The following is a 55360-nucleotide window of genomic DNA, read 5'->3' on the forward strand; positions in this document are numbered from 1 at the left end:
CTCGCCCTGCAGGAACGGCCCGACGAACCGCTCTGCAAGCCGGTCGAGATTGCGGGCGAATTCCCACTTCAGGCTGCCCGAGACCTCCGGCACGCGGCGCTCCTTGGGCAGCACGAATGAGTGCCGCGCTGCGGTCCAGAGAACCGCGTCGAATTCGTCGAGGAGCGTATGCGTCAGCGCGTCCTGCCGGGCGCGCTCGACGCTGCCGGCGGGATAGGTCAGCTTGCCATGCTTGTCGGCCAGATAGGTCAGGATCGCCGTGGAATCGGTCAGCACCGCGTCGCCGTCCACCAGGATCGGCACCTTGCCCGAGGGGTTCAGCGCGCGCGCCGCCTCGCTCTGCGGTTTGGTGTCGTGGTATTCATAGGTTTCGCCCAGTTCCTCCAGCATCCAGAGCACGCGAAACGCGCGGCTGGCGACACTGCCATAGACCTTGTACATCGGTTTCTCCCTTTTTCCCTCGGGGGCACTTTCCGCTGGAGTGGGCCGGGCCGCAAGGGGCGGTTTGAGCCAGGTCAATCCGATGTTACCTTTGCCGTGTAGGGTTCCGCCGAAACCGGCAGGAGAGGGTGCGATGACCAAACTGACACGACGGCTCATGCTGATCGGCGGCGGGCTGACGGTCGCCGGTCTGGGCGCGGACGCGGCGTTGCAATTGCGCAAAGGGCCCTATGATGCGGCGCTGGCGCGGATGGGGCGGCCGCTGCCCGTCGCGCCCGGTATGGCCGATCTGGTCCGATATGCCACGTTGGCGGCGAACGGGCACAACACCCAGCCTTGGCTGTTCTCGGCGGGAGAGGGCGGCGTGACCGTGCGGCCCGATTTCAGCCGCCGGACGCCCGTGGTCGACCCGGACGATCATCACCTTTTCGCCAGTCTCGGCTGTGCGGCGGAAAACCTGTCGATCGCCGCCCGTGCGCGCGGGATGGGAGGGGAGGTGGAGGCATCAGCGCCTGACGCGGGGCTGCATGTCGACCTGACGCCGGGGACAGAGGAGCCGCAACCCCTGCTCACCGCGATCCCCGAGCGGCAGAGCACGCGGGGGCTCTATGACGGCAGCAAACTCGGCACCGAGGAGGCGGGGCGGCTGGTCCGGGCCGCCGCCGCGCATGGGGTCGAGGCGCTCTATCTCGATGCGCCGGAGCGGATCGAAGAGGTGCTGGCGCTGGTGATCGAAGGCAATACCCGGCAGGTGAACGACCCGGCGTTCGTGACCGAGCTGAAGGCCTGGCTGAGATTCAATCCGGTGCAGGCGGCGCAAAGGGGCGACGGGTTGTTCGCCGGCTCCTCGGGCAATCCGTCGCTCCCCGGCTGGCTTGGGCCGCGGCTGTTCGATCTGGTGTTCACCGCCGATGCCGAGAATGGGAAATGCGCTGAACAGCTGCGCTCTTCGGCCGGGCTGGTGGTGCTGGTCGCGCCCGAGGACAATCCGCGCGGCTGGGTGGCGGCGGGGCGCGCCTGCCAGCGGGTGATGTTGCAGGCGACGCTGGACGGGCTGAAATGCGCCTTTCTCAACCAGGCGGTGGAGGTGCCGGCGATGCGGGCGGAGCTGCGCCGCCTGCTGGGGCTGGGCGAGCGGCGGCCCAATCTGGTGCTGCGGGTGGGGCGCGGCCCGGCGCTGCCGAAATCGCTGCGCCGTCCGGTGGCGGAGGTCTTGCAGGGGTAGGGGGCTGTTTGCCGAGCATTGTTCGAAACCCCTGCCGCACTCCTCTGAGCTAAGCCCCCTGCGCGGAACAAGGCCGCAGGCCGCCGCGCAAGCGCCGGACCGTCCCCACGGTCTGGCGCTGTGTCAACGTAGGCGCATCGATCAGAGGTCGTCCGGATTTGGCTGCGATAAAGTGGTCCGAATTGCCGTTGCGAGCGCCGGCCCCCGGTCCGGCGCGTGCGCGGCTTGTTCTGTGGGTAAACGACAGCGCCTCGACGGTCTTATTGCGATCTATTACCGCCGCCCCAGCATCGCCAGCCGGATCAGTGCCCGTTCCATCACCGCCATGGCCGGTGCCGTCTGTCCGGCCGAGCGCAGATGGAGGTCGGTATCCGTGAGCAGGCTCAGCGCGGTTTCCAGATTGGCCGCGCCCCAGCCTTGCGCCTGTCGCACGATGCGGTCGCGCCGCTTGCCATAGACCGGCGGGCGCAACCGGTCGACGCCCGCCGCGGCGCCGCCGGGGTCGGAGGCGGCGGTATAGAGTGTGCGGAAATGGCGGGTGGCCCCGATGCAGAGCGAGACCGCGTTGGTTCCCTGCGCCTGCAACCGGCCGAGCAGCGGCCCGATCTCGCCCACGCGCCCCTCGGCCACCACGTCGAGCATGTCGTCCAGCGCCGCCTCGGTCGAGCGCGGCGCGCAGGCCTCGACATCCGCCAGCGAAACGGGGAGGTCGTCGGCGAATTTGTACAGCGCCAGCTTTTCGATCGTCTGGGCGAAATCCCCCGGCCCCAATGCGTTGGCCAGATCGGTCAGCGCCGCCATGGTGTCGCGCGGAATGTCGCGGAGGCCCTTTTCGGTCAGCGTCCGCTCGATCTCATCGCGCGAGGGGGGGGCGTCGTAAAGGCCGAGGGCAAAGGCATTGGGATGCGCCTCGAACGCCTTGCGCAGCCTGGAGGTTGCCTTGAGCGCGCCGGCGGTCACCACGATCTGCGCGTCGCCCGCGGCCCAGTCCGTCAGCGCGGTCAGGATCGCCGGGGCGGCGGCGTCGCCGGCGTCTTCGACAAAGACAGCGCGGGCCCCGGGAAAGAATCCGACCGCCTTGACCGCGTCGAGCAGCTGCGCCGGATCCTTGCGCAGGTCGCCCCCGGCAAGGCGGGTGAGGCGCATCTCTTCCTCGGCGCCCTCGCCCAGCAGCGCCTTGAGCAGGTTTTGCCGCTTGATCGCGACCCGCATCGCGTCGGCGCCATAGATCAGGATACCGGTCCTGTCCGGGTCGGGCCGGGCGAAATAGCGGTCCGCCTCGCGCGCAGACAGTTTCATTCCGGCAGGTCCGCCGTTGCGTAAAGACGGGTGACCAGCTGATCGGCGAGGATGGCCATCAGCCGTTCGCGCGCGTCGCGTTCGCCGGCGAGCGTTTCGACGGTGGTGCCGGTGGCGGAATAGCCGGTGAAGTTGCTGACCTGTCCCGAGGCCACCACCGTGCCGCCGTCCCGCGCGGTCAGAACATAGTCGAGTCGCCCCACCAGGCTGTAGCGGGTGGTCTCGTTGGTCGCGGTCACCGCCTGGCCTTCGGTTTCGGTGGCGAGCGTGTAGCTCAGGTCATAGGCCGGGGCCTGGGCGCGGCCCAGGCTGTCCTCGAGCCGGCGCACCAGGATGTACTCATCGGGCGAGTCGGGTTCCTGCACAAGAACAAGGCCGCGCAGCGCGCTGCCGTTGCCGCCGGGGCCGTAGACAGGGGTAAAGCCGCAGGCGGCCAGCGCCAGCGGCAGGATCAGCAGGCTTCTGCGGTCAAATGACGACATTCACGATCCGTCCGGGGACGACGATCACCTTTTTCGGCGCCGCCCCGTCCAGCGCCTTTTGCACAGCCTTCACCGCCAGCGCGGCTTTTTCAACCTCTGCCTTGTCCATATCCTTGGGCACGCTGATTTCCGCGCGCCGCTTGCCGTTGACCTGGATCGGCAGGGTCACGGTGTCGTCGATCAGCATCGCCGCATCGGCCACCGGCCAGGGCGCGGTGGCAATCAGCCCCTCGCCGCCCAGCAGCGACCAGACCTCTTCGGACAGGTGCGGGGTCAACGGCGACATCAGCTGCGCCAGCGTCAATGCCGCCTGCCGCTTGGCCGCGCCGCCGGCCTTGGATTTGGCCAGGGTGTTGGTAAAGGCGTAGAGTTTGGCGATCGCGGCGTTGAAGCCAAAGCTTTCGACGCCGCCGGTGACATCATGGATGCACTTGTGCATCTCGCGCAGCAGCGCGGTGTCGTCATCGGTCGCGGGGGCATTGGCGTCGATCTCGGCGGCCAGACGCCAGACGCGCGACAGATGCTTGAACGCGGCCTCGGCGCCGGCGGCGGTCCACTCCACGTCCCGCTCCGGCGGGCTGTCGGAGAGGACGAACCAGCGCGCGGTATCGGCGCCATAGGCCGAGATGATGCTGACCGGATCGACCACGTTCTTCTTTGACTTCGACATTTTGGCCGAGGGGATGATCTCGACGGCCTCGCCGGTTTCCTTCAGATGGCCGTTCTCGACCTCTTCGGGCAGGTGATAGACCGGGCGCCCCTTGGCGTCGCGGGTCTGGTAGATCTCATGCGTCACCATGCCTTGCGTGAACAGCGCGTCGAAGGGCTCGATCGCCTTCTTGGGCAGGTGGCCGGTGATGTTCATCGCGCGGGCGAAGAAGCGCGAATAAAGCAGGTGCAGGATCGCGTGCTCGATGCCGCCGATGTACTGGTCGACGTTCATCCAGTATTCGGCCTCTTCCGCCACTGTCGGGGTCTTCGCGTGCGGGGCGGTGAAGCGGGCGTAGTACCAGGACGAATCGACGAAGGTGTCCATGGTGTCGGTTTCGCGCCGCGCCGGCGCGCCGCATTTCGGGCAGGCGCAGTCGCGCCAGCTTGGATGCCGGTCGAGCGGGTTGCCGGGGATGGAAAAGTCGATCGGCTTGCCGTCTTCGTCATAGGGCAGCTGGACCGGCAGGTTCTCTTTCTTTTCAGGCACGACGCCGCAGGCGTCGCAATGCACCACCGGGATCGGGCAGCCCCAGTAGCGCTGGCGGGACAGGCCCCAGTCGCGCAGGCGGAATTGCACCTTGCCTTGGCCCAGCCCGTTCTTTTCGGCCCAGTCGATGGTGGCGTCGATGGCCTCTTGCCCGGTCGCCACCTCGATGCCGGCGGGCTGGTCGATCCAGCGCACTTTTTCGGCTTTCGGCGGCACAAAGGCGGTGTTTTCAACCCGCGCGTCGCTGTCCATGGCGGTGAAGGTGTCGATCACCGGCAGGCCGTACTTGCGGGCAAAGTCCAGGTCGCGCTGGTCATGCGCCGGGCAGCCAAAGATCGCGCCGGTGCCGTAATCCATCAGCACGAAATTGGCGACCCAGACCGGCAGGGTCCGGTCGGGGTCAAGCGGGTGGCGCACGGTCAGCCCGGTGTCAAAGCCGCGCTTTTCGGCCTTTTCCAGCTCGGCCTCGGACGTGCCCAGTTTGCGGCAGTCGGCGTTGAAGGCGGCCAGATCGGGGTTGTCGGCCTCCAGCGCCCTGGACAGCGGGTGATCGGTGCTGAGCGCCATGAAGCTGGCCCCGGCCAGGGTGTCGGGGCGGGTGGTGTAGATCTCGATGCCGTCATGCCCGTGGACGGGGGCGGTCAGATCAAAGCTCATCTGCAGCCCGCGCGACTTGCCGATCCAGTTTTCCTGCATCAGCCGCACCTTGGCGGGCCAGTTCTCCAGCCCGTCGAGCGCCTCGAGCAGCTCCTCGGCCATGTCGGAGATCTTGAAGAACCACTGGGTCAGCTCGCGCCGCTCCACCTCGGCGCCCGAGCGCCAGCCCTTGCCGTCGATCACCTGTTCGTTGGCCAGCACGGTCATGTCGACCGGGTCCCAGTTCACCACCGCGTTCTTGCGATAGACCAGGCCCGCGCCCAGCATGTCGAGGAACAGCGCCTGCTGCTGGCCGTAATATTCCGGGTCGCAGGTGGCGAATTCGCGGGACCAGTCGATCGACAGGCCCAGCGGCTTCATCTGGCCGCGCATGTCGGCGATGTTGCCATAGGTCCAGTCCTTGGGGTGCCCGCCCGAGGCCATGGCGGCGTTCTCGGCCGGCATCCCGAAGGCGTCCCAGCCCATCGGATGCAGCACGTTGTGGCCGGTGGCCAGCTTGTAGCGCGCGATCACGTCGCCCATGGTGTAGTTGCGCACGTGGCCCATATGAATGCGCCCCGACGGGTAGGGGAACATCTCGAGCACATAGTATTTCGGCTTGTCGGCACTGCGCCGTGCGGTGAAGATCCCGGCCTTTTCCCAGGCCTCTTGCCATTTGGCTTCGATTTCAGCGGCAGAGTAACGCGACATCGTTGCGGTCCTTTGAATGAAAACGCCGGGTGAAAACCCGGCGTGGTCTTAATGCGGTTTGGGTTCGCTTTCTAGAGCCTCTTGTCGCGCACGCGCAACTGGCGGGCCCGGGTCAGGATCGCATCCTCGACCGCGCGGGCGGTGCCGGCGGCGACGGGGCGGCCGCCCTGGGTCTGCAGCGCCACCTTGAGCGAGCGGGCGTCCAGCGCCGGGTCGCTGATGTGCACGGTGGCGCGATAGGCGCGCCCGCCGCCCGGCGGGGTGCCATAGCCGGTGACGATCACACCGGTAAAGGGATCGACCGACTGCACCGGCAGAAAGCTGAGCACGTCGAGCGACGCGCTCCACAGATAGCGGTTCACCTGCACCCGCGTGTCGCCCTTGTTCGGGCCGAACAGATCCCAGATCGAGGACCGTTCGTAGTTGGTGGGCGCCGAATCCGGGTTGTGGGCGATGTTGCCGCCCGCCGTGGTCTCGCCCCCGACCTGGACTTTGCCCAGACCGCGCACGCGGCTGCAGGATGCCGCAGCCAGACAAAGGGCCAGAATCAAGACGATCTTGGTTGGGTTCTTCAGGAATGTCATAGGGCAGCCCCGGGGTTTTCCGCTCTGGCCTGTCCTACCCAACAGGGCCATGGTGGGCAAGGCTTTAGTGTGGCGGGGCCTGCGGGCATGGTTCGGCGCGCCCCCGCGCATCGGTTCCGGCGTTCCCTTGGCGCGATTTCCGGGGATGCGTAACAGGGTCGCGTAACAGGACTGTGGCAAAGCTGCACCATCCCGAACGACTTTGAACCGAGCCCGGACGCGGCCCTTGCCAAAATGGGCATGAAAGAGCGAAACCCCTTGCCATACCCACACCGGATTCCCCGGTTTGGGCGTATGAATTGAAAACCGAGGGAAAGACTATGAAAAAGGTTCTTTTCGCTACGACTGCACTGATCGCGACCGCGAGCATGGCTGCAGCCGAAGTGCGCATCAGCGGCTATGGCCGTTTTGGTGTCGACTACAACGACGCCAACGACCGTGCCGTGAACGGCGTGCCGAGCACCACCATCACCAGCCGTCTGCGTCTGCAGTTCGACATGTCGACCGAAACCGACGGTGGCGTGGTTCTGGGCGCCCGGATGCGTATGCAGTCCGAAAGCCGTGACAACGCAGCCGGCACCGGTGTGTGGAACGCAGCACGCTTCTACGCCAGCTACGGCGGCTTCACCCTGGGTGTGGGCAACATCATCGGCGCGATCGAAAACACGCCGGGCATGTACCTGGAAACCCGCACCGCGGGCACCGGCATTGACGGCGCTGGCTTCGTCTCGCTGGTCACCAACGTGAACAACGAATACTTCAACTGGGATGCGTACTCGTCGGCTGGTGCCGGTGCGAACGGCGTCGAAGTTCTGTACTCGTCGGGTGCCTTCAACGGCCACATCTCCTACTCGACCCGTAACGGCGCCATCGGCCTTGACCGCGCTGCTGTGAACGTGTCGTACACCTTCGGTGACTGGACCGCCGCTCTGGGCGCCCAAGACACCGACATTGCATGGGGCGACAAGGTCCTGGTTACCCTGCAGGGCGACCTGGGTCAGTACGGCGTCCGTCTGGCCTATGCCGACAACGAAGGCATCTCCAAGTGGGGCCTGTACGGCAACATGGACATCGGCGCAGCGTCGAACATCCTGGTTTGGGTCACCGACGAAGACGCAGTTTCGGCTGCTGACGTCCTGGCCGGCCGTGGCGACAACCGCGACACCGCTCTGCTGGACCGCGGCGAAGGTACCTCCTACGGTATCCACTACTCCTATGACCTCGGTGGCGGCGCTTCCTTCGAAGCCGGCTGGCGTGAGTCGTCGGCAGACAACACCACCGTTCAGGCTGGTGTGTACTTCAGCTTCTAATAGCTGTCGTCACGTCTGACGTGATTTGGGCAGGTCTTCGGACCTGCCCTTTTCTTTTTGGGGGCTTCCCGTTGCGGCCTTCCCTTTTGCCGCCAACTGGTGTTTTCCTGCCGCCAATACCGGAAAGAGGGGGCAGATATGTCGCTGGAAGAGATCAAATCCCGCATCGCCAAAGCCGAGACGCAGGCCGGGCGCGCGCCCGGCTCTGTCACGCTGATCGCGGTCTCCAAGGTGCAGCCGCTGGAGCGGGTGGAGGCGGTGCTGGACCAGGGCCAGCGCGTTTTCGGCGAAAACCGCGTGCAGGAGGCGGCGGGAAAATGGCCCGCCTTCAAGGACCGGTACGACGGGGTCGAGCTGCATCTGATCGGCCCGCTGCAGACCAACAAGGCGCGCCAGGCGATGGGCCTGTTTGACGCGATCCACTCGGTTGACCGGCCAAAGCTCGCCACCGCGCTGGCCCGGCTGGCGCAGGAAGAGGGCCACTGCCCCGACCTGTTCATTCAGGTCAATACCGGCGAGGAGCCGCAAAAGGCCGGCATCCTGCCCGCCGATGCCGATGCCTTTGTCGCCGAGTGCCGGGGGCTGGAGCTGCCGCTTCGGGGGCTGATGTGCATCCCGCCGGTGGAGGAGGAACCCAGCCTGCATTTCGCGCTGCTGGCCAAAATTGCCGCGCGCAACGGACTGACGGGCCTGTCGATGGGCATGAGCAGCGATTTCGAGACCGCCATCGCGCTGGGCGCGACCCATGTGCGCGTGGGCTCGGCCATCTTTGGCGATCGCAGCTACGGCTGACCCGCGCGGCGGCGCCGCCGCTCAGCGCGCGGTCACGATGACCCGGGTGCCGGGCACGATCCGGCCTGCCAGCCAGCGCAGATCGGCGCGGGAAAAACCGATGCACCCCTCGGTCGGGTAGCCCGGACGGCGCCACTGATGCACAAAGATCGCCGAGCCGCGTCCCGGCTGCGCCTCGGGCCAGTTCCAGTCGGTGATCAGCACCAGATCATAGAGCGGATCGGCCCGCCGCAGCCGCTCGTGGCTGCACCCGTAGGGCGCGCGCACCCAGGTGTTATAGGCCGCGTCGCCGCTGGCGTCCGACCACAGATCGCGGGGTCCGATGGGCTGCGCCCAGTCCGCCGGGCGCGGCATCCGGTCAGGCCGGTACAGCATCCCGACGATGTGATGGATGCCCGCCGGGGTGGCGCCGTCGCCCTCGCGCTTGTCGGCGGTGATGCCGCCCCTGCCGATGGAGCAGGGCAGGTGCCGCCCTCCAAAGCGCACACCCGTGGGGGTCAGCACGATGTCATGCGCCGTCACAGCAGATGCCCGGATTTCTTTGCCTTGGTCGCAAGGTAGCCCCGGTTATGGGCGGTTTCGCCGACCTTGAGCGGCACCCGTTCGGCCACGGCGATTCCGGTCTTTTCCATCATCGCGATCTTTTTCGGGTTGTTGGTCAGCAGCCGCACTGCCGAAAACCCCAGCGCGCGCAGAATGTCCGCGCCCAGGCGGAAATCGCGTTCGTCATCTTCGAATCCCAGCCGGTGATTGGCCTCGACGGTGTCGAAACCCTGATCCTGCAACGAATAGGCGCGCATCTTGTTGGCAAGGCCAATGCCGCGCCCCTCCTGATTGAGATAGAGCAGAATGCCCGCCCCCTCCTCGCCCATCTGCGCCAGCGCGGCGCGCAACTGCGGGCCGCAATCGCATTTCAGGCTGCCCATCACGTCGCCGGTGAAACAGGCCGAATGCAGCCGTGCCAGCACCGGTTTTGCGCGGTCGGGGCGGCCGATCTCGATGGCGTAATGCTCTTCCGCGCCATCCTCGGGACGATAGATGTGCAGCCGCCCCGCCTCGGACGCCTCGATCGGCAGGCGGGCGTGGACCACCTCGTTCAGCGGGCTGCGCGCGCCCAGATGCGGCACGGCGAGCTTGTGGATGATCCGGGTAAGGCCGTACTCGGCGGCGAACCCGGCGCCATCGGTCACCGGAACCACCACCACCGCGGGCAGCAGCCGCGCGCTCTTGGCCAGGGCGATCGCCAGCCGGTGCAGCGCCGCGCTGCCGCCGCGCTGGCTGCTCAGCGGCCCCTTCATCGGCGCGATCAGGTCGTCGGCGGGGTCGGCCACCGCCCGGATCCACTCAAGATCGGCATCCCCGGGGATCGCCACCCGCGCCAGATCGCCGTCATAGGCGCGCGCCTTCAGCGTGTCCGCCCGCCGTCCGGTGATCGCGATCACCGGCGCCCCCAGCGCGCGCAGATCGGCAAGCCGCGCCGCAGTCAGCGTTTCGGCCGCCACAGCCAGCGCCGCTTCGTCCTCGCCCTGCAGGATTACGGGCACGCCCATCCGCAGATCGGCCCGCGCGCGGGCCAGCAGTTCGTTGATGTCGGGCAGAAGGCTCATGTCACAAGATCCGGTCTTTCGTTGCGTTTTATCTAGGGGGTTTTGTCGGAATATGAAACAAATCCCGTGCAGCGGACACGTCAGCGTGAGCGGTTTGCAGCAAAACTTGCCCCCGGCCGTGGTCGGGCGCATCTGTGATCCAACGGACAGGAGGACGCCCGTGGCGCAGTTGAAAAAGATCTTGCTGGTGGACGACGACGAGGACCTGCGTGACGCGCTCAGCGAGCAGCTGGTCATGACCGAGGATTTCGACGTGTTCGAGGCCGGCGACGGACATGCCGCGATGGAGCGGGCGAAAGAGGCGCTGTTCGATCTGGTGATCCTCGATGTCGGCCTGCCCGATACCGACGGGCGCGAGCTGTGCCGCCTGATGCGCAAACAGGGGGTCAAGGCGCCGATCCTGATGCTGACCGGGCATGACAGCGACGCCGACACCATCCTGGGGCTGGATGCCGGCGCCAACGACTATGTCTCCAAGCCGTTCAAGTTTCCGGTGCTGCTGGCCCGCATCCGCGCCCAGCTGCGCCAGCACGAACAGAGCGAGGACGCGGTGTTCCAGCTTGGGCCCTATACCTTCAAGCCGGCGATGAAGATGCTGATCACCGATGAGGACCGCAAGATCCGCCTGACCGAGAAGGAAACCAACATCCTGAAGTACCTGTACCGCGCGACCGATGGCGTGGTGCCCCGCGACATTCTGCTGCACGAGGTCTGGGGCTACAACGCGGGGGTTACAACCCATACCCTGGAAACCCATATCTATCGCCTGCGCCAGAAGATCGAGCCGGACCCGTCGAACGCCCGGATCCTGGTGACAGAGTCCGGTGGCTATCGCCTGATGGCATGATCGGAAACGGAATTGACGCAGATCAAAGACGCACTGGCTGTGTATCTTTTATCTGAACCTACCCCGCGCATGTCCGGGTTATGACATGCACCTCCCTGTTGGACTTGGCCGGGCCTTTGCGCCCGGTCTTTTTTTGCGCGGTTCATTTTCAATCGGGCTTGTCGTGGCGGGGTCCGGCCCGCCGGGCGGCACCGGAATGCCATAGTGTTTCCTTTCAATCGCCCGGCTCGTCTGGCACTCCCGCCAGAGGTTTTCAGACGGCGGCACCATGAGCACCATGAGCGGATCCTACTCAGATTTTCTCGGCGCGCTACGGATGCGCGAATCCTCCGGCGACTACACGGCGGTCAATACGCTGGGTTATCTCGGCGCCTATCAGTTCGGCGAGGCGGCCCTGGTCGATCTGGGGTTCGTCCATCTCGACTCCAATGCCTTCGACAATGACTTCAGCGGCGGGTTCACCGGCAAGCTGGACGTATTTTCGGCCGACGATTTTCTCGCCTCGCCCGCGGCGCAGGATGCGGCGGCGCTGGACTGGATGCCGCTGATGTGGCGCTACATCGGGGCGGTCGGCCTGGACGGAGAGGTCGGCCACGTGGTCGATGGCATCCTGCTGACCGCCAGCGGGCTGCTGGCCGGGGCGCATCTGCTGGGCGCCGGCACGCTGCGGACCTGGGTGCGCTCGGAGGGCACGCTGGATCTGCGGGACGCTTACGGAACGCCGATCAGCGATTACATCGGGCTGTTCGGCGGCTACGAGATCCCCTTTGTCGCCTCATCGACCTTTGCCGGCGACGACACGCTGGTCGGCGACGACGCAGGCAACCGGCTGGCCGGCCGGTCGGGTGACGACACGATCACGGCGGCCGGGGGAAGGGATCGCCTGTTCGGCGGCACCGGCAGGGATACGCTCAAGGGCAATGGCGGGGCCGATACGCTCAAGGGCGGCGCCGGGCGCGACAAGCTGCTGGGCGGGCGCGGCGACGACAGCCTTGACGGCGGCGGCCACCGGGACCGGCTGAAGGGGCAGGGCGGCGACGACATCCTGACCGGCGGGGCTGGCGCGGACCGGTTCGTCTTTGCACGCGGCGGCGGCGGCGACACGATCACCGATTTTACCGACGATGTGGATGCGATCCGCTTCGTCCGGCTTGGCGATGCCGCGTCGATCTTGGATCTGGCCGTGCAGCTGGGCGACGATGTGCTGTTCGATTTCGGCGGCGACGACAGGCTGACCGTTCTGGACACCAGCCTGGGCGCGCTGGGCGATGACATCCTCGCCTGACCCTTGCCGCCCGCCCTTTGCCCGGTCGCACCCAAGCGCGCGCTTGAGCCGCGGCGCCGCAGGGCTTAGGTAGACGGAACCCCCTCAGCAGGAGCTCCGGAATGCCCTTCACCCTTGCCACATGGAACATCAACTCGGTCCGCCTGCGCGAGGGGCTGGTCTGCCAGCTGCTGGAGCGCGAGGCGCCGGATGTGCTCTGCCTGCAGGAATGCAAGAGCCCGGTGGACAAGATCCCCACCGAGGCGTTTCGCGCGCTTGGGTATACCCACATGGTTGCGCGCGGGCAAAAGGGCTATAACGGCGTGGCGATCCTGTCCAGGCTGCCGATCGAGGACGCGGGCGACATGGATTTCGCCGGTCTCGGCCATGCCCGCCATGTCGCCGCGCGGCTGGAGAACGGGGTGGTGATTCACAATTTCTATGTCCCGGCTGGCGGCGACAAGCCGGACCGCGCGATCAACGAGAAGTTCGGCCAGAAGCTCGATTACCTGACCGAAATGCGCGACTGGTTCCGCGCCGAGCAATTCGGCGAATCCATCCTGGTGGGCGATCTGAACATCGCCCCGCGCGAGGATGACGTCTGGGATCACAAGAAGCTGCTGAAGGTGGTCAGCCACACCCCCGTCGAGGTGGAGCAGCTGGCCGAGACGCAGGCGGCCGGAAAATGGGTCGACATCACCCGGGCGGACATTCCGGAGGGCAAATTGTACAGCTGGTGGTCCTACCGCGCCCGCGACTGGGACGACGCCGACAAGGGGCGGCGGCTGGATCACATCTGGGCCACCCCCGATATCGCCGGCGCCGGGCATGGCAGCCGCGTGCTGCGCGCCGCGCGCGGTTGGGAGCAGCCCAGCGACCACGCCCCGGTTTTCGCCGAATTCGACCTCTGAACGCGGGGCGCGAAGACGGCGGCGGGCAAAGGCGCCCTGGTTGCCTCTTGGTTTCTGCGCCCACAGCTTTCATATAGGGCGCAAGCACACAGCAGCGGAGAGCTGAAAATGATGGATATTCTTTCGGGCAACGGGGCGGCACCGGCCGCCGATCTGATCAAGGACTCAACCGAGGCCGCCTTCATGGCCGATGTGGTCGAGGCCTCGAAAGAGGTGCCGATCATCGTCGATTTCTGGGCACCGTGGTGCGGACCGTGCAAGACTCTGGGTCCGCAACTGGAGGAGGCGGTCAAGGCCGCCGGCGGCGCGGTGAAGATGGTCAAGGTCAATGTGGACGAGGCCCAGATGCTGGCCGGTCAGTTGCAGATCCAGTCGATCCCGACCGTCTATGCCTTTTTCCAGGGCCAGCCGGTGGACGGGTTTCAGGGGGCGCTGCCCGCCTCCGAGATCAAGGCGTTCATTGACCGGGTGATCGAGGCCGCCGGCGGTGAGTCGCCCGGCGGGCAACTGGACGAGGCCGTTGCCGCCGCCGAGGAGATGCTGGCCGAGGGCGCCGCGGTGGATGCCGCCCAGACCTTTGCCGCGATCCTGGGCGAGGATCCCAACCACGCCGCCGCCTATGGCGGGCTGGTGCGCGCCCATATCGTCGCCGGCGATCTGGACCAGGCCGAGGCGGTGCTGAACGGCGCGCCGGCCGAGATTTCCCACGCGCCCGAGCTTGAGGCGGCCCATGCTCAGCTGGAACTGGCGCGCCAGGCCGCCGATGCCGGACCGGTGGCCGAGCTTCAGGCTGCGGTCGAGGCCGATCCGAATAACCACCAGGCCCGGTTCGACCTGGCCAAGGCGCTGCACGCGCAGGGCGACGTGGAACAGGCGGTGGATCAGCTGCTGGAGCTGTTCCGGCGCGACCGTGACTGGAACGACGGGGCGGCCAAGACGCAGCTCTTTACCGTTTTCGAGGCGCTCAAGCCCAATGATCCCATCGTGCTGAACGGTCGCCGCAAGCTGAGTTCGATGATATTTGCCTAATCGGCGTTCGGGGCTAGACTCATCGCCATGATGCAAGCCGCCGATCTGCCGGACACCCTTTCGGTCTTCCCGTTGCCCGGGGCGCTTTTGCTGCCCCGGTCGCGGTTGCCGCTGCACATCTTCGAGCCGCGCTATCTGCAGATGCTCGAGGATGCGCTGAAAACGCCCGAGCGGCTGATCGGGATGATCCAGCCCAGCCCGTTGCCGGGCCGGCCCGCCGCGCTGCACAGCATCGGCTGCGCCGGGCGCGTCACCCAGTTTTCCGAAACCGAGGACGGGCGCTATATGGTCACCCTGACCGGCATGAGCCGGTTCCGTATCCTGAACGAGGTCGAGGGGTTCACCCCCTATCGCCGTTGCGCGGTGTCCTGGGACGGGTTCGGGCGCGACCTGGGCCATGAGGAACACGACCCCGGCTTTGACCGGGCGCGGTTCCTGAACCTGCTTGGGCGGTTCTTTTCGGCGCGCCAGTTAAACGCCGACTGGGACACGTTGAAAGAGGCCGAGGACGAATTGCTGATCAATTCGCTGTCGATGCTGCTTGACTTCACCCCCGAGGACAAGCAGGCGCTGCTCGAGGCGCCGTCGCTGGAGACCCGGCGCGAAACGCTGGTCACGCTGATCGAGTTCGCGATGCGCGGCGGATCGAATGAGGAGACTATTCAATGACCCAGACCCAGACCCAGCCCTATCGGGACCGGTCTCATCCCGTCTTTGACCGCCGGATGCTGGAGGCGCTGATCTGTCCGCAGACCCATACGACGCTGGAATATGACGCCGGAAATCAGGAGCTGATCTCAAAGGCCGCGGGGCTGGCCTTTCCGATCCGCGCCGGCATTCCGGTGATGCTGGTCGACGAGGCGCGCAAGCTCGACTGAAGCAGAGCGCCGCGTTGGAGCGCGGCCTCCGGCGGGAGTATTTGGGCAGAGAACAAGCAGGGGCGCGCCGGGTTTCCGGGGCGCCCGTTTCGTTTCAGATCGGCTGGCCCTTCAACAGGCGCGGCAGATCGCCGGTCAGGCCCGCCGCCTCGCGCAGGAAACCGCGGCGCAGGGCGGGGACCGAACCCACCAGCCCCATACCCAGGTCGCGGCCCAGCCGCAGCAACGGGTTGTCGTTCGAAAACAGCTTGTTGAAGGCATCGGTCGCCAGCGCCAGCGTGGCGGTGTCGAAACGCCGCCATTGCTGATAACGCTCCAGCACCGGGGCGGCGCCCATATCCTCGCCGCGCCGGGCGGCCAGGACCAGCACCTCGGCGAGCGCGCCGACGTCGCGCAGACCGGCGTTCAGCCCCTGGCCCGCGATCGGGTGCATCCCGTGAGCCGCATCGCCGACCAGCGCCAGCCGCTCGGCGATGAAGCTGTTGGCGACGGTCAGCCCCAGCGGATAGGCCCAGCGTTTGCCGGCCAACCTGATCTCGCCCAGAAAATCGCCGAAGCGGGGGCGCAGCGCGGCGAGGTAATCCTCATCGCTCAGCGCGTTGATCGCTTCGGCGGTTGCGGTCCGCTCGCTCCAGACGATGGAGCTGCGGTTGCCGGTCAGCGGCAGGATCGCCAGCGGTCCCGGCGGCATGAAGAACTGATGCGCGACGCCGTGATGGGGTTTCTCGTGCTCGATGGCGCAGACCAGCCCGGTCTGGCCATAGTCCCAGCCGGTGCGGGTGATGCCGGCGCGCCGGGCGGTGCCGCTGGAGCGCCCGTCGCAGCCGATCAGCAGCTTTGCGGTGAGCGTGCGGCCATCGGCCAGCACCACCTCGGCGCCGCTGTGGCCGGTATTCTGTTCCACGACGGTTCCGTCGACCTGGATGATGCCGGCCTCTTCGTCCAGCGCCTCCAGAAAGGCGCGGCGCAGGTGGCGGTCCTCGACCATATAGCCCATCGGGCCCTCTTCGATCTCGTCATGGTCGAAATGCAGAAAGAAGGGTGAGGGGCCGGCGCCCGCGTGGCCGTCGGTGACCTTGATGTCGAGCATCGGTTGCGCCTCACCGGCGATCCGGTCCCAGACGCCGATGGCCTTGAGCAGCCGTTGCGAGGCCAGCGCCAGCGCATAGGCGCGGCCGTCGAAACCGGCGTCCTTGCGCAGCGCCTCGGGCAGGGTGTCGATCAGGGTCACGCGCTGCCCCGTCCGGGTCAGCGCCAAGGCCAGCGCGGGGCCGTTCAGCCCGCCGCCCACGATCAGGATATCCGAGTCGGTTTTCATGCCCCGCAATATGACTGCCGCTTCGGGATTGTCCATGCGCGGCGCTGTCGCTACCGTCGCGCCAGCGAATGCACAGGGGAATGACATGCAGGACTGGCTGACGATGAGGGCGGGCGATCTGGGGCGCGGCATCGGGCGGGGCGAGATCGACCCGGTGGCGCTGACCCGGACCTATCTGGAGGCGATCGACGCGCACCCGATGACCGATCGCATCTATGCCCGCGTGACCCATGACCGCGCGCTGGCCGAGGCCGAGGCGGCCCAGGCGCGGGCGAAGGTGGGGCGGCGGTTGTCGGTGCTCGATGGCGTTCCGATCAGCTGGAAGGACCTGTTCGATACCGCGGGGGTCGTCACCGAGGCGGGCTCGGCCCTGCTGAAGGGCCGGGTGCCGGAGGCGGATGCGCCGGCTTTGCGCAATGCCACCGCCATGGGGCTGGTGTGCCTCGGCAAGACGCATATGAGCGAGCTGGCCTTTTCCGGGCTGGGGCTGAACCCGATCACCGCCACCTCGCCCAATGTGAACGATCCCAAGGGTGCGCCGGGCGGGTCGTCTTCCGGGGCTGCGGCCTCGGTGGCGTTCAATCTGGCCGTGGCCGGGATCGGCTCGGACACCGGCGGCTCGGTGCGCATCCCGTCTGCCTGGAACGATCTGGTGGGGCTGAAGACCACCTCGGGACGGCTGACGCTGGAGGGGGTGGTGCCGCTGTGCCTGAAGTTCGACACCGTGGGGCCGCTGGCCCGCTCGGTCGAGGATGCGGCGCTGCTGCTGGCGGCGATGGAGGGCGGGCGGGCGCCCGATCTGACCGGCGCGACGCTCCGGGGGCGGCGTCTGGCGGTGCTGAAGACGCTGGTGATGGACGATCTGCGCGAGGCGCCGGCGCGCGCCTTTGACGAGGCGGTGGCGCGGTTCCGCGACGCCGGCGCCGAGATCGTCGAGATCGAGGTGCCGGAACTGGCCGAGGCGCATAAGCTTTCGCCGGTTCTGTTCACCGGCGAGGCCTATGGCCTCTGGCGCGACGTGATCGAGGCAAACCCGGATGCCATGTTCGGCGAGATCCGCGACCGGTTCCGGTCGGGCCAGCAGTTTTCGGCGCCCGATTACGTCGCCGCCTGGCAAAAGCTCGAAGCGGCCCGCGCCGCCTGGACCCGGGCGACCGCAGGCTATGATGCGGTGATCTGCCCCACCGCGCCGATCCTGCCGCCCGATGTAGACCGGCTGATGAGCGATTCCGACTACTATGTCACCGAAAACCTGCTGACGCTGCGCAACACGCGGGTGGGCAACCTGATGGGGCTTTGCGCGCTGAGCCTGCCCACCGGCGTTCCCTCCTGCGGGGTGCAGCTGCTGGCCGCGCCGAACACCGAAGAGGCGCTGTTGCGGCTGGGCGCGGCGGCCGAGGCGGCATTGCCCTGAATGCGCCGGCCTGAATGCCACATTTCCCCGTCCGCACACAGGCTTAGGCTGGACGCAAGGGGCGCATCCCTGTAACCTTCGAGGAAACGGGACGCCAACGATCCCGACCTTGAGGCACAGATGATGGACTTTCCCGAGCGGTTTTCGAACCTGCCGCCCTATGCGTTTCCGCGCCTGCGCGCGCTGCTGGATTCTCACGAACCCGGCGGCGATGTGGTGCATATGACCATCGGAGAGCCCAAGCACGAATTTCCCGCCTGGGTGACCGAGACGATCGTGGAGCACGCGGCGGAGTTCAACAGCTATCCGCCCAACGACGGCTCGCCCGCCCTGCGCGCCGCGATCTCGGGCTGGCTGGATCGCCGCTATGGCGTTTCCGTCGACCCCGAGACCGGGGTGATGGCGCTGAACGGCACGCGCGAGGGGCTCTATAACGCCGCCATGGCGCTCTGCCCCGAGACGAAGAACGGCCAGCGTCCGGTGGTGCTGATCCCCAACCCGTTCTATCAGGTCTACATGATCGCGGCGATTTCGGTGGGGGCCGAGCCGGTGTTTCTGCCCGCCACCGCCGCCACGGGGCATCTGCCCGATTTCGGCGCGCTGCCCGAAGAGGTGCTGAACCGCACCGCGATCGCCTATGTCTGTTCGCCCGCCAACCCGCAGGGCGCGGTGGCGAGCCGGGATTACTGGGCCGATCTGATCGGGCTGGCCGAGAAATACGATTTCCGCATCTTCGCCGACGAATGCTATTCCGAGATCTACCGCGACGCGCCGCCGCCGGGCGCGCTGAGCGTGGCGCGGGACATCGGCGCCGATCCGGAGCGGGTGACCGTGTTTCATTCGCTGTCGAAACGATCGAACCTGCCGGGCCTGCGCTCGGGCTTTGTCGCCAGCGGGCCGCAGAGCATCGCGCGCATCAAGACACTGCGGGCCTATTCCGGCGCGCCGCTGCCGGGGCCGTTGCAGGCCGCCGCCGCCCGGGTCTGGGCCGACGAGGCGCATGTGGAGGAGAACCGCGCGCTGTATCAGGAGAAATACCGCATCGCGGATGCGGTCTTTGCCGATGTGCAGGGCTATCAGGGGCCGGAGGCGGGGTTCTTTCTCTGGCTGCCGGTGGATGACGGCGAGGCGGCCGCGCTCAAGGTGTGGACGCAGACCGGTGTGCGCGTACTGCCCGGCGCCTATCTGGCGCGCGAGGTGGACGGGCAGAACCCCGGCAAGGGGTACGTGAGGGTCGCCATGGTGGCCCCGAAGGATGAGTTGCAGCGCGGGCTGATCACGCTCCGCGACTGTCTTTATGGATAAGAACGGGCAGGACCGAGGGTAAGCATGGCATTTCAATCGCGCAGCCGGGATCCTCTGCTGGACAGCAACATGCAGGCGCTGATCGAGAAACGCGGCAAGGAACTGATCGGGATCGTCCTGATCTGTCTCGGGCTGGCGGCGGCGGCGATGATCGTCTCCTACACGCCGGACGATCCCAACTGGATGGTTTCGACCGATGCGCCGGTGCAGAACTGGCTGGGGCGCCTGGGCGCCTCGATCGCCGCGCCGCTGTTCATGGTGGTGGGCGAGGGCAGCTGGGGCATCGCGCTGGTGCTGGTGGCCTGGGGTTTGCGCTATGCGCTGCACCACGGTGAGGAACGGGCGATGTCGCGGCTGATCTTTGCCCCGATCGCCATCGCGCTGGGCGCGGTCTATGCCGCGACGCTGGTGCCGGGCGAGGCATGGCGCGCGACCCATAGCTTCGGCCTGGGCGGTCTCTTTGGCGACACCGTGATGGGTGCGCTGCTGACCTTGCTGCCGCTCGGCTCGCATTTCGCGGTCAAGCTGATGTCGCTGGTGACCGCGATGACGATGCTGGCGCTGGGGGCCTATGTGCTGGGCTTCACCCGGCCCGAGGTCACCCGTGTGCTGCGCTTTGCGATGATCGGCATCGTGATGGTCTATGGCGCCATTGTCACCCTGCTGGGCCGGGGCGCTGGCGCGGCCGCGCAGGCGGCGCGCGAACGCCAGGCACAGCGCGCCGAGCGGCGCGAGGCCGAGCGTCAGGCGCAGATGGCTTATGAGGCCGGGTTGGCCGAACGGGCCGCCGACGGTGCGGTGATCGAGGCGCCGGAGCCCGCCCTCCAACCCACTTTCCAGCCCGCCCCGCAACCTGTCGAGGAACGCGGCGGGTTCCTGTCGCGGATGCCGGCGCTGATCCGCCGGCCCGAGCCGATGCCCGAGGCCGAACTGGTCGAACCGGCCTCGGTCGCGCCGGATCAGGTCATGCCGGGCGATGACCGCATTCGCGCCAAGATCGCCGACGCGATCCGCGCCCGGACGCGGAGCGAACCCGCCGGCGTGCCGGTGGACGACCCCACGCGGCCGCTGACCAAGGGACGCGGGCGCGGCCCCGATCCACTGCTGCTGAGCGGCGAGCGCGGCATGGAGTTGCGGCCCGAGCCGCCGGTGACAGGCGCCCAGGCCGGGCTGCCGCCCGAGCCGCCGCTGACCGCCCCGGCGGCGCATGTCCCGCTGTCGGAGCCGATGGTGGTCGAAAACGGCCTGTCCGCGACAGCGGTCCGCGACCCGGGCGAGCCGGCGCAGGCCGCCGCCCTGGCCGAACCGGCACAGCGGGCCGCGGATCCGGCGCTGCCGCTGCGGGCGTCGAAACCCGCCGCGCCGCAGGTGCCGGTCGCCGAGCCGCGCAAGGTGGTCCAGAACGCGCCGAGAAAGGCGCCGGCGCCGTCGCGCCGCGCCCAGGAAGAGGTGCAGCCGGCGCTGGCCTTTGACGAGTCGCAGGTGGAGTTCGAGCTGCCGCCGCTGGGTCTGCTGACCAATCCATCCAATATCGAACGTCAGTACCTCAGCGACGAGGCGCTGGAGGAAAACGCCCGGATGCTGGAAAACGTGCTGGACGACTATGGCGTCAAGGGCGAGATCGTTTCGGTCCGCCCCGGTCCGGTCGTGACCATGTACGAGCTGGAGCCGGCGCCGGGCCTCAAGGCCAGCCGGGTGATCGGTCTGGCCGACGATATCGCGCGGTCCATGTCGGCGCTGTCGGCGCGGGTGTCCACCGTGCCGGGCCGCAGCGTCATCGGGATCGAGCTGCCCAACGACAACCGCGAAAAGGTGGTGCTGCGCGAGATCCTTTCCTCGCGCGATTTCGGTGACAGCAAGATGAGTCTGCCGCTGGCGCTGGGCAAGGACATCGGCGGCGATTCCGTGGTCGCCAACCTGGCCAAGATGCCCCACCTGCTGATCGCCGGGACCACCGGCTCGGGCAAATCGGTGGCGATCAACACCATGATCCTCAGCCTGCTTTACAAGCTGACGCCCGAGGAATGCCGGCTGATCATGATCGACCCCAAGATGCTGGAACTTTCCGTCTATGACGGCATTCCGCATCTGCTCTCGCCCGTTGTGACCGACCCGAAGAAAGCCGTGGTCGCGCTGAAATGGACTGTGGGCGAGATGGAGGATCGCTATCGCAAGATGTCCAAGATGGGCGTGCGCAACATCGAGGGCTTCAACGGCCGCGTGCGCGAGGCGCTGGCCAAGGGCGAGATGTTCAGCCGCACGGTGCAGACCGGATTCGACGACGAGACCGGTGAGCCGATCTTCGAGACCGAGGAATTCGCGCCCGAGGCGCTGCCCTATATCGTGGTGATCGTCGATGAGATGGCCGACCTGATGATGGTCGCGGGGAAAGAGATCGAGGCCTGCATCCAGCGCCTGGCGCAGATGGCCCGTGCCTCCGGCATCCACCTGATCATGGCCACCCAGCGCCCCTCGGTCGATGTCATCACCGGCACCATCAAGGCCAACTTCCCGACCCGGATCTCGTTCCAGGTGACGTCCAAGGTGGACAGCCGCACCATCTTGGGCGAGCAGGGCGCCGAACAGCTTCTCGGCATGGGCGACATGCTCTACATGGCCGGCGGGGCCAAGATCATCCGCTGCCACGGTCCCTTTGTCTCCGACGAGGAGGTCGAAGAGGTGGTGACGCACCTGAAACAGTTCGGCCCGCCCGATTACGTCGGCAAGGTGCTGGATGGCCCCGACGAGGAAAAGGCCGACACCATCGACGCGGTGCTGGGCCTGTCCACCGGCGGCAATACCGACATGGAGGACGCGCTCTATGACACTGCGGTGCAGATCGTGATCAAGGACCGCAAATGCTCCACCTCCTATATCCAGCGCAAGCTGGCGATCGGCTACAACAAGGCCGCGCGCCTGGTCGAGCAGATGGAGGACGAGGGTCTGGTCAGCCCGGCGAACCATGTGGGCAAGCGCGAGATTCTGGTGCCGGAACAGGAGTAGGGGCGGCTTACATTCGCCGCCTGCGCCCCTATGTTGAGCTCATGAAACAGATCCTTCTTGCCTGTGCGCTGAGCCTTGCCGCGCCCGCTGCCTGGGCGGCGGAAAAAATGCCGTTGTCGCAGATCTCGACCTATCTCAACGCGATGCGCACCGCGAAAAGCCCGTTCACCCAGATCAACGACGATGGCAGCCTGTCCACCGGAACACTCTATCTGAGCCGGCCGGGGCGGGCGCGGTTCGAATACGATCCGCCCGACAGCGCCGTTGTGGTGGCCGGTGCGGGCACCGTGGTGATCCACGATCCGAAATCGAACCAGCCGCCGGAAAGCTATCCGCTGAAACGCACGCCGCTGTCGATCATCCTGGCCGAACGGGTTGATCTGGACCGCGCCGACATGGTTGTGGCGCATGGATTCGACGGCACCGCCACGGTGGTGACGGCGCAGGACCCGGAGAATCCCGACTATGGGCGGATCGAGCTGATGTTCACCGGCGATCCGGTCGAACTGCGTAAATGGGTGATTCACGACGGCGGCGGCGGCCAGACCACGGTGATTCTGGGCACGCTGGAAACAGGCATCCCGCTCAGCGGCAGCCTGTTTCTGCCCTATTCGGGGTCCGACGGCGCCAAGGACCGCTGAGCGCCCACCTCAGTCGTACCTCAGTCGCAGGCCCGCAACTGCGCGCGATAGCTGTCGGCGCGCCGCTCCACATCCGCGGCCACGCGCAGCAGCCAGCTCTTGCCGTTGTGCGAGCCGCGGGAATAGCCGGTATGGCCTTCGTGATAGGCGAGGTACTGGTTGCGCGCATCGGTGAGCGAGATGCCGTTGCGCTCGTAGCTGCGGGTCATGTACCAGCCCATGAAATCGGCGGCGTCGCGCATGTCGTCCCGCTTGGCCCGGCGGCGCCCGGTGGCGTCCTTGTAGTCCTTCCAGGTGCCGTCCAGCGCCTGGCTGTAGCCATAGGCGCTGCTGGTCCGGCCCATGGGAATCACCCCCAGCTTGTATCGGAACGGGGTGCGGGCATCGGCGCGGAACTTGCTTTCCTGGTAAATGACGGCCATCTGAACATGCATCGGCACGCCATACTTGCGCTCGGTGGCGCGAAAGGCGCGTTTGTACTTCGGCCGCTGCGCCAGAATGCTGCAGGCATTGTCCAGATTCCGCGGTGGCGCCTTGTAGCCGCCGCCACAGGACGCCAGAAGCAGGACGATAATCAATGCGCTCAGAGGTCTGCTCATTTGCCTCATGCCTTTTTTTCAAGGATTTTAGCGCAAGTCCCGGTGGGATGAAATCCCATTCGCAAAGACGGCCCGATCCGATGGGACATGGCCACTGTCACGCCCGGGTTCACAGACTGTTTCTATGAAAATCCGGGCGCGGGGTTGGACAAGACTGGTAAATTACGGTTAAGAACGGGCGTTAGGGGCAAGAATGACGATGTTGAAGAGTCGCGCGAAATATCATCTCGGTCAGGTGGTCCGCCACAAGAAGCACCCGTTCCGCGGCGTGGTTTTTGACGTCGATCCCGAATTCGCCAATACCGAGGAATGGTATGAGGCGATCCCCGAGGAGAGCCGTCCGGTCAGGGACCAGCCGTTTTATCACCTGCTGGCCGAGAACGAGAACAGCTATTACGTGGCCTATGTGTCGGAACAGAACCTGGTCGCCGATTATTCCGGCGAGCCGGTGGACCATCCCGACATCCCCGAGATGTTCGGCCCCTTCCGCGACGGCGCCTATCCGCTGCATTTCCAGTTCAACTGAGCCGATCGCCGCCGGGTGCACCCCCCGAACCAGGCTGACCTGCGCGAAATCAAGCCCGAAGGGCGCCTTACGGCGCTTGCGCGGGCTGCTCTGTGGGATCACCGACAGCGAAAAGGCCGGGCATTTGGCCCGGCCTTCTGATTTCCTGCGGCTCAGTACCCCAGGGCGCAGCCGTCCTTGCGCGGATCGCTGGCCCCCTCGAGCACCCCGTCGGGACGGATGCGGATCGCCTGCGCGCCGCCGATCGGCGCATCGGGGATCGTCATCTTGTGACCCATGTCGGCCAGCTGCTGGCGGACCGCCTCTGAATAACCACGCTCGATCTTCATCGTGCCGGCATCCGAGAAGCTGCGCGGCGCGTCCAGCGCGGCCTGGAGATCCATGCCGAAATCGCGCAGGTTGCTGACCGCCCGGGCGTGGCCATTCGGCTGATAGGCGCCGCCCATCACGCCGAACGGCATCAGCGCGCCGTCGTCGTCGCGCAACATGCCCGGGATGATCGTGTGCATCGGACGGTTGCCGCCGGTCAGCTCGTTCGGGTGGCCCTCCTCCAGGGTGAAGCCGGCGCCGCGGTTCTGCAGCAGAATGCCGAACTTGTTGCTGGCGATGCCCGAGCCGAAGCCGTGATAGATCGAATAGATCAGCGACACCGCCATGCGGTCCCGGTCAACCACGGTGATATAGATGGTGTCCTTGTGCACCGCCTCGCTGACCGCGGCGGGGGCGTCCATGGCGCGGGTCATATCGATCAGCCCGGCCAGCCGCTCTGCGGTTTCGGGGGCCAGCATATGGTCCAGCCGCGCGGTGCGGTCCGGATCGGCGATGAAGCGGTTGCGCGCGTCATAGGCGAGCTTGGCCGCCTCGGCCTCCACATGGGCGCGCTGGGCGCCAAAGGGGTCCATGCCCGCGATGTCGAAATGCGACAGGATCTTGAGCATCAGAATGGCGGTGGCGCCCTGGCCGTTGGGCGGATGCTCGAACAGTTCGGCGCCGTTGTAGGGCCCCGAGACCGGCGTGGTCTCCAGGCAGCGGGTGGCGGCGAAATCCGCGGTTTGGTGCACCCCGCCCAACGCGTTCAGCGTGGCGCAGATATCCTCGGCCACCTCGCCGGTGTAAAAGGCGTCGCGTCCGTCCCGCGCGATCCGGCGCAGCACCTCGGCCTGACCCGGCGCGCGAAAGATCTCGCCCGCCTTGGGTACCCGGCCGTCGATCAGATAGGCGTCCCGCGCCGCGCCCTGCAGCTTGGCCGCCTCGTTGCCCCAGTCGAAGGCGACGCGCGGCGCCACCGGCACCCCCTCCTCCGCATAGTGGATCGCCGGGGCCAGGATGCGGTCCAGTCCGATCCTGCCGACGGTCTCGGACAGGTGACAAAACGCGTCGACCGCGCCGGGAACCGTGACCGCATGGGCGCTGTAGACCGGCACGGCGGTTTCGCCGGCCGCGCGCAGGGCCGCCGCGCTGGCCGCCGCCGGAGCGCGGCCCGACCCGTTCAGGGCCTTGATCTCGCCGCTGGACGGATCGGTATAAAGCACGAAGCAATCGCCGCCGATCCCGGTCATCTGCGGCTCGCAGATGCCCAGCAGGACCGCCCCGGCGATCGCCGCGTCCATGGCATTGCCGCCCTGTTTCAGAATATCCACCGCGGCCTGCGCCGCCAGTGGATGCGAGGTGGCGCAGACGCCGTTCGCGGCCAGAATCTCCGACCGTCCCGGCATGTGAAAATCGCGCATGGGTGACCCTTTCCTTTCGTTTGCGCCGGAGATTAGGGGGCGGTCCGGGGAAAGCCAACCGCATTGGCGTCGCAGGGGACGGCGGCGGTGGGGTGGCGGCGTGGCTGTGCCGCGAGGCGAAGGGCCTGCCGGTTCGAAGGGGAGGGGGAAAGTCCTCGGCGCCGCGCGCTGGGTGGGGGCAAGTACGGCGCAGCGCCGAGGATAGCTTATTGCAGCTACACCTCGTGTATCGCCGGGTAATCGGGCAGCAGTTTGATGTGAATATGGCGGTTTCAGGGCGCGGTCTGCGGGGCGCAGCGCCCCGCCCGGACCTTTTCGCGCCCTGTCCCGTCCAGAAAAAAGCGCATCGACAGCGTGTTGCACACGCCCTTGCGGTCATAGCGCAGCGTATCTGTCAGGCTGTATATCAGGCCCCAGCCGAAACCGCCCTCGGGCAACTCGGCAGGGGGACGATCCAGATCCACGGTCCGGCACGGCGGAAGATGCCCGCCGGGCAGTGGCCGGCCGGTGTCGACCACCCGCAACTCCAGCCGGGCCCCTGTCAGATCCGCGTCGACGCGCACCTCGCCGCCCGGGGCGCCGGCATAGCCATGTTCGACCACGTTGTTCACCACCTCTGCCAGTGCCAGTTCCACATCGCCCGCCGCGCGGTCGGGCAGGCCCTGCGCCCGCAACTGCGCCATGACCGCGGTGATCCCGTCGCGGGCGGCCAGCTGCGTGGCGTCGAATCTGTGCGAGCTGCGCTGTGACATCGTGACTTGCTTCCGGCCCGGATCCCTGAGCGGGCCGGATCACCCCTCCAGTTCGGCCATGGCGTCGTCGAGCGAGGGAAACAGCGTAAAGACCGTATCCATCCGGGTCAGGCGAAAGACCTTGTCGACCATCGGCGACAACCCGGCCAGGTCGAGCCGGCGCTCGGTGCCCAGCTGCTTCATCGCGGCGACGATGGCGCCCAGCCCGCTGGAGTCGATAAAGGATACCTCGGACAGGTTCAGGATCACCCGCTCCGGCCCGTCCTCGGTTTCCGAGCGCATGCGTTCCTTGAATTGGATGGCGACGGCGGCATCGATCCGGTCCGCCTTTACGGTGACGATGCTCGCATCGCCCCGCTGGACACTGGTCAGCTGCATGGCGTTCCTCTGGTGGCGTTTCCGACACGATCAGGCTAGACCGGAATGGTTACCAATCTGTTGTCCGGCATGAGTGGAGGAATTCGGATGAAAGAGGTCGTGATCGCGGGCGCAGCCCGCACGCCGATGGGCGGTTTTCAGGGCATGTTCGATGGCGTTCCCGCGGCCGAACTGGGCGGCGCGGCCATTCGCGCCGCACTGCAGGGGGCAGGGGTCGAAACCGTGGACGAGGTGCTGATGGGCTGCGTCCTGCCCGCCGGCCAGGGCCAGGCGCCGGCGCGCCAGGCCGGGTTCGCCGCCGGTCTGGGCGAAGAAGTGCCGGCCACCACGCTGAACAAGATGTGCGGATCGGGCATGAAGGCGGCGATGCTGGCCTTTGACCAGATCGCGCTGGGCCACAACGCCGTGATGATCGCCGGCGGCATGGAGAGCATGTCGAACGCGCCCTATCTGCTGGCCAAGATGCGCGGCGGTGCCCGCATCGGCCATCAGGAGGTCAAGGACCACATGTTCCTCGACGGGCTCGAGGATGCCTATGACAAGGGCCGTCTGATGGGCACCTTTGCCGAGGACTGCGCCGAGGCGTTCCAGTTCACCCGCGAGGCGCAGGATCAGTATGCCATCGGCTCGCTCGACAACGCGCTGGCGGCCGAGCGCTCCGGCGCCTTCGACGGCGAAATCACCCCGGTAAGGATCCACGCCCGCACCGGCGAAGAGGTTCTGACCCGCGACGAACAGCCCGGCAAGGCGCGGCCCGAAAAGATCCCGATGCTGAAACCGGCGTTTCGCAAGGACGGCACGGTGACGGCGGCGAACTCCTCCTCGATCTCCGATGGCGCCGCCGCGCTGGTTCTCGCCGCGCGCGATCATGCCGAGGCGCAGGGCCTCACCATCCGCGCCCGCATCCTTGGCCATGGCTCGCACGCTCAGGCGCCGTCGCTCTTTCCCACCGCCCCGGTTCCGGCGGCGCGCGGTCTGCTCGACCGGCTGGGATGGGAGGTCGGCGATGTGGACCTGTGGGAGGTCAACGAGGCCTTTGCCGTGGTGCCGATGGCCTTCATGCACGAGATGGGCGTGCCGCGCGACATCGTGAACGTCAACGGCGGCGCCTGCGCGCTGGGCCACCCGATCGGCGCCAGCGGTGCGCGGATCATGGTCACCCTGTTGAACGCGCTGGAGACGCGCGGGCTCAAGCGCGGCATCGCCGCCATCTGCATCGGCGGCGGCGAAGGCACCGCCATCGCCATCGAGCGGGTCTAGGCCCGCCCGGACCATCAGGCGTCGGGGCGGCCGCGCGCCGCCCCCTCCGCAGACTCGGGCTGGGTGCCATGCGATTGCGCGGGCGCGATCTAGTCGAACCGCGCCAGCCGGTCGATCTGTGGCGCCATGGTGCACCATAGGTCGTCATCGGTCAGAACCCAGACCGCGTCGCGTTCGGTGGCGTGAACGGTGATCCGCCCCGCTTCGGCGGCGATCAGATCCGGGTTCGTGAGATTCAGAAACAGCACAAGGGCGTCGGTGGTCAGGCACATGGCGCCTTCCTTTCTCGGTTCAGCGACGCAGAGTGTCCTCCCGCACCTGTGACACCAGCATCTTGCCCCGCCGCCCGAGACCGGATGGCCGGAAAATGCCGCAACGCAGCAATTCAGGTGGCACCCGACATGTGAACACCCCAGCTGCCCAAGACCTGTGCAAGACCGCCCGCAACCGCCCCGGTCCCGCTGGGTAGGGTATGAAAAACATGGTGCAAATTTCACCGAATCGCGCCAACATGAAAAACAAGGGGAAATTTTCACGAAATGCCTCACGGGGGAGGAGGGGCCCATGATCCGCGCACAGCCCGACCACCCGCAGACACTCGGCGCCGATCTGCGCGCCCTGCGCAAGGCGCGGGGGCTGACGCTGGCGCAGCTGGCCGAAACGCTGGGCCGCTCGGTCGGCTGGCTCAGCCAGGTGGAGCGTGACCTCTCCGAACCGGCGATTTCGGACCTGCGCCAGATCGCCACTTGCCTTGACGTGCCGCTGTCGCTGCTCTTCGGCCATGCCAGCGCCCCGGCCGCGGAACAGGGATTCATCGTGCGCGCGGGTGCGCGACGGCCGATGGGCTCGGGCGCGGAGGGGCTGGTCGAGGAATTGCTCTCCCCCGATCTGACCGACGATTTCGAGGTGATCCACTCTACCTTTCGCCCCGGCGCCCGGATGCAGACCGCAACCTGTCGGCCGACCCAGGAGCTGGGTTATCTTGTCGCCGGGCGCCTTGAGCTGGAGATCGGCGGCCGGGCCTTTTCCCTCGGGACGGGCGACAGTTTCCGCATCCGGGGCGAGGCGTTTCGCTGGGCCAACCCCCATGACGAACCCGCTGTGGCGATCTGGGTTATCGCACCGCCGGTCTATTGAGGTTGCCATGAGTTTTCAGGCCTGGTCCGTCTTTGCGCTGTTCTGGGTGGCCTTCGTCACCACGCCGGGGCCCAACGCGGTGAACTGCATCTCCAACGGCATGTCGCTTGGCTTTCGCCGCGCGCTGGTGGGCGTGCTGGCGATCCTGACCCAGGCGACCGGTTTTCTGCTGCTCTCGGCTGCGGGGGTCACGGCGCTGATCGCGGCCTCGCCCACGGGCTTCACGCTGGCAAAATTCGCCGGCGCGGGGGTGCTGATCTGGCTGGGCCTCCGCGGCTGGATGACCGCCGGAAAACCGCCGCCTGCCGCCGAGCGCCCGGCGCGCCATGTCTATCTGCACGCGCTGGCCATCGCGACGATCAATCCCAAAAGCGTCGCCGGCTATCTTGCCGCCTTTTCCGCCTTTGTGCAGCCCGACGTGCCGATCTGGGGCCAGATGGCGGTGATCCTGCCCACCGCGCTGACCCTCACCACGCTCAGCTATACCGGTTTTACCGCGCTGGGCGCGCTGATGGGGCGCGCGGCGCTGGGCGCAGTGTTCAACATCTGGGTGCGCCGGCTGCTGGCAACCTGTTTCATCGTCTATGGCGTGCTGCTGGGGGCCAGCGCCGCGCCGCAATCCGGAGGGTAGACCATGCATAGCGGAACTTGCCTTTGCGGTGCGGTCAGGTTCCGCACCGATGCCACGCCCGAGGGCGCCAGCGTGTGCCATTGCAGCCAGTGCCGCCGGCAATCGGGACACCTCTGGGCCTCGGCCTATGTGCCGACCGAGGCATTGGCGATTTCAGGGCCGGTGACATGGTTCGAAAGCTCGGCCAACGGGCGGCGCGGGTTCTGTCCGCGCTGCGGCTCGTTCCTGTTCTGGCGCGACGTGACCGAGACCACCACCAGTTTCTCCCTCGGTGCGCTGGAGGCGCCCACCGGCCTGCGGCTGAGCAAACATATCTTCACCGCCGACAAGGGGGATTATTACGAAATCTCCGACGGCCTGCCGCAACGCCCGTAAAGGACCGACTTCCATGCCTGATCTTCCCTCCCATGCCCGCGTCGTCATCATCGGCGGCGGTATCGTCGGCTGTTCCGTCGCCTATCATCTGACCCGGCTGGGCTGGACCGACGTGGTCCTGCTGGAGCGTAAACAGCTCACCTCCGGCACCACTTGGCACGCCGCCGGGCTGATCGCCCAGTTGCGCGCGACCGCCAACATGACCCGGCTCGCCAAATACTCGCAGGAGCTTTACGGCGATCTGGAGGCTGAGACCGGCGTCGCCACCGGGTTCCGGCGCGTCGGCTCGATCACCGTGGCCCTGACCGAGGAGCGCCGCGAAGAGCTTTGGCGCCAGGCGGCGATGGCCCGCGCCTTTGGCGTCGAGATCGAGGAGATCACCCCCGACGAGGTCGGCGCGCGCTATCCCCACCTGAACCTCGACGGGGTGCTGGGCGGGGTCTACCTGCCCAAGGACGGGCAGGGCGATCCGGCCAATATCGCGCTGGCGCTGGCCAAGGGCGCGCGCCAGCGCGGCGCGGTCGTGCGGGAGCGGGTCAAGGTGACGGGGATCGCCCGCGATGGCCGCCGCGTCACCGGCGTCGACTGGCAGGACGAGGAGGGTGGCGCCGGGCACATCGCCTGCGACCATATCGTGAACTGCGCCGGCATGTGGGGCCATGAGGTCGGGCGCATGACCGGCACCAACGTGCCGCTGCAAGCCTGCGAGCATTTCTATATCGTCTCCGAACCGATCGCCGGGCTGACCCAGCTGCCCGTCCTGCGCGTCCCCGACGAATGCGCCTATTACAAGGAGGACGCCGGCAAACTGATGCTGGGCGCCTTCGAGCCGGTCTCCAAACCCTGGGGCATGGCGGGCATCCCCGACAGCTTCGAATTCGACCAGCTGCCCGAGGATTTCGACCATTTCGAACCGATCCTGGAGGCGGCTGTGAACCGTATGCCGATGCTGGGCACGGCGGGCATCCATACCTTCTTCAACGGACCCGAAAGCTTTACCCCCGACGACGCCTACCACCTCGGCCTCGCCCCCGGGATGGATAATGTCTGGGTCGCCGCCGGCTTCAACTCCATCGGTATCCAGAGCGCGGGCGGCGCCGGCATGGCGCTGGCGCAATGGATGGAGGATGGCGAGAAACCTTTCGACCTGGGCGACGTCGACATCAGCCGCATGCAGCCGTTCCAGGGCAACCGGCGCTATCTGGTCGAACGATCCACCGAAACGCTTGGCCTGCTTTACGCCGATCACTTCCCGTTCCGGCAAAAGGCGACGGCGCGGGGCGTGCGCCGCTCGCCTCTCCACGGCGCGCTGGCCGCGCGCGGCGCGGTCTTTGGCGAACTGGCAGGCTGGGAACGCGCCAACTGGTTTGCCCGGCCGGGGCAGAAAGCCGAATACGCCTATTCGTGGAAACGGCAGAATTTCTTTGACAACGTCGCCGAGGAACTCGCGGCCGTCCGCTCCAATGTCGGGCTTTACGACATGTCCTCCTTCGGCAAGCTGCGCGTCGAGGGGCCGGAGGCCGAGGTCTTTCTCAACCACGTCTGCGGCGCCGATATGTCCGTGCCGGCGGGCAAGATCGTCTATACCCAGTTCCTCAACCCCCGCGGCGGCATCGAGGCCGATGTGACCGTCACCCGCCTGTCGGAAACCGCCTATCTGGTGGTCACCCCCGCCGCCACAAGGCTGGCCGACGAGACCTGGCTGCGCCGGCACCTGGGGGATTACCGCGCGGTGATCACCGACGTGACGGCGGGCGAGGCCGTGCTGGCGGTGATGGGCCCGAAATCGCGCGACCTGATGCAGGCAGTCTCGCCTGACGACTTCTCCAACGCGGTCAACCCCTTTGGCACCGCGCAACAGATCGAGCTGGGCCTCGGCCTCGCCCGTGTCCACCGCGTCTCCTACGTGGGCGAGCTGGGGTGGGAGATCTATGTCTCCGCCGACATGGCCGCCCATGCCTTCGAAACGCTCTTGGATGCGGGCGAGGGGATGGGCCTGAAACTCTGCGGCATGCATATGATGGACTGCGCGCGGATCGAAAAGGCGTTCCGCCATTTCGGCCATGACATCACCTGCGAGGATCACGTGCTCGAGGCCGGCCTCGGCTTTGCGGTGAAGACCGCCAAGCCCGAGTTCATCGGCCGCGACGCGGTGCTGCGCAAGAAGGAGGCCGGTCTGGAACGGCGCCTGTTGCAGTTCCGGCTGACCGACCCCGAGCCGCTGCTCTATCACAACGAACCGATCCTGCGTGACGGCCAGATCGTCGGCTACCTCAGCTCGGGCGCCTATGGCCACCACCTGGGCGGCGCCATCGGGCTGGGGTATGTTCCCTGCACCGGCGAGACGGCGCAGCAGGTGCTGGCCTCGCGCTACGAGATCGACGTGGCCGGCACCCAGGTGGCTGCCGAGGCCTCGCTGAAACCGATGTACGATCCCAAATCGGAGCGGGTGCGCGCCTGACCCCGGCCCATGCGGTCCCGGGGGATCCCCCTTCCGTTCACTTCAAATGGCTCCGCCGGGGTGGCGCCCCGGCGGAGCGCCCGATTTGTCGCCGCGCCGGCGCCGACGCCCCGTCGCCATTGCGCACACCCCGGCGCTGACCTAAAGCGATGGGGCAAGAGGAGCGCGCGATGACATCGCAGACCACCCCCCCGATGACCGAGAATGTCGATACCGCGCGCGGGCTGGGCTTTGCCGTCTCGGCCTATCTGATGTGGGGGGTATTGCCGCTGTATCTCAAGGTTGTGTCGCATATCCCGGCGCTGGAGGTGGTGGCGCACCGGGTGATCTGGTCGGTGCCGCTGGCCGCCGGCCTGCTGATCGTGCTGCGCCGCACCGGCGATCTGCGCGCCGCGCTGCGCAGCCCGCGCACGCTGGCGATGGCCTGTCTGACCGCGGCGCTGATCACCGTCAACTGGTCGATCTATGTCTGGGCGGTCGCCGAGGGGCGGGCGCTGGACGCCGCGTTGGGATACTACATCAACCCGCTGTTCAGCGTGTTCCTCGGCGCGGTGCTGCTGCGCGAACGGCTGGACCGCGCGCAGATCGCGGCCATCGCGCTGGCGGTCGCCGCGGTCGTCATCCTCACGGTCGAGGCCGGCGGGCTGCCCTGGGCGGCGCTGGGCCTGACGCTGAGCTGGGGGTTCTACGCGTTCTTCAAGAAATGGCTGCCGGTCGGCCCCAACCAGGGGTTTCTGCTCGAGGTGCTGATCCTGCTGATCCCGGCGCTGGGCTACGCGGGCTATCTGGGCACGACCGGAACCGGGCATTTCCTCGCCACCGGCACCGGCGATACCCTGTTGCTGCTGGGCTGCGGGGTGATCACGGCGGTGCCGCTGATCGTCTATGCCAACGGCGCCAAGCTGCTGCGCCTCTCGACCATCGGCATTTTGCAATATATCGCGCCGACCTTCATCTTTCTGGCCGCCGTCTTTGTCTTTGGCGAGCCAATGGGGCGGGCGCGGATGATCGCCTTTCCGATGATCTGGGCGGCGCTGGTGATCTATTCCGTGGCGATGCTGCGTCAGAGCCGCCGCCGTCGCCGGGCGTGATCCAGGTTCAGGACAGCGCTTCGCGGTATTTCAGGAACCGCGGATCGGTCATCACCCGGGCGTTCATCGCCTCACGCAGGGCGGCCACCGTCTTGAGCGGCCGCATGACGACCTCGAAGACGTCGATCAACCCATCCTCGCCCAGCGTGATCAGATCGATGCCAACGGCATCCAGATCGCCGACCTTGCACTGAAACTCCAGCGCCCAGTCGTTGCCCGATCCCATCACCCTGCGATAGCGGAAATCGCTGAACACCTGGCCGACATGGCCCAGCACCGCCGCCACCGGCTCGCGCCCGGTCCAGGTGGCCCAGTAGGTGGGCGGCAGGAACCGTACATTCTCGGCCAGGATCTGTGCGATTTTCTCGTGATCGCCCGAGGCGACGATCTCCAGCGCTTGTGCGATGGTCGGGTGCATATCGGGATGCAGATCTGCGGTCATCGGGGGTTCCTCTCCTGCGGATGCGCTCAGCTTGGCGGCGCGGCGGCGCTCCGGCAAGCTTGACGTGAGGGCGGGTTCCGGTAGACGCGGGGCATGAGCGATTACGATCCCCCCATGGACCCGCTGGAGATCCTCTTTGAGGACGCCCAGCTCATTGCCGTGAACAAGCCCGCCGGCCTTCTTTCGGTGCCGGGCCGCGGCGCGCATCTGGCCGACAGCCTGCTGACCCGCGTGCAGGCCGCCTTTCCCGACGCGCTGCTGGTGCACCGGCTCGACCGGGACACCTCCGGCGTGATCGTCTTTGCCCTGACGCCGCACGCGCAACGGCATCTGTCGATGCAGTTCGAAACGCGGATGACGAAAAAGACCTATGTGGCCCGCGTTTGGGGGCGGCTGGAGCCGAAACAGGGCGTGGTCGATCTGCCGCTGATCGTCGACTGGCCCAACCGGCCGCTGCAAAAGGTGTGCCACGAGACGGGAAAACCAGCGGTGACCGAGTGGAAAGTGGCGAAATACGGGGAAAACGAGACCCGCGTGCGCCTCTTCCCCAAGACCGGCCGCACCCATCAGCTGCGGGTGCATATGCTTTCGCTGGGCCATCCGATTCTGGGCGATCCGCTTTATGCCGAGGGGCCTGCGCGCGATTTCCCCCGGCTGATGCTGCACGCCGAGGAACTCAGGATCAAGAACCCCGAGGGCGGCATGTCGCTGAAGCTGCGGGCCAAGGTGCCGTTCTGAGGGGCGCGTCCCTGCGGCGCGCTGCCTTCGGCGAGGATACTTGGGATGAGCGGAAGGAGGGACCGGGGTTCGAAGGGATCACGCCGCGATCCGCAGCCAGCCCTCCGGCAGGATGTCCGGGTTGCGCAACTTCGGATCCCCGAACCACTGCACGGGACCGGCAACCCGTTTGTCCGCATGGGCATTCAACCAGGCCGCCCACCAGGAGAACGACGAATTACCGATGATGTTGTGCCGGCAGAGTGACATCAGCCGCATATCCTCGAAGTCGGTGTCCGGCCCGTTGAAATCCACCACCACTTTTTCCACCGGCAGCGGCAGGTTCTCTTTCACCCAAGCCGGATCGTCGGAAAAGACGAATACCGTCGGGGTGCCCGGCAGCCCGTCGAGCAGGCGCGCCAGCGCGCTGTGATAATAGGCCTCGTCGCAGACTGTATGCGCGCTGAGCGTCAGATAATCCCCGCGCCGCACATGCAGTGAAATGGCCAGGCTTTCGCCGATCCGCGCGGCCATCTCGGAATTCTGCGCGTTGGAGAAACGGGGAAAGGTGAAATCGCGGCGAATGTCCCGGGCGATCCCGGCGAAATAGCGCTCGCTCTGCCAATAGCCGTGCAGATAGCTGTTGTCGCCCCAGTCCTCGAAGGCCGGATTGTAGCCAAGCCCCCGTTCGCGCCGAAACCGCGGGGCGCGACCAGACAGGCGCCAGAGCCCATAGGCGAGGGGGCGTTCGGCGCGGTCGGGGGGCAGGCCCTCGGGGGCGGCCAGCGGCAGGTCGAAGACGCGGGTCAGCACCCCCTCGCCCCGGCGCAACGCCCCCCGCGTATCCAGCGCCACCGGAACGCCCAGCCGTGCGGCAAGGCTGCGGGCGGCGGCATACTGGAACATCTGGTTGCCCAGGCGGCCATGCAGGCGGGTGATGATCATCGGCGGTTGTCCCCGTGTTTGCCCGGACATAGCGCATCCGGCCGCGCCGGGACCAGCGGGAATCGCGCCGTCCGGTCGCCGGGCCGGGCCGGCGCGCAAAAAAAAGCCGCCCGGTGCCGGGCGGCTTTGTCGTTGCGGCTCAGAGCCGGATTATTCCGGGGTCCAGCCGCTGACGGCCTTCACCTCGAGGAAATCCTCGATCCCGAAGATGCCGCCCTCGCGCCCGTTGCCGGATTTCTTCATGCCGCCAAAGGGCGATCCCGGCGCGCGCGAGGTGCCGTTCATCTCGACCATCCCCGAGCGCAGCACGCGCGCCATGCGGTTGGCACGGGCACCGTCCTGGGTCTGGACATAGTTGGTCAGGCCATATTCGGTGTCGTTGGCCATCGCGACGGCCTCTTCCTCGGTCTCGAATTTCATCATCGAGAGGACCGGGCCAAAGATCTCTTCGCGGGCGATGGTCATGTCCGGGGTGACGTCTGCAAAGATGGTGGGGCGCACGTAGAACCCCTTGTTGAACTGCTCCGGCAGGCCGGGGCCGCCGGCGATCAGGCGGGCGCCCTCGTCGATGCCTTTCTGGATCAGGCCCTGGATCTTGTCCCACTGGGTCTTGTTGACCACCGGGCCGATATGCCTGCCCTCTTCATGGGCGCTGCCCACGGTGATCTTGGCGGCGGTTTCGGCGGCGATTTCGACCGCCTGATCATAGATATCGGCCTGCACCATCATCCGGCTGGGCGCGTTGCAGGACTGGCCGGTGTTGTTCATCATGTGCATCACGCCGCGCTTGACCGCCTTGTCGTCGGCATCGGCAAAGATCACGTTGGCGCCCTTGCCGCCCAGCTCCAGATGCACCTTTTTCAGGGTGTCGGCGGCGTTCTTGGAGATCGCGATACCGGCCCGGGTCGAGCCGGTGAAGCTGACCATGTCCACATCCGGATGACCGGTCAGCCGGTTGCCGACGCCGATGCCGTCGCCGTTCACCAGGTTGAAGACACCGGCGGGGAAGCCGGCCGCATCCATCAGTTCGGCAAAGACCATGGCGTCGAGCGGGCTTTCCTCTGACGGCTTCAGCACCATGGTGCAACCGGCGATGGCGGCGGCCCCGACCTTGAGCGTGATCTGGTTCATCGGCCAGTTCCACGGCGTGATCAGTGCGGCGACGCCCACCGCCTCATGGATGATGCGGTCGTTGGGGGCGCGGTCGCTGAGCGGGCGGTCGAATTCAAACGCCTTGGCGGCGCGGATGAAGTTCTTCAGGTGAAAGGCGCCGGCGCCGACCTGCTGGGTGCGGGCCATTTCGATCGGCGCGCCCATGGCGGCCGACATCGCCTGCGCCAGATCCTCGCCCCGCTCCATATAGATTTCGAGCAGCTTTTCGACCCGCGCGATGCGGTCCTCGACCGGGGTGGCCATCCAGCCGGGCAGCGCCGCCCTGGCCGCAGCGACGGCGGCATCGGCATCGGCGTCGCCGCCCAGCGAGATCACCGCGCAGGGCTCTTCGGTCGAAGGGTCGATGACCTGATGATCGCGGGGTTGCGCGGGGGCCACCCACTGGCCGTTGATGTAGAAATTGCGTTTCTCGATCATGTCCGGTTCTCCCAGTACGACAGTTTTTCCTGACCGGGCGGTCAGCGATTCCGCGCCAATGTGTCACCGCTTACGATTGGGGACAAGTCAGGGGATGCATCCTCACCTCCATGATATTACATTGCCGCCGACGCGCGACAGAATCCGACCATCATGGAATTCAGTATTCATCATCAGGAGTAGTCACATGGGCCTGCGTATCAACGACATCGTTCCCAATTTCACCGCCGAGACCGATCAGGGTGAAATTACGTTCCACGACTGGATCGGTGACAGCTGGGCGATCCTGTTCAGCCACCCCAAGGATTTCACCCCCGTCTGCACCACCGAATTCGGTGCCGTCGCCCAGCTCGCCGATGAGTGGGAAAAGCGCGGCACCAAGGTGATCGGTCTGAGCGTGGATGGCGCCGACGAGCACGTGAAGTGGAAGTCGGACATCGAAGGTTTCGCCGGCGCCAAGGCCGGGTTCCCGATCATCGCCGACCAGGATCTGGCGGTGTCGAAAGCCTTCGACATGCTGCCCGCCGAGGCCTATCTGCCCGATGGCCGCACCGCCGCCGACAGCGCCTCGGTCCGCTCGGTCTTCATCATCAGCCCGGACAAAAAGGTTCAGCTGATCATGACCTACCCGATGTCGGTCGGCCGCAACTTTGCCGAGGTGCTGCGCGCGCTGGACGGGCTGCAGCGCACCTGGCAGCAGCCGCTGGCCACCCCGGCGAACTGGACCGCCGGTCAGGACGTGATCGTGGCGCTGGGCATGAGCACCGACGAGGCCAAGGAAAAGTTCGGCGACGTCGAGGTCAAGCTGCCCTATCTGCGCACCATCAAGAACCCGGCCTGATCGGCGGCTGCGGGCGCAGGGCGACCTGCGTCCTATAGGCGAAACGTTTGAATTCCCGCGCCAGCTTGCCGCCGGCGCGGGTTTTCTTTTGGATCGTCGAGCCGCCCAGATCGGCGGTGAGTTCGCGCGCGCCGCTGCCGGTCAGGCTGTGCACCGGCTGACCGGTGACCCAATGCATCTGAAGCAGGGTATCGACCGGCCGGTCGATGGTCTCGGTCGCGGCCAGCAGCCGCGCCGCCGCCCCGCGCCCGACCACCTGCGCCACGGTCTGAAGCCCGATGATGCGCGGCAGGATCAGCGTCAGCCCGTCCCTTTCCCCCAGCACCCGGGCCGGCCGCTCGCGCGGTTTCACCGGCAGGCGGATGTAGCTGTCCGGCGTGGCCTGGTCCGCGACCAGTTCCAGCGCCGCGCGCAGCCGCGCGGGGTCGATGTCCAGGTCGTCCTCGACGATCAGGGCGTAGTCCCACCCCTCGGCCAGGATGCGCCGCCAGCAGCGCCGGTGGCTGAGGAAACAACCGATCTCGCCGGGGGACATGGGAAAGGGGTAGGCGGGGGCAAAGGCATCGCCCGGCCGGATCGTCACGCCGGTCACCTGCGCCGGATCGCGCCCGTCGACCGCATCGATCAGCATCGCGCCTGGCAGCGCGCGCAACAGCGCCTCGGCATTGGGGCGCCGGGCGATGCTGGCGGACATGTGGATGATCAGCGAGTGCATGACCATGTCTTACCTGTGTCGCGTGAAACGAAAAAGCCCCGGCATCGCTGCCGGGGCCTCTCTATCGCGTCAGGGGACGGCGGATCAGTCCGCCGCTTCCTCGCTCTTTTCGGCAGTGGTCTCTTCGCCGGTCTCCTGGTCGATCATCTTCATCGACAGGCGCACCTTGCCGCGGTCGTCAAAGCCCAGCAGCTTGACCCAGACCTCCTGGCCCTCTTTCAGAACGTCCGAGGGATGGTTCAGGCGGCGGTTCTCGATCTGGCTGACGTGAACCAGCCCGTCGCGCTTGCCGAAGAAGTTCACGAAGGCGCCGAAATCGACGATCTTCACGACCTTGCCCTTATAGACCTTGCCCTCTTCCGGCTCTGCCACGATCGAATAGATCATGTCATAGGCCTTCTGGATGGCCTCGCCGTTCGGCGAGGCGATCTTGATCACGCCGTCGTCGTTGATGTCGACCTTGGCGCCCGACACTTCGACGATCTCGCGGATCACCTTGCCGCCCGAGCCGATCACTTCGCGGATCTTGTCGGTGGGGATCTGCATGGTCTCGATGCGCGGTGCGTGGACAGAGAAATCCGCCGCGCCGGAGAGCGCCTTGTTCATCTCGCCCAGGATGTGCATCCGGCCGTCCTTGGCCTGAGCCAGGGCCTTTTGCATGATCTCGGGCGTGATGCCGGCCACCTTGATGTCCATCTGCAGCGAGGTGATGCCCTCTTCGGTGCCCGCGACCTTGAAGTCCATGTCGCCGAGGTGATCCTCGTCGCCCAGAATGTCGGTCAGCACCGCGTAGGAGCCGTCTTCCTCCAGCACCAGACCCATGGCAACACCGGCCACCGCGGATTTCAGCGGAACGCCCGCATCCATCATCGACAGCGAGCCGCCACAGACCGACGCCATCGAGGACGAGCCGTTGGATTCGGTGATCTCGGACACGAGGCGCAGGGTGTAGGGGAAGTCGGTCGAGGCCGGCAGAACCGCCTGCAACGCCCGCCACGCCAGCTTGCCATGGCCGATCTCGCGACGGCCCGGGCCACCCACGCGGCCCACTTCGCCGACCGAATAGGGCGGGAAGTTATAGTGCAGCATGAAGTTCGATTTGAAGTTGCCGTGCAGCGCGTCGATGAACTGTTCGTCATCGCCGGTGCCCAGCGTGGTCACCACCAGCGCCTGGGTTTCGCCGCGGGTGAACAGTGCCGAACCATGGGTCCGCGGCAGCAGGCCGTTTTCGCAGACGATCGGGCGAACCTGGTCCAGCGCGCGGCCGTCGATACGGCGGCCGTTCTTGACCACGTCCGAACGCAGAACGGTCGACTCGAGCTTTTTCAGCGCGGCGCCGAGGTTCGGATCCTCCAGCTGCTCGTCGCTCAGCGCGGCACGGATCGCCTCTTTCGCTGCGGCGACGGCGGCCTGACGCTCCTGCTTGTCGGTGATGGCATAGGCCGCGCGCATCTTCTCTTCGCCCGCAGCCTTGGCCGCGTCATAGAGAGCGGAGTAATCCGGCGGGGTGAAGTCGAACGGCTCTTTCGCGGCATCCTCGGCCAGATCGATGATCAGGTCGATCACCGGCTGGATCTGCTCATGCGCGAAGGTCACCGCGCCCAGCATCTCGGCTTCCGACAGCTCATAGGCCTCGGATTCCACCATCATCACCGCGTCCTTGGTCCCGGCGACCACCAGGTCGAGGCGCTGCTCGGGGTTGTTGCGCAGGTTATGCATGTCCTCGACATCGGGGTTGAGGATGTACTCGCCATCCACATACCCGACGCGGCAGCCGGCGATCGGCCCCATGAAGGGCACGCCCGACACGGTCAGCGCGGCGCTGGCGGCGATCATCGCCACGATGTCGGGGTCGTTGACCAGATCGTGGCTCAGCACGGTGCACATCACCAGAACTTCATGCTTGAAGCCGGGCACGAACAGCGGGCGGATCGGGCGGTCGATCAGGCGTGCGGTCAGCGTCTCTTTCTCGGTCGGACGCGCCTCGCGCTTGAAAAAGCCGCCGGGCACCTTGCCTGCGGCATAGTATTTTTCCTGGTAATGCACGGTCAGCGGAAAGAAGTCCTGTCCGGGCTTGGGTTCCTTGGCAAAGGTCACGTTGGCCATCACCCGGGTCTCGCCCAGCGTGGCGATGACCGAGCCATCAGCCTGACGGGCAACCTTGCCCGTTTCCAGAGTGAGGGTTTCTTCGCCCCACTCGATCGATTTCGTCGTTACATTGAACATCATCGTATCCTGTTTGGGAGCACTCCCGGCCTTCCGGGTCTCCCGTTTGCGTAGCGGCCCCATTGCCGCCGACCCCTTGTATCTTCACGTCGAGTGCCGGGGTCCGGGCACACGGTCTCAGATGGACGCGCCATACAGGAGAACGGCACGTTTGGAAAGGATGGATAGCGGGGCGGCCCTCCCGTCCGCAGGATGGGGCGATCCGGTTTCGGGGCGTCCGCGGGGAACCCGGTCCTTTTCCGCAGCATCCCTGCCGGGTCAGCCGCTGCCCCCGATCAGAAGGCCACCGCGGTTGTTGGGGATGCGGGTCGGTAACGTCGTCTTCCCGGCATCGGGGTGCCGGACAGAACGGTGACAGGCAAGCGGGCGTCGGCCCCCGGATGTCTATGAGTCTTGATGTTTTGGTATCACATCACTCGCCTGATCGAGCCCCCTTGCCAGGCTGGTCAGGCGGATGCCGATACAGACCGTCCCGGAACGAAAAAACCGCGCCCCGGCAGGGACGCGGTCGATCGAACCAAATTGGTAAGGCGCGCTTAGCGGCGCAGACCCAGGCGCTGGATCAGGTCCTGATAACGGCCCTCATCCTTGCCCTTGAGATAGTCCAGCAGCTTGCGGCGCTGGGCCACCATCTTCAGAAGACCACGGCGGCCGTGGTTGTCCTTCTTGTGGGTCTTGAAGTGCTCGGTCAGCGTGGAAATCCGCGAGCTCAGGATCGCAACCTGAACCTCGGGCGAACCGGTGTCGCCCTCTTTGGTCCCGAATTCTTTCATCACGCGGGCTTTTTCTTCGACGGTAATCGACATCGGGGTCTCCTTTACAGGGTTAGAGTGAATGGCGCAGGCCGGGATGTCGTCCAGCACAGGCCCGTGGAGAATGGTCCGACCCGGCACGGAGGCCCCGTTCCCGGATCGAATGCGGGCGTATAGGCGGATTCTGTACCAAAGCAAAGGGAAAATCGGCCCGATCAGCGATCCGCCGGACTCAAATCGGGCAGGGCGGTATAGTCGACCAGCCGGATATCCTCCACCGTCACCGGGCCGCCGCCCTGGACACGGGCCAGTTCGGCGCCGTTGACCATGATATGACTCAGCCCCGGACTCGCCGGGTCGGTCACCACCTCGACCTCCGGATCGGGGTCGGATTCCATATCCCAGACCAGCGTCAGCTGATCCTCTGCCGGATCGTAATCCAAAAGCTCGGCAGCATCGCCGCCGGCGATCCAGTCGCCCAGCACGATGCCGTCCGCATCCTCGCCGGCGGTCACCACGTCGCCGGCCCCGGCGAAGATGGTGTCGGCGCCACTGCCGCCATTGAGAAAATCGCTCCCAGACGTATCCTCTGCGGCGCTGTCCGCCGCATTCGCCGCGCCGATGCTCCCGCCGATACCGCCGAGATCGTCGATGCCGGGGGCCTCGCCCGGTTCCAGTCCGGACAGGGTATCGTCGCCCCAGCCGCCGAACAGGGTGTCCGCACCCGCGCCGCCCTCCACAAAATCGTCCCCTTCCGAGCCGTGCAGCGCGTCGTCGCCGTCCCCGCCGCGCAGCACATCGTCGCCCAGCCCGCCCTCCATCCGGTCGGCGCCCGAACCGCCCTCCAGCCGGTCGGCCCCGGCATGGCCGAACAGCTGATCCTCGCCCGCCGCGCCCTCCAGGTCGTCATCGCCATAGCCGCCATGAAGCTGATCTTCGCCGCCGCCGCCATCGAGGAGGTCATCGCCGTCCGCGCCGAACAGCCGGTCGTCGCCGGCCCCCCCGCGGATCCAGTCGTCGCCGCCATAGCCGTTGATCTGGTCTTGACCGGCGGCCCCGTCCAGCAGGTCGTTCCCGTCCCCGCCGGAGAGAAAGTCGACCTCGGGTCCGCCCGACAGGATCAGCCCGGCAGGGCCGCTTTCGGCCGCGCCCTCCACCGGGTCGCCGGGGACATCCCCCGTCGTCCCCGTCACCCCCTCGATCCAGTCAGCGGGAGAAAGCGGCCCGGTTTCCATGCCGGTCTCCAGGCCGAGGGGATCCTGATCGGCCTCCGCCTTATCGTCGGCCAGGTCGTCGTCTTCGGAAAAGAGGTCCGCCAGGGCCATGCCGCCCAGCGCGGCAAGGCCGAATAAACCCGCCAGCCAGACCATGCCGCCGCTCCACTCGAAAACCTAAGAACGCCCCCAGCAGCCACAAATGCGGGCACAGGTCAATGATTTCCGGTTCGGCTGGTTAACAGGGGTTTTCCGGTCCCCAGGACTCGGGTTGGCGCGCATAGGCGATATAAAGCGGGTGTTTCGGGTGCCCGTCCTTGCTCAGCCCCAGGTGATAGAGCGGCGCGCCGGTCCCGCGCAGCAGCGCCTCGACCCTCGGTCCCCGGTCCAGATGCGCCCCATGGGTGCCCCAGGCGGCGATCACCTGATCCGCCCAGGCCGCGCCGTCCAGGATCGCCGCGTCATTCTCCGGCCCCACCGGATCGTCGGCCCGGCGCATCGCACGCGGGTCGGTGTCGCGCCAGGCAAAGATGTTGGTCACCCGGAACGCCCCGAACCCCAGCGCCCGCGCCCGCCGTTCGCAGCGCTCGACCGTCGGGTCGTTCTGCACCTCGGTCGCGGTCGACGGATTCAGCATCACGAACAGCGCCCGGCGCCCCTGCGGGTTCCAGATCCGGGTCAGGCTGTAGCGGTAGCGTTCGCAATCGGAATAGACGGCGGTGGAGGGCGCGTCGCCCTTGGTATGGCTTCGGGTGATCATGGACGGGGGTTTATCCGTCCGCGCGCCGGAGCGGAAGACACCGCCGTGCGAAAGCGGCCCGGCGGCAAGGGGGGGCCGCCCCGCCGCCCCGCCGCCCCGCCCCGCAGGGGCGTTGCGCCCGGCTTAGAGGTTGAAAACCCGGCTGGGATGCAATTGCCCGGCCTTGTAGCGGCCCACGGCCACCGCGCGCCCCTCGAAAGAGGCCCAGCATTCGTCGCCGTACTCCACATCCGAGGGCAGCACCGTGCCGGGGTTGCCGTTGCGCAGCTTTGCCGCGCCCTCGGCGGTGCATTTGACCTCCGGCAGATCGGCCAGCCCCTGTTCCAGCGGGCGGATGTAGTCATCGAGCGCCGGCGTTCGCGCCATCGCGTCGATCTGTTCGAGGCTCAGCCCGTCCTCGGAATCGAAGGGACCCGACCAGATCCGGCGCAGGCGCACCACATGGCCGAAGCAGCCCAGGGTTTCGCCGAGGTCGCGGGCGATGGCGCGCACATAGCCGCCCTTGCCGCAGGTCATCTCCAGCTCCACGTGATCGGGGTCGGGGCGGTCGGTCATCACCAGCTCCTCGACCCAGAGCGGGCGCGCCTCGACCTCGAACTCTTCGCCCTCGCGGGCGAGCTTATAGGCGCGCTGGCCGTCGATCTTGACCGCCGAGTATTTCGGCGGCACCTGCATGATCTCGCCGACGAACCGGCTCAGCGCCGCCTTGATCTCGTCATCCGTCGGGCGTGTGTCGCTTTGCGCGATCACCTCGCCCTCGGCATCGTCGGTGTTGGTGGCCTGGCCCAGCCGCACGGTGAAGGCATAGGCCTTGAGCGCATCGGTGATATAGGGAACCGTCTTGGTCGCCTCGCCCAGCGCCACCGCCAGCACGCCGGTCGCCTCCGGGTCCAGCGTGCCGGCATGACCGGCCTTTTTGGCCTCCAGCGCCCAGCGCACCTTGTTCACGACGGCGGTCGAGGTCAGCCCAGCGGGCTTGTCCACCACCAGCCAGCCGGAAATATCGCGCCCTTTGCGTTTGCGTGCCATGTCGTCCCCGTTCCTGATCAGAGGGCGGCGGCGTAGCCGAAGCCCCCCGCGCTGTCAATTTGCCGAAGGCCGAGGCAGTGATTTTGTACGGATTCGGCCCGGTTCCGCCCTATTCGGCGGGCTCCGCCACGCCGACGATCGGCCCCAGGGCAAAACCCGGGTCGTTGCGCCCGAGCTGCGGCGCGTAGAGCCGCGAGATGTTGCCGTCGAAATAAAGCGCCTGCGGCAGGCCGAGGTGATCCCGGAAAAGACGGGCAAAGGCGTGGAAGGTGACCAGATCGCGCGACAGCGCAAAAACCGCGCGGGTGCCGTCGGCGCTGGTGCCCACCCCGTTGCGGATGTAGCGCGAGTTGCTGTCGGGCAGGAACCGCGGATGCAGCGCGCCGTCGATCACCAGCATCGGCCCCGATTGGGTGGCATGGGTGCAGGCGGGCTTGCGGTCGAGGAAGGCCAGCGTCTCGATCACATCCGCCCGGCCGGGGCGGATGCAGAAGACACCGTTCGGCAACAGGCCGAAATTGCCCGGCCCGGCATTGGGGATCACCCGCATCAACTCGTCGCCGTTCTCGACATAATACCCGACCGGCGAGCGATCGTCGTGATACATGCCGCCGTTCATCGCGAAGGCGAGCCGCTTGCCTTCGCCGGCCAGCTTTGCGTTCACCGCCCCGAACTGGCCCAGCAGTCCGCCCCGGGCATCGTTCAGGAACAGCCGCAGATCCTCCTGCGCCGCATCGACCTCGCAGATCGTATAGCGGTTGCCGTCATACCCGGTATTGCGGCACTCGACCGCGAGGGCAGGGGCGGCGATGAGCGCCGCCAGCCCGATCGCGGCGGCGCGGATCACGACTCCAGATCGCGGCGCACCGCGTCCTGCGACAGCATGCGGCGGGTTTCGTCCATCTGGTCAAAGGTCTGGTCGAGCTGGAATCGCAGGTCGGGGGTGAATTTCAGCCCGGCCTTCTTGCCGATGATGCGGCGCAGCTCGCCCTTGTTGCGCGCCAGCAGCTTGACCACATCCTCCTGCCCCTTGCCGCCCAAAGGCAGCACATAGGCGGTGGCGATCTTGAGATCGGGCGAGGTGCGCACCTCGCCGACGGTGATCGACATCCGGTTGAGGTCCGGGTCGTGGATATCGCCGCGCGCCAGCACCTCGGCCAGGGTGCGCCGGATCAGTTCGCCCACCCGCAGCTGGCGCTGCGAGGGACCGGAACCGTCATGGAATTTGTTCTTTGCCATGTCCCCGATCTAGGCGTTTGGCGGGGCTTTGCCAAGCGGCGGCTGAGCGGGTAGGGAGAAGGCACAGGATCGCAGCACAGGGGCGTCACATGACACATAGACCGGGGATCGTCGTGACCGGGGCATCGGGCCGCATGGGCCGGATGCTGATCGAGACCATCAGCGACAGCGACAGGGCGCGTCTGGTCGGCGCGGTCGAGCGGGCCGGCCATTCCTGGGTCGGCCGCGACGTGGGCGAGGCGATGGGCGGCGCGCCGCTGGGCGTGACGGTGACCGACCAGCCGCTCGACGCCTTTGCCCAGGCGCAGGCGGTGATCGACTTTACCGCGCCCGAGGCGACGCTGGAGTTTGCCGCGCTGGCCGCGCAGGCCCGCGCGGTGCATGTGATCGGCACCACCGGCATGACCGACGACCAGATCGCGCGGCTTGAACCGGCGGCGCGCCACGCCGTCATCATCCGGGCCGGCAACATGAGCCTGGGCGTCAACCTGCTGGTGCAATTGACGAAACGGGTGGCCGCCGCGCTGGACGAGGATTTCGACATCGAGGTGATCGAGGCGCACCACCGCCACAAGGTCGACGCACCCTCGGGCACCGCGCTGATGCTGGGCGAGGCCGCCGCCGAGGGGCGCGGGGTGAGCCTGGCCGATGTGGCCGACCGCGGCCGCGACGGGATCACCGGCGCGCGCGAGCGGGGGCATATCGGATTTTCCGCGGTCCGGGGCGGCGACATCGTGGGCGAGCATGACGTGCTCTTTGCCGCCGATGGCGAACGCATCGTGCTGCGCCATGTGGCGACCGACCGGGCGATCTTTGCGCGCGGCGCGCTCAAGGCGGCGCTCTGGGGTCAGGGCAGGGCGCCGGGCCAGTACGACATGGTGGATGTGCTGGGGCTGTGACACCCCGGGCGATTTGCCGAGAGGTTTCGGCAAATTGAGCGGCGGCGAGGGATCGCTGCGGCAGGGGTGATTCGCGGCTGCTTGATGGAGAAACGGCACCGATGTCCCGTCAGGCCCGGCCGCAGGACGGGCCTCGCCCGCCAGCAGATGCGACGCATTCGTGTCGGTGGGGGCGCGGTACGATGAGGTTTTCTCCGGGGCGTCAGCCCCGGTTCGCGCCCGCCCCCGAGGCCGGGCGCGAACCTTATTTCTTTAATCGCGGAACGAGGGCTCGAGGCGCGGCCGCCTCAGAAATCGACCGCGATCCCCTTCTTCTCCCAATCGCCATAGCGCACCGGTTCCGGCCCGTCGCGCCCGCCCAGTTCGGTGGGCAGCGGCTCGGCCTCCGCCTCGGCCTTGCGGCGGCGCGCCTCCGCCTCGGCCAGCGCGCGCTGGGCGGCGGGGGGCAGATCGGGTTTCTCGTCCGGTGCTTCGGGGCTGTCGTTCTCGCGCATCGCGGGTTCCTTTGCTCTCTGCTCGTGATATACGCCCCTGTCGCCCGGGGACAAGCCGGGCGACTTGGAACAACGCAGGCAGGTCAGCATGGACGACAGCGGAACGGCGGCACGGAAAAGCGCGATTTACCTGCTCGATCAGGTTCTGGGCGAGGGGCGGCTGCTGTCCGAATGCCTTGGCGCCGCGGCGCTGGAGCGGCTGGAGCCGGCCGACCGCGCCCGCGCCCAGCGGCTGGCCGCCGACACGCTGCGCGGGCTGGAGCGCGCCGACCGGCTGCTGGCGAAACATCTGCGCAAACCGCCGCCGCTGACCGTGCAGAACACGCTGCGGCTGGGCACGATCGAGCTTTGCGCAGGCGCCGCGGCGCATGGCGTGGTCAACGCGATGGTCGAGATCACCGCGCGCCACCGCCGCCACGGGAAACTGAAGGGCATGGTCAACGCGGTGCTGCGCAAGATCGCCGCCGAGGGGCCGGAGGAATGGGCGCGGCTGCGCGTTCCGCGGCTGCCGAAATGGCTGCGCAAACCGCTGGTCGAGGCCTGGGGCCCCGAGGCGGTGGCGGCGATGGAGGCGGCGCATTTCGCCGGCGCGCCGCTCGACATTACGCCCCGCCCGGGGGCGCTGGTCGATCTGCCGGACGCGCGGGCGTTGCCCACCGGGTCGCTGCGGCTCGATGTGCCGGGGCAGGTCTCGGCGCTGCCGGGTTATGCGGATGGAACTTGGTGGGTGCAGGACGCCGCCGCGGCGCTGCCCGCGAAAGTGCTGGCCGCGCAGCTCGGCGAAAAGGTGCTCGACATGTGCGCCGCGCCCGGCGGCAAGACCCTGCAACTGGCCGCCGCCGGCGCCGATGTGGTCGCGCTCGACATCTCGGAGGCGCGCCTTGGCCGGCTGCGCGAGAATCTGGCGCGCACCGGGCTCACCGCCCGGGTGGTGGTCGGTGACGCGCTGGAGCACGACGGGCAATATGACGCCATCCTGCTTGACGCGCCCTGTTCGGCCACTGGCACCATTCGCCGCCATCCCGATCTGCCCTTTGCCAAGGACGGGGCCGAATTCGGCCTGCTGATCGAGCTTCAGGCGCAGATGCTGGCGCATGCCTGGTCGCTGCTGAAACCGGGCGGGCGGCTGGTCTATTGCACCTGTTCGCTGCTGCCGGACGAGGGCGAGGTGCAGATCGAGGAGGCGTTGGAAATCCTGGCCGGCGCCGCCATCGACCGGGCCGCGCTGGATCTGCCCGGGATCGATCCGGGCTGGGTCACCGAAGAGGGCGGTCTGCGCCTGCGTCCCGATTACTGGCCCGGGCTGGGCGGCATGGACGGTTTTTACATCGCCTGTCTGCGCAAAGCGGCATGAGGTCCGGGTTTCGCAAGTGACTCCGCGGCCCTGCGCCGCTATCATCCGCCGGAAACGCCAGAGAGCGTGAGAGGCAGAGCGCGCATGTCCAGTCCTGACACATTTGCCAGTCGCCGCACCCGGTTACTTAACCGCTGGTATGCCCGGCGGAGCAGACGGCAGCGCGGTGCAACCGGGTTCGTGTCGCAGCCCGAGCCGCGCACCATCGGGTCGTTCGCGCGCGGTCGGCAGCTGATCGCGGGCAATCTTCTGTTTGCCGGATACCTCATCGAATCGCAGGACACCGCGCTGTGGGACGTTGCCGCGCCCAACGCCGCCTTTGACGCCGATCGTCACGGTTTCGCCTGGCTCGACGATCTGGCGGCGGTGGGTGACATGGCGGCGCGGGCCAGGGCGCAGACCTGGCTCTGGGGGTGGATTGCGGCGCATGGCACCGGACGGGGGCCGGGATGGACCCCGGATCTGGCCGGCCGGCGGGTGATCCGCTGGATCAATCACGCGCTGTTTCTGCTGCGCGGTCAGGACAAGGCGGCCAGCGCGGCGTTCTACCGCGCCCTCGCGGCCCAGGCCTGGTTTCTGTCGAAACGCTGGTCCGCCGCCGCCCCCGGCCTGCCCCGGTTCGAGGCGCTGACCGGGCTGATCTATGCCGGGCTGTCGTTGCAAGGGCGCGAAGATCTGGCCGATCCGGCGGTCAGGGCGCTGGCGCGCGAATGCGCCGCCCAGATCGACAGTCAGGGCGGTCTGCCCACCCGCAACCCCGAGGAACTGCTCGAGGTGTTCACGCTGCTGACCTGGGCGGCGGCGGTGCTGCATGACGCAGGGCGCGGTGTGCCGGGGCCGCATCAGGCGGCGATCGAGCGGATCGCCCCCACCCTGCGCACCCTGCGCCATGCCGATGGCGGGCTGGCGCGGTTTCACGGCGGCGGCCGCGGGCTGGAGGGGCGGCTCGATCACGCGCTCGCCGCCTCCCACGTCAAGCCGGGCCAGCCGGGCGGGCTGGCGATGGGCTATGCCCGGCTGTCCGGCGGGCGCACCAGCGTGATCGTCGATGCCAGCCCGCCGCCGCGCGGGCCGGCCTCCTACAACGCCCACGCCTCGACGCTGGCCTTCGAGCTGACCTCGGGCCGCCGTCCGCTGATCGTCAATTGCGGCTCGGGCGCCTCCTTCGGGGTCGAGTGGCGCCGCGCCGGGCGGGCGACGCCGTCGCATTCGACGCTCTGCCTCGACGGCTATTCCAGCGCCCGGCTGAGCGAGCCGGCGCGCGGGTCGGGCCGCGAGGCGCTGATCGACGGGCCGTTCCGGGTGCCGACCGAAATCTCGCAAATGACGGACGGCATCCGGTTTCAGGGCGGGCATGACGGCTATCTGCGCAGCTTTGGCCTGACCCATGTGCGCAGCCTCGATCTGTCCTTCGACGGGCGCGGTCTGGCGGCCGAGGATATGCTGCTGGCGGTCGAGGATGCCGACAAGCGCCGCTTTGACAAGGCGATGGACGCAACCGTGCTGTCGGGGGTGGGCTTTGACATCCGCCTGCATCTGCACCCGGAGGTGGACGCGGCGCTGGATCTGGGCGGCGCGGCGGTGTCCATGGCCCTCAAGAGCGGAGAAATCTGGGTGTTTCGCCATGCCGGCGGCCCGTCGCTCACGCTGGCGCTGCAGCCCAGCGTCTATCTGGAAAAGGGCCGGCTGAAACCGCGGGCCAGCACCCAGATCGTCCTGTCGGGGCGCGCGATGGACTATCGCACCCGTGTGCGCTGGTCGCTGAGCAAGGCGCAGGACACCGCCATCGCGGTGCGCGACCTGCACCGCGACGAGCCCGATTTTTCAAATTGAGGCGCGAAACCCGCCGGAAATCCACCAGATCATGCTGCGCCGCGGCAAATGGGGTGGTTCTATCCCGGCGCGATATGGACTATGCCGCGCCCAGACATTTCCTGAGATCAAGGATCGACTCATGACCGACCTGTACCCTGTGCGCCGCGCCCTGCTTTCCGTCTCCGACAAAACCGGCCTGATTGATCTGGGCCGGGCCCTGGCCGCGCGCGGGGTCGAACTGATCAGCACCGGCGGCACCGCCCGCGCCCTGCGCGACGCCGGGCTTGAGGTGCGCGACGTCGCCGAAGTGACCGGGTTCCCGGAAATGATGGACGGCCGGGTCAAGACGCTGCACCCGATGGTGCACGGCGGCCTGCTGGCGCTGCGCGACGACCCCTCCCATGTGGCGGCGATGGAAACCCATCTGATTTCGCCGATCGACCTGCTGGTGGTGAACCTCTACCCGTTCGAGGAAACCGTCGCCAAGGGCGCCGATTACGCCACCTGCATCGAGAATATCGACATCGGCGGCCCGGCGATGATCCGCGCCGCGTCGAAGAACCACGCTTTTGTCAACGTGGTGGTCGATGTCGAGGATTATGACAGGCTGCTGGCCGAGCTGGAGGCCAACGACGGCCAGACCACCTACGGCTTCCGCCAGAACCTGGCGCTGACCGCCTATTCGCGCACCGCCGCCTATGACGCCGCTGTCTCGGCCTGGATGGCCGCGGCGCTGGAGGAGGGGGCGCCGCGCCGCCGCGCCTTTGCCGGCACGCTGGCGCAGACCCTGCGCTATGGCGAGAACCCGCATCAGAACGCGGCCTTTTACGTCGACGGCTCGAACCGCCCCGGTGTCGCCACCGCCGTGCAGCATCAGGGCAAGGAGCTGTCCTACAACAACATCAACGACACCGACGCGGCTTTTGAGCTGGTCGCCGAGTTCGATCCCGAAGACACTGCCGCCTGCGCCATCATCAAACACGCCAACCCCTGCGGCGTGGCCAAGGGCGCGACGCTGATCGAGGCCTATAAATCCGCCTTCGACTGCGACCGCACCTCGGCCTTCGGCGGCATCGTGGCGCTGAACAAGCCGCTGGATGCCGAGACGGCCGAAGAGATCACCGGCATCTTCACCGAGGTGGTGATCGCGCCCGGCGCCTCCGACGAGGCAAAGGGGATCTTCGCCGCCAAGAAGAACCTGCGCCTGCTGACCACCGACGGTCTGCCCGACGCGCGTGCCGGCGGGCTGACCTTCCGTCAGGTGGCGGGCGGCTTCCTGGTGCAGGACAAGGACAACGGCTTTGTCGGGATGGACGATCTGAAGGTGGTGACGAAACTGGCGCCCACCGAAGAGCAGATGCGCGATCTGCTGTTCGCCTGGAAGGTGGCGAAACACGTGAAATCCAACGCCATCGTCTATGTCCGCGATCAGGCCACCGTCGGCGTCGGCGCCGGCCAGATGAGCCGGGTCGATTCGGCCCTGATCGCCGCCAAGAAGGCCGAGCGCATGGCCGAGACGCTGGGCCTGGCGAAACCGCTGACCATCGGCTCGGCCGTGGCGTCGGACGCCTTCTTCCCGTTCCCCGACGGGCTGCTCGAAGCGGCGGCGGCGGGCGCTACCTGCGTCATTCAGCCGGGCGGGTCGATGCGCGACGCCGAGGTGATCGCGGCGGCCGACGAGGCCGGGCTCGCCATGGTGTTCACCGGCATGCGCCATTTCCGGCACTGACGCCCACATGCGCTTTGCCATGCTGTTCTGGGCCGGATTCTGGGCCTTTTTGCTGGACCAGGCCAGCAAGTATCTGGTGGTGCACTGGATGGGGCTGGTGCGGCTGCGCGAGATCGACGTGCTGCCGCCGCTCCTGAATTTCCGGTACGGCGAGAACAGGGGCATCAATTTCGGCCTGCTCGACAGCGGGTCCGAGGCGGCGCGCTGGGTGCTGATCGGCTTTTCGCTGGCTGTGTGCGTCGCCGTCTTCGTCTGGACGCTGAGGCGGTCCGCGGGGCACCGGATGCAACTGTCCGCCGGGCTGCTGATCGGCGGCGCGCTGGGCAATGTGATCGACCGGCTGCTTTACGGCTATGTGCTGGATTTTCTCAACATGTCCTGCTGCGGCATCAATAACCCCTTCGTGTTCAATGTCGGGGACGTGTTCATCTTTGCCGGCGCGGCGGGCCTCATCCTGTTCGAGGACCGCATCGCCGATCGGCGGAAAAAGGCCCCGTGACCTTGCCCGGCAAATCGGTTAAACACCCCTGAAACAGGCGGGAGAGAGTGGCCATGCTGCGCCCTCTGGGTATTACGATCATGCTGGTTACGGCGGTCTCGGTCGCCGGGTGCTCGAGCAAAGGTCTGCGCAATCTGAGCGCGCCGGGCCCGGGCCCGGACGAATTCATGATTCTGCCGGTGAAGCCGCTGACCGCGCCCACCGACTATTCCGCCCTGCCTGCGCCCGATCCCGGCGCCGCCAACCTGGTCGATCCGACGCCGATGGCGGATGCGGTCGTGGCCATGGGCGGGCGCGCCGAGGCCACCGTGCCGGGCGGAGTTCCGGCCGCGGACAGCGCGCTGATCTCGGCCGCCACGCGCCATGGCGTCGAGTCCGGCGTGCGCGATACCCTGGCCGAAGCCGATGCCAAGTTCCGCAAGCGGCAGTCGCGCATGACCCGCGTTCGCCTGCTGCCGGTGGACCGCTATGAACAGGCCTATCGCCGTCAGGCGCTCGAACCCTTCCCGACGAACGAACTCTACCGCCGCGCCGGCGCCGGCACACCCACCGCACCGCCGGCAAAGCCCTGAGGCCGCTCACGTTTACGAGACTTTGACTTGAACCGGGGCGGGCCGCGCGTAGGTTGAAGTGCGCAGCAACGGAGAGATCCCGCATGTTCAAGAATTTTGTCCTGATCGCGGCCGCATCGGGGGCGCTGGCCGCCTCTGCCGCCGCCGGTCGGGCGGCGGACCCGCAAGAGGCGGTGACCACCTTTTCTCTGGAAAACGGGATGCAGGTGGTAGTGGTCGAGGATCACCGCGCGCCGGTCCTTCAGCACATGGTCTGGTATCGCGTCGGCTCGGCGGATGAGCCGGTCGGCTCATCGGGGGTGGCGCATTTCCTCGAACATCTGATGTTCAAGGATACCGACAACATGAAATCGGGCGAGCTGTCCGCCACGGTGGCGGCCAACGGCGGTCAGGACAACGCCTTTACCAGTTACGATTACACCGCCTATTTCCAGCGTGTCGCCGCCGACCGGCTGGGACTGATGATGAAGATGGAATCCGACCGGATGACCCATCTGCGGCTGACCGAGGGCGACATCGCCACCGAGCGCGACGTGATTCTGGAAGAGCGCAACATGCGGACCGAGAACAACCCGCGGGCGCTGTTCTCGGAACAGATGAACGCGGCGCAATACCTCAACCACCGCTACGGCGTGCCGGTGATCGGCTGGAAACACGAGATGGAGGAGCTGGACCGCGCCGATGCGCTGTCCTTCTATCACACCTATTACGCGCCGAATAACGCCATCCTGGTGGTGTCGGGTGACGTGACGCCCGACGAGGTCAGAACCCTGGCCGAAACCTATTACGGCGTCATTCCCGCCAATCCCGACCTGCCGCCGCGCATCCGCTCGCAGGAGCCGCCGCAGCGCGCCGCCCGGCGGCTGGAGTTCCGCGACGCGCGTGTGGCGCAGGCCTATGTCAACCGTTCCTATCTGGCGCAGGAACGCGACCCGGGCGCGCAGCGGGAGGCGGCCGCGCTTTATCTGCTGTCCGAGATCCTCGGCGGCGGCCAGACCTCGTACCTGGCCGAAAAGCTGCAATTCGATCAGAAGATCGCGGTCTATACCGGCGCCTTCTACAATGGCACCACACTCGACGACACCACCTTCGATCTGGTGGTGGTGCCGGCCGAGGGCGTTTCGCTGGACGCGGCCGAGGCGGCGCTGGACGAGACGCTGCGCAGCTTTCTGCGCGACGGGGTGGACCCCGAACAGCTCGATCGGATCAAGCTGCAGCTGCGCGCCTCGCAGATCTATGAACGTGACGACGTTGCCGGCATCGCCAACCGCTATGGCCGGGCGCTGGCCGTCGGTCTGACCGTCGAGGACGTGCAGGCCTGGCCGGATCTGCTTCAGGCCGTGACCGGAGACGATATTCTGGCCGCGGCCCGCACTCTCCTGCGCCGGGAGGATTCGGTCACCGGCCGGCTGATGCGTTACGAAGAGGTGACCCAATGAGAACCCTGTTTGCGGCGCTGATTCTGACGCTGCTGGGCCTTCCGGCCCTGGCGGCGGTGAAAATTCAGGAGGTGGTCAGCCCCGGCGGTATCACCGCCTGGCTGGTCGAGGATCACTCGATCCCCTTCACCGCGCTGGAGTTGCGGTTTCGCGGCGGCACCTCGCTGGACGCACCGGGCAAGCGTGGCGCGGTGAACCTGATGACCGGTCTGCTGGAGGAGGGGGCGGGCGATCTCGACGCCCGCGCCTATGCC

At 67.1% G+C, this 55360-nt stretch carries 55 protein-coding genes (2 of these 55 only partly in view); 30 read left to right on the plus strand and 25 right to left on the minus strand.

Annotated elements, in window-relative coordinates; genetic code table 11:
* A protein-coding gene (locus tag E1832_RS12560) for a glutathione S-transferase family protein (protein ID WP_133360114.1) crosses the window boundary here: on the minus strand, positions 1-441 show its 5' portion. The gene continues 153 nt to the left of window position 1, outside the view; 441 of the gene's 594 nt are visible here — the first part of the coding sequence; the start codon lies at positions 439-441; its stop codon lies off the left edge, out of view.
* Between the two features lie 133 nt (positions 442-574).
* Here E1832_RS12560 and E1832_RS12565 point away from each other — a divergent pair, with 133 nt between their 5' ends.
* Positions 575-1666, plus strand: coding sequence for an Acg family FMN-binding oxidoreductase (locus tag E1832_RS12565; protein WP_206021050.1), 1092 nt, complete (start codon positions 575-577; stop codon positions 1664-1666).
* A gap of 273 nt (positions 1667-1939) precedes the next feature.
* On the opposite strand, the gene holA is transcribed toward E1832_RS12565, so the two are convergent.
* From holA to E1832_RS12585, 4 genes are all read right to left on the minus strand, one after another.
* Complete coding sequence (holA, locus tag E1832_RS12570) at positions 1940-2965, minus strand: DNA polymerase III subunit delta (RefSeq protein WP_133360115.1); 1026 nt, start codon at positions 2963-2965, stop codon at positions 1940-1942.
* Positions 2962-3447, minus strand: a complete 486-nt coding sequence (gene lptE / locus E1832_RS12575; RefSeq protein ID WP_133360116.1) for an LPS assembly lipoprotein LptE — start codon at positions 3445-3447, stop codon at positions 2962-2964. Before lptE ends, holA begins: the two co-directional genes overlap by 4 nt.
* Positions 3434-5992 carry a leucine--tRNA ligase gene (leuS, locus tag E1832_RS12580; RefSeq protein ID WP_133360117.1) on the minus strand — a complete coding sequence of 853 codons (2559 nt, stop codon included), beginning with the start codon at positions 5990-5992 and terminating at the stop codon, positions 3434-3436. Before leuS ends, lptE begins: the two co-directional genes overlap by 14 nt.
* 71 nt (positions 5993-6063) lie before the next feature.
* Entirely contained in the window at positions 6064-6501 is a 438-nt protein-coding gene (locus tag E1832_RS12585) for a DUF3576 domain-containing protein (RefSeq protein WP_425358975.1), read from the minus strand.
* Between the two features lie 395 nt (positions 6502-6896).
* Here E1832_RS12585 and E1832_RS12590 point away from each other — a divergent pair, with 395 nt between their 5' ends.
* Both E1832_RS12590 and E1832_RS12595 read left to right on the plus strand, forming a co-directional pair.
* Positions 6897-7886: a porin gene (locus E1832_RS12590; RefSeq protein WP_165978871.1), complete on the plus strand. Its 990-nt coding sequence runs from the start codon at positions 6897-6899 to the stop codon at positions 7884-7886.
* A gap of 138 nt (positions 7887-8024) precedes the next feature.
* Entirely contained in the window at positions 8025-8678 is a 654-nt protein-coding gene (locus E1832_RS12595; protein WP_133360120.1) for a YggS family pyridoxal phosphate-dependent enzyme, read from the plus strand.
* A 21-nt stretch (positions 8679-8699) separates the two neighbouring features.
* On the opposite strand, the gene E1832_RS12600 is transcribed toward E1832_RS12595, so the two are convergent.
* Complete coding sequence (locus E1832_RS12600) at positions 8700-9200, minus strand: L,D-transpeptidase family protein (RefSeq protein ID WP_206021051.1); 501 nt, start codon at positions 9198-9200, stop codon at positions 8700-8702.
* Positions 9197-10285, minus strand: a complete 1089-nt coding sequence (gene ribA, locus E1832_RS12605) for a GTP cyclohydrolase II (RefSeq protein ID WP_133360121.1) — start codon at positions 10283-10285, stop codon at positions 9197-9199. Before ribA ends, E1832_RS12600 begins: the two co-directional genes overlap by 4 nt.
* A gap of 160 nt (positions 10286-10445) precedes the next feature.
* Here ribA and E1832_RS12610 point away from each other — a divergent pair, with 160 nt between their 5' ends.
* The 6 genes from E1832_RS12610 to E1832_RS12635 all read left to right on the plus strand — a co-directional run bounded on the left by E1832_RS12610 (position 10446) and on the right by E1832_RS12635 (position 15214).
* Positions 10446-11132, plus strand: a complete 687-nt coding sequence (locus tag E1832_RS12610) for a response regulator transcription factor (RefSeq protein WP_133360122.1) — start codon at positions 10446-10448, stop codon at positions 11130-11132.
* Positions 11133-11400: 268 nt separating this feature from the next.
* A complete protein-coding gene (locus E1832_RS12615) occupies positions 11401-12417 on the plus strand; it encodes a calcium-binding protein (RefSeq protein WP_133360123.1) in 1017 nt (338 codons plus the stop codon).
* A gap of 101 nt (positions 12418-12518) precedes the next feature.
* Positions 12519-13307 (plus strand): exodeoxyribonuclease III, encoded by a 789-nt coding sequence (locus E1832_RS12620; protein WP_133360124.1) that lies wholly within the window; start codon positions 12519-12521, stop codon positions 13305-13307.
* A gap of 111 nt (positions 13308-13418) precedes the next feature.
* The gene (locus E1832_RS12625; protein WP_206021052.1) at positions 13419-14336 is read left to right on the plus strand and encodes a tetratricopeptide repeat protein; all 918 of its coding nucleotides are present in this window, start codon (positions 13419-13421) and stop codon (positions 14334-14336) included.
* A gap of 27 nt (positions 14337-14363) precedes the next feature.
* The gene (locus E1832_RS12630; protein WP_133360126.1) at positions 14364-15005 is read left to right on the plus strand and encodes an LON peptidase substrate-binding domain-containing protein; all 642 of its coding nucleotides are present in this window, start codon (positions 14364-14366) and stop codon (positions 15003-15005) included.
* The gene (locus E1832_RS12635) at positions 15002-15214 is read left to right on the plus strand and encodes a Trm112 family protein (protein ID WP_133360127.1); all 213 of its coding nucleotides are present in this window, start codon (positions 15002-15004) and stop codon (positions 15212-15214) included. The genes E1832_RS12630 and E1832_RS12635 overlap by 4 nt, the downstream gene beginning before the upstream one ends.
* Before the next feature lie 94 nt (positions 15215-15308).
* Here E1832_RS12635 and E1832_RS12640 read toward each other — a convergent pair whose 3' ends face one another.
* Complete coding sequence (locus E1832_RS12640; protein WP_133360128.1) at positions 15309-16532, minus strand: FAD-dependent monooxygenase; 1224 nt, start codon at positions 16530-16532, stop codon at positions 15309-15311.
* Between the two features lie 85 nt (positions 16533-16617).
* Here E1832_RS12640 and E1832_RS12645 point away from each other — a divergent pair, with 85 nt between their 5' ends.
* The 4 genes from E1832_RS12645 (at position 16618) to E1832_RS12660 (ending at position 22895) form a co-directional block, all read left to right on the plus strand.
* A complete protein-coding gene (locus E1832_RS12645; protein WP_133360129.1) occupies positions 16618-17946 on the plus strand; it encodes an amidase in 1329 nt (442 codons plus the stop codon).
* A gap of 123 nt (positions 17947-18069) precedes the next feature.
* Entirely contained in the window at positions 18070-19251 is a 1182-nt protein-coding gene (locus tag E1832_RS12650; RefSeq protein WP_133360205.1) for an aminotransferase class I/II-fold pyridoxal phosphate-dependent enzyme, read from the plus strand.
* A 24-nt stretch (positions 19252-19275) separates the two neighbouring features.
* Entirely contained in the window at positions 19276-22254 is a 2979-nt protein-coding gene (locus E1832_RS12655) for a DNA translocase FtsK (protein WP_133360130.1), read from the plus strand.
* A gap of 41 nt (positions 22255-22295) precedes the next feature.
* Positions 22296-22895: a LolA family protein gene (locus tag E1832_RS12660; RefSeq protein ID WP_133360131.1), complete on the plus strand. Its 600-nt coding sequence runs from the start codon at positions 22296-22298 to the stop codon at positions 22893-22895.
* 20 nt (positions 22896-22915) lie between these two features.
* Here the strand turns inward: E1832_RS12660 and E1832_RS12665 are convergent, their stop codons facing one another.
* A complete protein-coding gene (locus E1832_RS12665) occupies positions 22916-23494 on the minus strand; it encodes a transglycosylase SLT domain-containing protein (RefSeq protein WP_133360132.1) in 579 nt (192 codons plus the stop codon).
* 199 nt (positions 23495-23693) lie between these two features.
* Between E1832_RS12665 and hspQ the strand changes: the two genes are divergently transcribed.
* Positions 23694-24020, plus strand: a complete 327-nt coding sequence (gene hspQ, locus E1832_RS12670) for a heat shock protein HspQ (protein ID WP_133360206.1) — start codon at positions 23694-23696, stop codon at positions 24018-24020.
* A 152-nt stretch (positions 24021-24172) separates the two neighbouring features.
* On the opposite strand, the gene E1832_RS12675 is transcribed toward hspQ, so the two are convergent.
* The 3 genes from E1832_RS12675 to E1832_RS12685 form a co-directional block, all read right to left on the minus strand.
* On the minus strand, positions 24173-25750 hold the full coding sequence (locus tag E1832_RS12675) for a gamma-glutamyltransferase family protein (RefSeq protein WP_133360133.1): 1578 nt from the start codon (positions 25748-25750) through the stop codon (positions 24173-24175).
* 272 nt (positions 25751-26022) lie between these two features.
* Positions 26023-26502 (minus strand): ATP-binding protein, encoded by a 480-nt coding sequence (locus tag E1832_RS12680; RefSeq protein ID WP_133360134.1) that lies wholly within the window; start codon positions 26500-26502, stop codon positions 26023-26025.
* A 39-nt stretch (positions 26503-26541) separates the two neighbouring features.
* Entirely contained in the window at positions 26542-26880 is a 339-nt protein-coding gene (locus tag E1832_RS12685; protein ID WP_133360135.1) for an STAS domain-containing protein, read from the minus strand.
* A gap of 87 nt (positions 26881-26967) precedes the next feature.
* Here E1832_RS12685 and E1832_RS12690 point away from each other — a divergent pair, with 87 nt between their 5' ends.
* On the plus strand, positions 26968-28140 hold the full coding sequence (locus E1832_RS12690; RefSeq protein WP_133360136.1) for a thiolase family protein: 1173 nt from the start codon (positions 26968-26970) through the stop codon (positions 28138-28140).
* 89 nt (positions 28141-28229) lie between these two features.
* Here the strand turns inward: E1832_RS12690 and E1832_RS12695 are convergent, their stop codons facing one another.
* Positions 28230-28412 carry a hypothetical protein gene (locus tag E1832_RS12695; RefSeq protein WP_133360137.1) on the minus strand — a complete coding sequence of 61 codons (183 nt, stop codon included), beginning with the start codon at positions 28410-28412 and terminating at the stop codon, positions 28230-28232.
* Positions 28413-28704: 292 nt separating this feature from the next.
* Between E1832_RS12695 and E1832_RS12700 the strand changes: the two genes are divergently transcribed.
* From E1832_RS12700 to rarD, 5 genes are all read left to right on the plus strand, one after another.
* Positions 28705-29277, plus strand: coding sequence for a helix-turn-helix domain-containing protein (locus E1832_RS12700; protein WP_133360138.1), 573 nt, complete (start codon positions 28705-28707; stop codon positions 29275-29277).
* A gap of 7 nt (positions 29278-29284) precedes the next feature.
* Positions 29285-29908 carry a LysE family translocator gene (locus E1832_RS12705; RefSeq protein WP_133360139.1) on the plus strand — a complete coding sequence of 208 codons (624 nt, stop codon included), beginning with the start codon at positions 29285-29287 and terminating at the stop codon, positions 29906-29908.
* Positions 29909-29911: 3 nt separating this feature from the next.
* Entirely contained in the window at positions 29912-30283 is a 372-nt protein-coding gene (locus E1832_RS12710) for a GFA family protein (RefSeq protein ID WP_133360140.1), read from the plus strand.
* A gap of 13 nt (positions 30284-30296) precedes the next feature.
* Entirely contained in the window at positions 30297-32744 is a 2448-nt protein-coding gene (locus tag E1832_RS12715; RefSeq protein ID WP_133360141.1) for a GcvT family protein, read from the plus strand.
* Positions 32745-32914: 170 nt separating this feature from the next.
* Complete coding sequence (gene rarD / locus E1832_RS12720) at positions 32915-33835, plus strand: EamA family transporter RarD (protein WP_133360142.1); 921 nt, start codon at positions 32915-32917, stop codon at positions 33833-33835.
* A 7-nt stretch (positions 33836-33842) separates the two neighbouring features.
* Here rarD and E1832_RS12725 read toward each other — a convergent pair whose 3' ends face one another.
* A complete protein-coding gene (locus E1832_RS12725) occupies positions 33843-34253 on the minus strand; it encodes a nuclear transport factor 2 family protein (RefSeq protein WP_133360207.1) in 411 nt (136 codons plus the stop codon).
* A gap of 117 nt (positions 34254-34370) precedes the next feature.
* On the opposite strand from E1832_RS12725, the gene E1832_RS12730 reads away from it, so the two are divergent.
* A complete protein-coding gene (locus E1832_RS12730) occupies positions 34371-35015 on the plus strand; it encodes an RluA family pseudouridine synthase (protein WP_133360143.1) in 645 nt (214 codons plus the stop codon).
* A gap of 78 nt (positions 35016-35093) precedes the next feature.
* On the opposite strand, the gene E1832_RS12735 is transcribed toward E1832_RS12730, so the two are convergent.
* Together E1832_RS12735 and E1832_RS12740 are read right to left on the minus strand one after the other, a co-directional pair.
* Positions 35094-35939 carry an alpha-1,2-fucosyltransferase gene (locus E1832_RS12735; protein ID WP_133360144.1) on the minus strand — a complete coding sequence of 282 codons (846 nt, stop codon included), beginning with the start codon at positions 35937-35939 and terminating at the stop codon, positions 35094-35096.
* A 150-nt stretch (positions 35940-36089) separates the two neighbouring features.
* Entirely contained in the window at positions 36090-37529 is a 1440-nt protein-coding gene (locus E1832_RS12740; protein WP_133360145.1) for an aldehyde dehydrogenase family protein, read from the minus strand.
* A gap of 187 nt (positions 37530-37716) precedes the next feature.
* Between E1832_RS12740 and E1832_RS12745 the strand changes: the two genes are divergently transcribed.
* Positions 37717-38370 (plus strand): peroxiredoxin, encoded by a 654-nt coding sequence (locus tag E1832_RS12745; protein ID WP_133360146.1) that lies wholly within the window; start codon positions 37717-37719, stop codon positions 38368-38370.
* Here E1832_RS12745 and E1832_RS12750 read toward each other — a convergent pair.
* The 8 genes from E1832_RS12750 to rbfA form a co-directional block, all read right to left on the minus strand.
* Positions 38354-39085, minus strand: a complete 732-nt coding sequence (locus E1832_RS12750) for a glycosyltransferase family 25 protein (protein ID WP_133360147.1) — start codon at positions 39083-39085, stop codon at positions 38354-38356. The genes E1832_RS12745 and E1832_RS12750 overlap by 17 nt on opposite strands.
* An 84-nt stretch (positions 39086-39169) precedes the next feature.
* The gene (gene pnp, locus E1832_RS12755; protein WP_133360148.1) at positions 39170-41311 is read right to left on the minus strand and encodes a polyribonucleotide nucleotidyltransferase; all 2142 of its coding nucleotides are present in this window, start codon (positions 41309-41311) and stop codon (positions 39170-39172) included.
* 536 nt (positions 41312-41847) lie between these two features.
* A complete protein-coding gene (gene rpsO, locus E1832_RS12760; RefSeq protein WP_133360149.1) occupies positions 41848-42117 on the minus strand; it encodes a 30S ribosomal protein S15 in 270 nt (89 codons plus the stop codon).
* 161 nt (positions 42118-42278) lie between these two features.
* Positions 42279-43433 (minus strand): calcium-binding protein, encoded by a 1155-nt coding sequence (locus tag E1832_RS23125; protein ID WP_133360150.1) that lies wholly within the window; start codon positions 43431-43433, stop codon positions 42279-42281.
* An 82-nt stretch (positions 43434-43515) separates the two neighbouring features.
* Positions 43516-44037, minus strand: coding sequence for a DUF1643 domain-containing protein (locus E1832_RS12770; RefSeq protein WP_133360151.1), 522 nt, complete (start codon positions 44035-44037; stop codon positions 43516-43518).
* 123 nt (positions 44038-44160) lie between these two features.
* Positions 44161-45066 carry a tRNA pseudouridine(55) synthase TruB gene (truB, locus tag E1832_RS12775; RefSeq protein ID WP_133360152.1) on the minus strand — a complete coding sequence of 302 codons (906 nt, stop codon included), beginning with the start codon at positions 45064-45066 and terminating at the stop codon, positions 44161-44163.
* Positions 45067-45175: 109 nt separating this feature from the next.
* The gene (locus tag E1832_RS12780) at positions 45176-45913 is read right to left on the minus strand and encodes a phosphodiester glycosidase family protein (protein WP_133360153.1); all 738 of its coding nucleotides are present in this window, start codon (positions 45911-45913) and stop codon (positions 45176-45178) included.
* The gene (gene rbfA / locus E1832_RS12785; protein ID WP_133360154.1) at positions 45910-46305 is read right to left on the minus strand and encodes a 30S ribosome-binding factor RbfA; all 396 of its coding nucleotides are present in this window, start codon (positions 46303-46305) and stop codon (positions 45910-45912) included. The genes E1832_RS12780 and rbfA overlap by 4 nt, the downstream gene beginning before the upstream one ends.
* 89 nt (positions 46306-46394) lie before the next feature.
* Here rbfA and dapB point away from each other — a divergent pair, with 89 nt between their 5' ends.
* Positions 46395-47204, plus strand: coding sequence for a 4-hydroxy-tetrahydrodipicolinate reductase (dapB, locus tag E1832_RS12790; protein ID WP_133360155.1), 810 nt, complete (start codon positions 46395-46397; stop codon positions 47202-47204).
* A gap of 287 nt (positions 47205-47491) precedes the next feature.
* Here the strand turns inward: dapB and E1832_RS12795 are convergent, their stop codons facing one another.
* Positions 47492-47698, minus strand: coding sequence for a DUF1674 domain-containing protein (locus tag E1832_RS12795; protein WP_133360156.1), 207 nt, complete (start codon positions 47696-47698; stop codon positions 47492-47494).
* Positions 47699-47786: 88 nt separating this feature from the next.
* Here E1832_RS12795 and E1832_RS12800 point away from each other — a divergent pair, with 88 nt between their 5' ends.
* The 7 genes from E1832_RS12800 to E1832_RS12830 form a co-directional block, all read left to right on the plus strand.
* Positions 47787-49052 carry an RsmB/NOP family class I SAM-dependent RNA methyltransferase gene (locus tag E1832_RS12800; RefSeq protein WP_133360157.1) on the plus strand — a complete coding sequence of 422 codons (1266 nt, stop codon included), beginning with the start codon at positions 47787-47789 and terminating at the stop codon, positions 49050-49052.
* Positions 49053-49136: 84 nt separating this feature from the next.
* The gene (locus E1832_RS12805) at positions 49137-50885 is read left to right on the plus strand and encodes a heparinase II/III family protein (RefSeq protein WP_133360158.1); all 1749 of its coding nucleotides are present in this window, start codon (positions 49137-49139) and stop codon (positions 50883-50885) included.
* 121 nt (positions 50886-51006) lie between these two features.
* Positions 51007-52596: a bifunctional phosphoribosylaminoimidazolecarboxamide formyltransferase/IMP cyclohydrolase gene (gene purH, locus E1832_RS12810; RefSeq protein WP_133360159.1), complete on the plus strand. Its 1590-nt coding sequence runs from the start codon at positions 51007-51009 to the stop codon at positions 52594-52596.
* A 7-nt stretch (positions 52597-52603) separates the two neighbouring features.
* Positions 52604-53095 (plus strand): signal peptidase II, encoded by a 492-nt coding sequence (gene lspA / locus E1832_RS12815; RefSeq protein ID WP_133360160.1) that lies wholly within the window; start codon positions 52604-52606, stop codon positions 53093-53095.
* Positions 53096-53148: 53 nt separating this feature from the next.
* A complete protein-coding gene (locus tag E1832_RS12820; RefSeq protein WP_133360161.1) occupies positions 53149-53667 on the plus strand; it encodes a DUF3035 domain-containing protein in 519 nt (172 codons plus the stop codon).
* A gap of 83 nt (positions 53668-53750) precedes the next feature.
* Complete coding sequence (locus E1832_RS12825) at positions 53751-55106, plus strand: M16 family metallopeptidase (RefSeq protein ID WP_133360162.1); 1356 nt, start codon at positions 53751-53753, stop codon at positions 55104-55106.
* Positions 55103-55360 carry the 5' portion of a M16 family metallopeptidase gene (locus E1832_RS12830; RefSeq protein ID WP_133360163.1) on the plus strand. 1056 nt of this gene lie beyond the right edge of the window, so only the first 258 of its 1314 coding nucleotides appear in the window; it begins with the start codon at positions 55103-55105; its stop codon lies beyond the right edge, outside the window. The genes E1832_RS12825 and E1832_RS12830 overlap by 4 nt, the downstream gene beginning before the upstream one ends.

Origin of the sequence: Antarcticimicrobium luteum (assembly GCF_004358185.1) — a bacterium.
Taxonomy (GTDB): Bacteria; Pseudomonadota; Alphaproteobacteria; order Rhodobacterales; family Rhodobacteraceae; genus Antarcticimicrobium; species Antarcticimicrobium luteum.

What these genes read in the sequence shown, in the direction of transcription:
- E1832_RS12630 (WP_133360126.1), top strand. Translation starts at nt 14,364, where the DNA reads ATGATGCAAGCCGCCGATCTGCCGGACACCCTTTCGGTCTTCCCGTTG.
- E1832_RS12645 (WP_133360129.1), top strand. Translation starts at nt 16,618, where the DNA reads ATGCAGGACTGGCTGACGATGAGGGCGGGCGATCTGGGGCGCGGCATC.
- lptE (WP_133360116.1), bottom strand. Translation starts at nt 3,447, where the DNA reads ATGTCGTCATTTGACCGCAGAAGCCTGCTGATCCTGCCGCTGGCGCTG.
- E1832_RS23125 (WP_133360150.1), bottom strand. Translation starts at nt 43,433, where the DNA reads ATGGTCTGGCTGGCGGGTTTATTCGGCCTTGCCGCGCTGGGCGGCATG.
- E1832_RS12640 (WP_133360128.1), bottom strand. Translation starts at nt 16,532, where the DNA reads ATGAAAACCGACTCGGATATCCTGATCGTGGGCGGCGGGCTGAACGGC.
- E1832_RS12625 (WP_206021052.1), top strand. Translation starts at nt 13,419, where the DNA reads ATGGATATTCTTTCGGGCAACGGGGCGGCACCGGCCGCCGATCTGATC.
- E1832_RS12795 (WP_133360156.1), bottom strand. Translation starts at nt 47,698, where the DNA reads ATGCGCGAGAACGACAGCCCCGAAGCACCGGACGAGAAACCCGATCTG.
- E1832_RS12740 (WP_133360145.1), bottom strand. Translation starts at nt 37,529, where the DNA reads ATGATCGAGAAACGCAATTTCTACATCAACGGCCAGTGGGTGGCCCCC.
- rbfA (WP_133360154.1), bottom strand. Translation starts at nt 46,305, where the DNA reads ATGGCAAAGAACAAATTCCATGACGGTTCCGGTCCCTCGCAGCGCCAG.
- E1832_RS12820 (WP_133360161.1), top strand. Translation starts at nt 53,149, where the DNA reads ATGCTGCGCCCTCTGGGTATTACGATCATGCTGGTTACGGCGGTCTCG.
- E1832_RS12705 (WP_133360139.1), top strand. Translation starts at nt 29,285, where the DNA reads ATGAGTTTTCAGGCCTGGTCCGTCTTTGCGCTGTTCTGGGTGGCCTTC.
- hspQ (WP_133360206.1), top strand. Translation starts at nt 23,694, where the DNA reads ATGTTGAAGAGTCGCGCGAAATATCATCTCGGTCAGGTGGTCCGCCAC.
- ribA (WP_133360121.1), bottom strand. Translation starts at nt 10,285, where the DNA reads ATGAGCCTTCTGCCCGACATCAACGAACTGCTGGCCCGCGCGCGGGCC.
- E1832_RS12650 (WP_133360205.1), top strand. Translation starts at nt 18,070, where the DNA reads ATGGACTTTCCCGAGCGGTTTTCGAACCTGCCGCCCTATGCGTTTCCG.
- E1832_RS12680 (WP_133360134.1), bottom strand. Translation starts at nt 26,502, where the DNA reads ATGTCACAGCGCAGCTCGCACAGATTCGACGCCACGCAGCTGGCCGCC.
- E1832_RS12770 (WP_133360151.1), bottom strand. Translation starts at nt 44,037, where the DNA reads ATGATCACCCGAAGCCATACCAAGGGCGACGCGCCCTCCACCGCCGTC.
- E1832_RS12685 (WP_133360135.1), bottom strand. Translation starts at nt 26,880, where the DNA reads ATGCAGCTGACCAGTGTCCAGCGGGGCGATGCGAGCATCGTCACCGTA.
- E1832_RS12655 (WP_133360130.1), top strand. Translation starts at nt 19,276, where the DNA reads ATGGCATTTCAATCGCGCAGCCGGGATCCTCTGCTGGACAGCAACATG.
- E1832_RS12750 (WP_133360147.1), bottom strand. Translation starts at nt 39,085, where the DNA reads ATGCACTCGCTGATCATCCACATGTCCGCCAGCATCGCCCGGCGCCCC.
- E1832_RS12735 (WP_133360144.1), bottom strand. Translation starts at nt 35,939, where the DNA reads ATGATCATCACCCGCCTGCATGGCCGCCTGGGCAACCAGATGTTCCAG.
- E1832_RS12635 (WP_133360127.1), top strand. Translation starts at nt 15,002, where the DNA reads ATGACCCAGACCCAGACCCAGCCCTATCGGGACCGGTCTCATCCCGTC.
- lspA (WP_133360160.1), top strand. Translation starts at nt 52,604, where the DNA reads ATGCGCTTTGCCATGCTGTTCTGGGCCGGATTCTGGGCCTTTTTGCTG.
- E1832_RS12745 (WP_133360146.1), top strand. Translation starts at nt 37,717, where the DNA reads ATGGGCCTGCGTATCAACGACATCGTTCCCAATTTCACCGCCGAGACC.
- E1832_RS12590 (WP_165978871.1), top strand. Translation starts at nt 6,897, where the DNA reads ATGAAAAAGGTTCTTTTCGCTACGACTGCACTGATCGCGACCGCGAGC.
- E1832_RS12690 (WP_133360136.1), top strand. Translation starts at nt 26,968, where the DNA reads ATGAAAGAGGTCGTGATCGCGGGCGCAGCCCGCACGCCGATGGGCGGT.
- E1832_RS12565 (WP_206021050.1), top strand. Translation starts at nt 575, where the DNA reads ATGACCAAACTGACACGACGGCTCATGCTGATCGGCGGCGGGCTGACG.
- pnp (WP_133360148.1), bottom strand. Translation starts at nt 41,311, where the DNA reads ATGTTCAATGTAACGACGAAATCGATCGAGTGGGGCGAAGAAACCCTC.
- E1832_RS12660 (WP_133360131.1), top strand. Translation starts at nt 22,296, where the DNA reads ATGAAACAGATCCTTCTTGCCTGTGCGCTGAGCCTTGCCGCGCCCGCT.
- E1832_RS12695 (WP_133360137.1), bottom strand. Translation starts at nt 28,412, where the DNA reads ATGTGCCTGACCACCGACGCCCTTGTGCTGTTTCTGAATCTCACGAAC.
- E1832_RS12710 (WP_133360140.1), top strand. Translation starts at nt 29,912, where the DNA reads ATGCATAGCGGAACTTGCCTTTGCGGTGCGGTCAGGTTCCGCACCGAT.
- leuS (WP_133360117.1), bottom strand. Translation starts at nt 5,992, where the DNA reads ATGTCGCGTTACTCTGCCGCTGAAATCGAAGCCAAATGGCAAGAGGCC.
- E1832_RS12620 (WP_133360124.1), top strand. Translation starts at nt 12,519, where the DNA reads ATGCCCTTCACCCTTGCCACATGGAACATCAACTCGGTCCGCCTGCGC.
- rarD (WP_133360142.1), top strand. Translation starts at nt 32,915, where the DNA reads ATGACATCGCAGACCACCCCCCCGATGACCGAGAATGTCGATACCGCG.
- truB (WP_133360152.1), bottom strand. Translation starts at nt 45,066, where the DNA reads ATGGCACGCAAACGCAAAGGGCGCGATATTTCCGGCTGGCTGGTGGTG.
- E1832_RS12615 (WP_133360123.1), top strand. Translation starts at nt 11,401, where the DNA reads ATGAGCACCATGAGCGGATCCTACTCAGATTTTCTCGGCGCGCTACGG.
- E1832_RS12725 (WP_133360207.1), bottom strand. Translation starts at nt 34,253, where the DNA reads ATGCACCCGACCATCGCACAAGCGCTGGAGATCGTCGCCTCGGGCGAT.
- E1832_RS12595 (WP_133360120.1), top strand. Translation starts at nt 8,025, where the DNA reads ATGTCGCTGGAAGAGATCAAATCCCGCATCGCCAAAGCCGAGACGCAG.
- E1832_RS12700 (WP_133360138.1), top strand. Translation starts at nt 28,705, where the DNA reads ATGATCCGCGCACAGCCCGACCACCCGCAGACACTCGGCGCCGATCTG.
- E1832_RS12675 (WP_133360133.1), bottom strand. Translation starts at nt 25,750, where the DNA reads ATGCGCGATTTTCACATGCCGGGACGGTCGGAGATTCTGGCCGCGAAC.
- E1832_RS12730 (WP_133360143.1), top strand. Translation starts at nt 34,371, where the DNA reads ATGAGCGATTACGATCCCCCCATGGACCCGCTGGAGATCCTCTTTGAG.
- purH (WP_133360159.1), top strand. Translation starts at nt 51,007, where the DNA reads ATGACCGACCTGTACCCTGTGCGCCGCGCCCTGCTTTCCGTCTCCGAC.
- E1832_RS12825 (WP_133360162.1), top strand. Translation starts at nt 53,751, where the DNA reads ATGTTCAAGAATTTTGTCCTGATCGCGGCCGCATCGGGGGCGCTGGCC.
- E1832_RS12805 (WP_133360158.1), top strand. Translation starts at nt 49,137, where the DNA reads ATGTCCAGTCCTGACACATTTGCCAGTCGCCGCACCCGGTTACTTAAC.
- holA (WP_133360115.1), bottom strand. Translation starts at nt 2,965, where the DNA reads ATGAAACTGTCTGCGCGCGAGGCGGACCGCTATTTCGCCCGGCCCGAC.
- E1832_RS12715 (WP_133360141.1), top strand. Translation starts at nt 30,297, where the DNA reads ATGCCTGATCTTCCCTCCCATGCCCGCGTCGTCATCATCGGCGGCGGT.
- E1832_RS12800 (WP_133360157.1), top strand. Translation starts at nt 47,787, where the DNA reads ATGGACGACAGCGGAACGGCGGCACGGAAAAGCGCGATTTACCTGCTC.
- rpsO (WP_133360149.1), bottom strand. Translation starts at nt 42,117, where the DNA reads ATGTCGATTACCGTCGAAGAAAAAGCCCGCGTGATGAAAGAATTCGGG.
- E1832_RS12665 (WP_133360132.1), bottom strand. Translation starts at nt 23,494, where the DNA reads ATGAGCAGACCTCTGAGCGCATTGATTATCGTCCTGCTTCTGGCGTCC.
- dapB (WP_133360155.1), top strand. Translation starts at nt 46,395, where the DNA reads ATGACACATAGACCGGGGATCGTCGTGACCGGGGCATCGGGCCGCATG.